We start from the raw sequence: 56,557 nt of genomic DNA on the forward strand, positions 1-56,557 counted from the left end.
GCAGACAGTACATGCGCAACATTCTCGGCACTCCGATGGGCTGTCGGCCCACACGCCCGCTCTTCGGGTACAGCGGCTCGATCACTGCCATCAGGCGAGGCCACGGCACAATGCGCTCCATCTCGCCGAGAAACTTCTCCCGTCGCGTTTGCTTCTTCTTCATCGCGTACTCGGCGCTTGCAAAGCTGCGTTGCTTCATGTCCGTACCGTTCTGTTCGCATCGCCTTCAGCATGCATGCATCGTGTAGCTGAAGTCAATTGATCAGCGAATCCTTTACTCCGTTCCATCACCTTGTAAGGCTCGGGTGCTGCCCGCCACGGCTATGACGAAATCCACTTCTGCACTAGCGCGACTACCTAGCGCGCTAGTGAACTTTGCGGTCCAATGCCCTGCGCATTGCCGCAAGGGGAACCGAACTGGCAATTCAGATCGCGAATCGGTCCTCCGGCACCTCCCATCGACCCACCATCTCCAGCGCACGCGCCAAGCCCGGCAACAACAGCGGCAACGGCAAACGCCTCGAATCCCTTTTTCACGATCGTCCTGCGGCAACGATAAGCAGTCGACATGGCGAACCTCCTAGGTCCCGTGCAGAGGCAGCATAGCGCGATGGCACATTCCGCGCTCGCCGACGTCCCTTGCGAACAGACCTACATTGATGAGGAAAGTGGCGCACCTGGATTAGCACACTTCCGTCGAAGCGCTATCGCACAATTGACGCGGCGTTTTTCTGTAACGCCATTTTGACAAAAAAGCTCGCCCATCCTCTTGCGGCCCCCCCCCAGTACCAGTCCCGGTGCCGCGGCCGCTCTGGGAAAGACGCGGTTCCTTCTCTATTGCGAAGCTGCCCGACGCCGCTATCTCTGTTGCGACACGTGGCATTCGGCAAGTTCTGAAGCGCCCTTGAAATGTGTCAGAAATAACGCCATACTTCTGACAGTCAGGAGAAATCGCCATGCAGACCCTCGCGCAACAAGTACTTGAACACGCAACCGGCCTTCCAGAAGGCACGCCTTTGGTTGCCAAAGAGTTGTTGCATTTGGGCAATCGTGCTGCGGTAGACCAGGCGCTATCCCGTCTCGCACAGCGCGGCGCACTAATCCGGGCGGACCGCGGCATCTATGTCCTGCCCGTCGCAAGTCGCTTTGGCACTCGCGCGCCGTCTGCCGCCAAAATGGTCGAAGGGCTCGCAACTCATCGTGGCGAAACGATCGTGTCGCACGGCGCCGCAGCCGCTAATGCGCTCGGTCTAACCACGCAAGTGCCCATGCGGGCGGTCTATCTCACGTCCGGCCCGAGCCGCCGCTTGAAACTGGGGGCACAATCTGTCGAATTCCGGCATGCGCCGATCTGGCAATTGATCTTTCCTCATCAGATTGCCGGCGAGGTGGTCCGAGCGTTGGCATGGCTAGGTCCCGAAAAAGCCGGTGAAGCAATCCGGAAACTGCGCGCCAAGCTATCACTCACCGAACTGAAAGAAGTCTTGGGGGCTCGCGCACGGCTGCCAACTTGGATGGCTCAGGAAATCAGCGCTTTGGTGACCCATGGTTGAGTTCTTTCAGCTTTCCGCAGAGGAGCGTTTGGATGCGCTCAATACGGCAGCCGATGCATCCGGACGGTTGCCACATCTATTGGAAAAAGACATCTGGGTGGTGTGGTCGCTTCGGCATCTCTTTGCTGGCCCCTACGCCAAGCATCTGGTATTTAAAGGCGGCACGTCCTTGTCCAAGGCCTACGGCGTCATCCGTCGCTTTTCCGAAGACGTGGACCTGACCTACGACATTCGCGCTATCGCAAGTGATCTGATAGGGGATGCAGTAGTTCCGCTACCGGCTAGCAAGAGCCAGGAAAAGAAATGGAGTAAGGAAATTCGTGCACGCCTCTGCGACTGGGTTACTACCGAGATCACGCCACGCCTGAAACTTGAGCTTGAGCAAGGCAAGCTACCGGCAAACGTGCGAGGTGAGAACGACAAGGTGTTCATTGACTACTCCCCGCCGGCAAGTGGCACTGGATACGTCTCCCCCACGGTCATGTTGGAATTTGGCGCCCGCTCGACTGGCGAGCCCTGCGACGCACGTACCATCCATTGCGATAGTGCCGCGTTCTTAAAGGGAATCGAATTTCCGACTGCGAAACCACAAGTCATGCGCGCCGAACGGACTTTCTGGGAGAAGGCCACCGCGATTCACGTCTATTGTGCCCAGGGCGAATTTCGGGGTGGTGAGCGCTTCGCGCGTCACTGGCATGACGTAACGCGTTTGGACAATGCGGGCTTCGCTGACGCAGCTATCGCGGATACGGCAATTGGCCGAGCAGTAGCCGATCACAAGAGCGTGTTTTTCAGCGAGAAAGACACCGAAGGTGAGGTCATCGACTACCACGCCGCGGTCAGCGGGGACCTTCAACTTGTCCCCGATCGCGGGGCGCTGACCAAGTTGGCAGCAGACTACCGACACATGGTCGACGACGGCCTGTTCCTCGACGACGTCGAGTCATTTGAGTCGCTACTAGAACGCTGCCGAGTGATTCAACATAAGGCCAACGCGAAACAAGTAGCGCAATAGGCATATGCAGGACCGTGTTCGATCGTGGTCGTGCTCTCCACACCCGATGGTCACTGTTTTTCGTGGACCTTTCCCGTCGGTCCACGACGCCTTCGACTGCCTGGGCGACCTGAAGGAAGGCGTATCCCGATGAATGTATTTCATCAACAATAGTCATTCAATAGCTAGATAAAGGGTAAAATTTCTAGGGTTTACCCGCGCAACAGGCATAGATTCGTTGATGAGACCAGCGGAAAACCAGGGTCATTCACGCGTCGGCCGCCCGGTGGGCCTGCCCCCCGGCCGGGCCGCTATACTTCCGCTAGCGGCCAACACACCTTACGACCGGCAAACCTAAAGGTCGAGGCGCGCCCCGGCCCTGCCTTGGAATGGTTCCCAGAGGACTTCAATATGAAGATGACATTCCGGTGGTTTGGCGACGCGGATCCCGTCACGCTCGCCAGCATCCGTCAGATCCCGGGCATGACAGGAATCGTGTCGGCGGTATACGACGTCGCGGTCGGCGAGGTCTGGCCGCTTGCGAAGATCGTCGAGCTGCGCGACAAGATTCAAGCTCACGAATTGGCATTCGAGGTCATCGAAAGCGTGCCGGTTCACGAAGACATCAAGCTTGGCAAACCAACGCGCGATGCCTTGATCGAGAACTACACGCAGACCCTGCGCAATCTCGCGGCCACCGGCCTCAAGGTGGTGTGCTACAACTTCATGCCGGTCTTCGACTGGACGCGAACCGCCTTGCGCAAAGTCCTGCCCGACGGTTCATACACGCTCGAATTCGATGTCGAGACGGTGAACCGGATCGATCCGGGCAAAGGCATCCAGTTGCCGGGTTGGGATACCAGTTATCAGCCCGAGCAACTCAAGGCGCTCCTCGAGGAATATGCTTCGCTCGATGAGGAAGGCTTATGGGCCAATCTCGAATACTTTCTGAAGAGGGTCATTCCCGTCGCTGAAGAAGTGGGAATCAAGATGGCGATTCACCCCGACGATCCGCCGCGCCCGATCTTCGGATTGCCACGTATCGTCAAGAACCGCTCCGATCTCAACCGGGTGTTGTCGATTGTGAACACACCCGCGAACGGCCTGACCTTGTGTTCCGGTTCGCTAGGTGCCGACACAGGGAACGATGTCGCGGATCTGGTGCGTGAATTTGCCACGCGAGACCGCATTTACTTCGCCCATATGCGTAACATCAAGGTGAACGAAGCCGGTGACTTCTACGAAACCGCGCATCGCTCGGCCGATGGTTCCCTCGATATGGCTGCCATCATGCAGGCCTACAGCGATGCGGGGTACACAGGCTATGTGCGCCCGGACCACGGTCGCATGATCTGGGGCGAAACAGGCAAGCCGGGCTATGGGCTCTATGACCGTGCTCTCGGTGCGGTCTATTTGAACGGCCTGTGGGAGGGCATTCAGAAGATGAAGACCCGGGTGTAAACAGCCGGTAAGCCGAGCCGGTCCCGTGTTCGACGCGGCTCCGATCGTGCTCGAGGGTTCCACGAGTTTGTGGCAATAACTATAATTTGGCTTCGAGGCTTGGACCTGCCTTTTGGTTTTATTGAATGACTGAAAATTTGACAAACAAAAAATTGCGCCGCGTGGCGGCGACGATGGCGGTGTGCGTCGCTTTCCTGCTGGTCGGTGTGAAGTGTTGGGCATGGCTTGAAACAGGCTCCATTTCCTTGCTGACCTCCGCTGCGGATGGCCTGGTCGACGTCCTCGCGTCGCTGGTCACATTCGCGGGCGTACGGTACGCGGAACGGCCTGCCGATAGCGGGCATCGCTACGGGCATGGAAAGGCCGAAGCGGTGGCCGCGCTCATCCAGGCGCTGCTGCTGGCGGGAGCGGCAGTGGCCCTCGGCGTCGAATCGATGCAGCGGCTGATCACGCCCGAACCGTTGAAAGCGCTCGGCTTTGGCATCTGGGTCATCATCGGAAGCACGGCAGCCGCGATCTCCCTGGTGTCGATGCAGACCTATGTCGTGAAGCGAACAGGGTCCACCGCGATCGCGGCCGATCGAGCGCACTACGTGACGGATGTGGCCGTCAATATCGCTGTGCTCATCGCGCTGGTGCTCGATCGCTTCTTCGGCTGGACACGCTCCGATGCGATCGGCGCCCTGGCCATCGCCTGCTACATGCTCTGGAATGCGCGGGGCATGGCGCAGCATGCACTGGTGCAATTGCTGGATCGTGAACTCGACGTTCCCGAGCGGGAAAAGATCAGGATGGCGGTGCTCGCCTGTCAAGGGGTGGCGGGCATCCACGACATTCGTACCCGGGATGGAGGCGACCGCGTGTTCGTGGAGTTTCATGTCGAGGTCGACGGCCATTTGTCGGTCGATGAAGGGCATGCTATCGGCGATTTGGCCGAATGCGCCGTCAAAGATCTGTTCCCGGCCGCGGACGTGACCGCGCACCTCGAACCCGCCGGCATCGTCGATGACCGGCTGGACGATCGCGTGGCTTCGGTCAGTCGCTGAGACCATCGTGGCGATCCGCGGAAGTGCCCCATATGGCACGTCGAGTGGATAATCTGTCAGATCACCCACCGAGGAACCCTCACATGCCCCAGCCAGCAAAACGTGCCCTCATTGTCATCGACGTCCAGAACGAGTACGTCACGGGCAATCTCCGCATCGAGTACCCCGATGTCCAGACATCGCTTGCCAATATCGGCAAAGCCATGGATGCGGCACGCGATGCCGGTATTCCGATCGTCGTCGTGCGGCATATGGCGCCCGAGACGTCGCCGGTTTTTGCGCGTGGAAGCAATGGCGCTGAATTGCACCCGCTGGTCGCCGACCGTCATTGCGATCACGAGATCGAAAAGTCGAAGGCCAGCGCATTGACTGGCACGGGCCTTGGCCAGTGGCTGCGCGATCGGGAGATCGATACGCTGTCCATCGTCGGCTACATGACCCATAACTGCGACGACTCCACGGCGCGGCAAGCATCTCACGAAGGCTGGAGCGTCGAACTCCTGCACGATGCGGCCGGCTCCCTGCCCTATTCGAATGCGCTGGGTTCAGCCACAGCCGAAGAAATTCACCGGGTGTTCACGGTTGTCATGCACACGGGCTTTGCGGCCGTCGTCAGCACGGCCGACTGGCTAGGCGCAGTCAAAAGCGGCGAACGCTTCGCGGCGGATAATGTGTATCTGTCCAATCGGCGCGCGGTCACGGTCTAGTTCCCGGGGCACGCAGCGGCCTCGCTGTCATGGCGTTCCGCCGTGGCAAGCCCTCAGCACATGCGACACATGATCGAACCGCGCCTGCCCCCGTCTCCGTCTACGCCGTCCGCTCTCTCATCGACCGAGATCGCGATCGAGTGCCAGGACGGTTATGTCGTGCACGGTCATCTCTGGACGCAGCGCGATGCGCAAGCACTCAGCACCGTCATCATCAATCCCGCGACCGGTGTGCTCGCCCGCTACTACCATCACCTCGCGCGCTTCCTCGTCGAGCACGGCTTCACGGTCATCACCTACGACTATCGCGGCATCGGCGCTTCAAGGCCAGCGCGACTAAAAGGCAGCGGCATTCGATGGCGCGACTGGGGAGAATACGATTTCGACGCCGTCATACGATGGGCGCGCAAGCGCGATGCCGCGCACCCGCTGCTCGTCATCGGCCATAGCATCGGCGGTTTCCTGCCCGGCTTCGCAGCCGCCGCGCCGGAAATCGACCGGATGCTGACGGTCGGCGCGCAATATGCGTACTACAGAGACTACGCACCGGCCAAGCGCACGCAGCTCATTCTCAAATGGCATGTCGTGATGCCCTTGCTGACCTGGGCAAGTGGCTATTTTCCGGGACGACGGCTCGGCTGGCTGGAAGACCTGCCCGCCGGCGTCGCTGCCGAATGGAGTTTCCGGAAGGCGGCAATGGAAACCCATTACCCGAGCCACGAGCGCGCCGCCTTGCTCGCACGATTCGCCGCGGTACGTGCTCCGATTCTCGCGGTCGCGACGACTGATGACGACTTTGCGACACCATCGGCACTTCGCCGGACACTTGACTACTATCGATCCTCCGAGCGATCGATCGTGGTCTTGAAGCCCGTCGATCTCGGCCACGCCTCGATCGGCCACTTCGGTCTGTTTCACGCGCGCCATCGGGACGACTTCTGGCAGGCGCTGCTCGTCTGGCTCCGGCACGGAACAAATCCCTGGCCGACGGCCGTGATTCATCGTGCGGAACCGGAAACCGGCATCCCGCTCCCGTTCGCGCATGAGCATGGGCATCAGCCGGAGCGGGGGGTGAAGTCGGAGTCGGAGCCCAAGTCGCACTAGTAGCTGCCCAAATGGGTTTGGGGGCTAGCGCATCCGTTCCGCTCGCATCGAGATTCAGGACGTGCTCACGAAACGAAGCGAATCCGATCATCAAGTTCCCAGTGCCTGCGCGCCGCGACCCTCACCTCTTGCCAACGGGTGAGCTGGCGCGCGAGCATCTGTTCAAAGCAGACTCTCGCGTTGTAGAAGTCGAGTCCGGAGCGGCTCGACCGATAGCGGCGCATCGCCTCGCCGAAGCGGTCACGCTCGGCAAGCGCCGCCGGCCGGTCGGCTTTTCGGGCGCCGAGAGCCAATTGGTCCATCATGAATTGCGCTTCCTTGCACACCGCGCTGTCGACGTCACCGAGGCGTGCGAACATTTTCTCGAAAGCCTTCCGGTGGCGCACGACAAAGTCCGACCACTCCCCCTCATCGTCGAACGGCGCCCGGATCCGCATGCGGTTGTACCGTAACATCACATAGGTCAGCGTATCCTCGCCAAGCCATTCATCGAGCAACCGGGTATGACGGACCCGGCCGCCCGCCTCGACCGAAGCGGATGCCGGGCCAATCGGCACCGTGACCTTTCCAATTGAGCATCCCCCGCCCTGCGTGCCCAGCACACGCGCAAACTGCAAACGATAGGCCGCATCGGGATCGGTGCGGAAAGCCGGCCGAAACAAACGCAGCATCAATTGAACGCCGCCCTCGACAGAGGCGGCGATCAAGGGCGTCGTCCCGGTCAGCAGGAATGCATGCTCGAGCAACTCGGGCGGCAAGGCCAGGCGGCTCGACAAACCGTTCAATGCCTGCAGCACGGCACCGTATTGAGCCGCGACGACTCCCGAGCCGCCGAAATCGAACTTGAGATCGATGTAGTCGCCTTCGCGCAAGTAGTTCGGGTGACGCACTTGCCGGAACGACGCGCTGACGGATACGTTTGCTGCCACACCGAGTCCCGTAGTGCTGCCCGCCAGGCTCCAGCTGCCGGACGCACTGAACGACAGGCCAACATGACGTTCAGTTGAACTGGGACACAGAATGTCCCTGAAAGCGATGTGCGGCAGAAGCCTGACCTGCCGGTGCGGCAGATCGGGGGTGCGCAGTTTGTTCCAGAACGCGTCGAGCCGCGTCCAGTCCGCATGCCATCGCGCGGCGGCATGGCTGTCGCCGCGTGCACGCTGCTCGACTGCAAGCTGCCTGAGCCGGAGTGCGATCGCATTGTGCGCGAGGCAGACTTTCTGGACGTAGGCCGTCTCGCGCATCCGGCCCTTGACGTTCCATATACGTTCGAAATCGCGCATCAGGGCGGCTGCCTCGCGCTTGCCGCTCGCGACCTCGCGACCGGCCAGGCAGTAAAGGTCGAACTGGTCTTCCATTCTCTGCAGAATCCGATGCAGATGGCTGCGATCGGATATGACACTGAGCGCGAAACCCTTGCGCACAAGCGCCTTCGTCGGTCCGGGCGGCAAAGCTTCGGGAAAGCCGAGCCGTGCCAACGCCGGTGCGAGCCCGAGCGCTCCTTGGAGGATCGCCTGCCGCCTCTTTTGCATGTCGAGCGAATCGGAACGCGCCGGATCATCGAGTTCGTCTGCGTCGAGAAGACGAAACGACGGGCGGTCGCCGCCGATCGCGTTCCAGAAAGGCTGCAACACATCGTGCCGGACACGGGTCGACGCAACCCCGCCCGACAGCGCGGCTTGCGCACCGAACCCGGCAGGCAAGCCGATCGAGGCCGCGGCATCGCCCTGCACGGCGATGCGCCTCGCCACGCCGACGGCCGGCGGTTTCTGCACTGGGGCACGAAGGCCCGTGTGGACACGATGGATGGCCTTCGCGTCGTCCTCTGTCGGCAGTTCGATGCCGCCGGTCGCCCTTGCAAGAGACGCTTCCTGGAAGGCGGCGTCATTCTGCCGTCTCGTGAGATCGCCCAGCGACCTGACCTTGAATGGCGCATGCCTGAACAGTTTCCCAATCTCCCTGAAGCGCGCCCGCTGAACCCGGCTGTCCGGCGACTCGACGAGATGCCGAATCCCGTCATATTCGACATAGACCGTTTTTTGCGTCAATGCCTTGGCGGAGAGGAGTGCCTTGGCCGCACCGCTTAGCGAGGTCGCGACGTGGGCAGCGACGCTGCGAGTGACCCCGCAACTTTCCTGTACGAACCCTTCATCGTCATTACCCAGCGCACGCACGCGGCTCACGCCGAACGTCGCGCCAGCCGTTGCGCCGACGGACAAGCTGTCGACGCCCGCGGCCGTGCCGGCCGCTGCGCCGACACCCGCGTCCAGCCGCCACTCCGACCGTGCACCCGGATGCCGGTAAGGCGCGTATTTCCGATAGAGCAGGTCCTCGACGGAGGTTCTGTATTGCGTCGCCACACTGCCTTCGACCTGAACCTGCAGACGCCTGAGTGCTTCCTCGATACGCGAATCCGAACGCCATACGCGACGCATGAGTGCGTCGAGCGACTTCGAGAGTTCACTGGCATCGGCAAGGCTCACTGAGACGTCTCCTGAATCGGCAAGGCATTGCGCCCAGCAGTTCAACTCCTGCGCCGCTTCGCGCACCTTCGTGCGTTCCTTGCGTAGCCGTACCTGGTCAAAGTTCGATGCCTTGCGCAGCCACCCCGGCATCGCGAACATTTGCCGCTCGCAGCGAATCGGCCCCGCTGTTCTGTCAGACAGGCGCGCCAGATCTGTGTCGCGCGCCTGCATCACCGAACTCAATTGCCGGAGCACCGCGGCCATCGGCAGCGCCCTGAGCTGTCCCTGTTCATTGCATAGCGGCAAGGCGGGCAGTTCGGCCAGACACGCCGGCAAATCAGGTGTCGAACGTGTGATCCGTTCCGGGCCCAAGGTTTCGAACGCTGCCTGGACCGCCGCTTCGGCGTCGGCCCCTTTCGCCAGTCTCGCGTCAGCGTGACAGTGCAGCACGTCCAAACCCTGGGATGCAAACGGGAAGCCGCGCATCGCGGAGTCGGACAAGGAACCGTTCGCCCAAGCCGGTCCATGCGAACCGCCCGGTCCGTGCAGGAAACACGAGTCGCTCCGGAATCGGCGAGCGGCGAGAAGCACTGGGTTGCATTTTTGCGGCGCGGGCAGCGTGCTTTTGCAGAAAGACTGCACACGTACGGCGAGGGCCGTGCCAAAGCCTCTAACGATATTCGTCATATTGGGGGGACCTGTATCGTCACGCGGCGCCGGATCTCTGCCAGGAATCAACCTATAGCAAACCGGCCGCCACATGCTGCTCTCATTTTTGATCTGTATTGGTTACCAATACACTTTGAGATTCAGCGTCCGATGAAGTCCCCTTGCTCCTGCTCAGCAGGAGTAGGAATTTTCGCGCCTCCTGTGCTCGTCTCCGACGTCATCGTTCGTGCTACCGAATCTTCCGCTCAGTATGAAGCCCGAGACGATCTCCGAAAAGCATCGCCGCGCAAGCCGATCGATTTGTGAAAGCGTCGACTGCATGCTCGCACGCGCGAAACGCGCCGCACGGCAAGGGCAAGGGGAAGCGGGCGGCAGACCGTCGTCTGCCGCCGCCCAACGCACTCTCTCAGTCGATGGCCTCGGGCAATTCCGCACCCAAGGGATCGAGCAACGCCGGAGCACCACGCGCAAGCACCGGCCCGAGCGCAACACCCGTGTGGCTTGCGGGCAGCTCGACCAGCTGCTCGGGCGTGGTCGCCGCGACGATCGAGCCCCCCCGCACGCCCCCCTCCGGCCCGAGATCGATGATCCAGTCCGCCTCGGCGATCACATCGAGATCGTGCTCGATCACAAGGACGCTATGGCCGCCATCGACGAGGCGGTGAAGCACACGGATCAGCCTGGCGACGTCGGCCATATGCAAACCGACTGTCGGCTCGTCGAGCACGTAGAAGGTATGGGGCGCCTTCTGCCCGCGACGCGCGACATCGTCGCGCACCTTGGACAACTCCGACACCAGCTTGATCCGTTGCGCTTCGCCGCCCGACAAGGTCGGTGAAGGCTGACCGAGCGTCAGATAGCCGAGCCCCACATCCTTCATCAACTGCAAGGGATGCGAGATTTGCGTGACCGCACCAAAGAACTCGACCGCTTCGTCGATTTCCATTGTCAGTACTTCGCCGATATTCTTGCCTCGCCACGTGACCGCAAGCGTCTCGGGGTTGAAACGCTGGCCGTGGCAGACATCGCAAGGCACTTTGACGTCGGGCAGGAAGCTCATGCCGATGGTGCGCACGCCCTGACCTTCGCAGACCGGACAGCGGCCCTCGCCGGTATTGAACGAAAAACGCGAGGCGGTATAGCCCCGTGCCTTTGCTTCGAGCGTCTCGGAAAACATCTTGCGAATCGTGTCCCACACGCCGATATAGGTCGCCGGGCAGGAACGCGGTGTCTTGCCGATCGGGGTCTGGTCGACCTCGAGCACACGGTCGATCGCCTCGAATCCACTGATCGATTCGCAGCCGTGCCATTGATGGCTGACTTCGAATTTCACGCGCGGTGCCGAACGCGCCAGCACACTCGACGAACGGCGCGCCGACTTCGGCTCCGCCGCCTGGGCCGCATTGCGCGCGCGCCGCGTGGCCGGCGACGACAAGACCGAACGGCCGACCGCGTCGAGCAGATTCGTCATCAGCACGTCGCGCGCGAGCGTCGACTTGCCCGAGCCGCTGACGCCGGTGATCGCCACGAGCCTCGACAAGGGGAGCTTTGCCGTGACGTTCTGCAAATTGTGCAGCGTCCCCTTGTGCACGGTCAGCCAATGTTCGGGCGTCGCGGCACCGCGCCCGGTCGCGGGCGTCACTGTGCGGCGCGGCTGGAGAGGATGCAGGACCGGCCGCGCGAGAAACTGCCCGGTCAGCGAATCGGCTTGCGCCGCGAGATCGGCGACGGTACCTTGCGCGACCAAATTGCCGCCGCGCTTGCCCGCGCCCGGGCCGATGTCGATGATGTGATCGGCGCGCCGTATCGTGTCCTCGTCGTGTTCGACGACGACCAGCGTATTGCCCTTGTCTCCGAGCTTGCGCAATGCGTTCAGGAGAATCTGGTTGTCGCGCGGATGCAGGCCAATGGTCGGCTCGTCGAGGACGTAACACACGCCCTGCAGATTGCTGCCGAGTTGCGCGGCAAGACGTATCCGCTGGGCCTCGCCGCCCGAGAGGCTCGGCGCCGCGCGGTCGAGGGTCAGGTAGCCGAGGCCGACCTCCTCGAGAAACTCGAGCCGGCCGCGAATCTCGCTGACGACGTCGCGTGCGATTTCGGCATCGCGGCCGCCGAGTTCGAGCTGTTCGATCCACAGCCGCGTGTCGCCGACGGTCCATTGCGCGACTGCGGCGATCGATTGCTCGTCGAACGTCACCGCGCGCGCAACCGGGTTGAGCCGTGTGCCTTCGCAGTCCGGGCACGGCTCGTCGCCGACACCTTCGGCCTCCTGTTCATCGGACGGAATGGTCTGCTCGCGCCCTCGCCCATCCTCCGACATGACCGTGTCGTCATAGACCTCACGTTGCTCACGCGTCAACGCGAGGCCCGTGCCGACACAACTCGTGCACCAGCCATGCTTGCTGTTGTACGAGAACATACGCGGATCGAGCTCCGGATAGCTCGTGCCGCATACCGGGCAGGCGCGCTTGGTCGAGAACACCCTGGTCTTGCCGATGCCTGCGGTCGGCTGCCCATTGCCGAACGCGGCCGGTAGCCGGTCAAGCGGGGCAAGCAGATGCATGATCCCCTTGCCGGCCTCGAGTGTCTGCGCCAGCAGCGCACGCAGTTCGCCTTCGCGATCGGCGGAGACGACCAGGTCGCCGACCGGCAACTCGATCGTATGCTCCTTGAAGCGATCGAGCTTGGGCCAGGGATCGACCGGCACGAACTCCCCATCGACGCGCAAATGGGTGTTGCCGCGCGCCTTCGCCCACTTCGCGAGATCGGTGTAGACACCCTTGCGGTTGACGACCAGCGGCGCGAGCAGGCCGACATGCTGGTCCTTGTAGTCGCGCAGCAATTGGGCGGCAATCGACTCCGGACTTTGCGAGCTCACCGGCGTGCCGTCGTGAATGCAGTGCTGGATGCCGAGCTTCACATACAAGAGGCGCAGGAAATGCCAGACCTCCGTGGTCGTCGCGACGGTACTCTTGCGGCCGCCGCGCGAGAGGCGCTGCTCGATCGCGACCGTCGGCGGAATCCCGTAGACGGCGTCGACCTCAGGGCGGCCCGCCGGCTGCACGATCGAACGCGCATAGGCGTTCAACGATTCGAGATAACGGCGCTGCCCTTCATGAAACAGGATATCGAAGGCGAGCGTCGACTTGCCCGAGCCCGACACGCCGGTGACGACATTGAACTTGCCATGCGGGATATCGACATCGAGCGCCTTCAGATTGTGCTCGCGTGCGTTGACGATGCGCACGACATCCTCGCCTTCGAGCGCGCGGCGCGCACCGGCGGCCTGCAAGGCCTTTTGCAACGGTACGCCGTCACCGACCTCGCCCGCCACTACCGCGCGGTCGTAGTCGAGCAAGGCCTGGCCCGTATGCGAGCCGGCACAGCCCTTGATGTCGTCGGTCGTGCCCGCGCACAGGATCTGGCCACCGCCCTCGCCGCCTTCCGGACCCAGGTCGATGAGCCAGTCGGCGGTACGGATCACATCGAGATTGTGCTCGATGACAATCAGCGAGTGCCCGCCATCGAGCAGCTTGCGGAACGCGCGCATGAGCTTCGCGATGTCGTCGAAATGCAGGCCGGTGGTCGGCTCGTCGAACATGAAGAGTCGCCCCGGCTTGGTCAGCCCCTTGGCCTGCCCTTTGACTAGCCCCCCCTTCTTTGCAACGGCCTTGCCGGCGCTCCTGGCGCCGCGTTCCTCCGCACGCCCCCCGACCGCTTCCGCGAGAAAGCCCGCGAGCTTGAGCCGCTGCGCCTCACCGCCCGACAAGGTCGGCACGGGCTGGCCGAGCTTCACGTATTCAAGGCCCACGTCGACGATGGGCTGCAGCACACGCAGCACCTCGGCATCGTCGGCAAACAGCGCCGTGGCCTCGCTGACCGTGAGGTCGAGCACGTCGGCCACACTCAGCTCGCGAGGCGTGCCGCCGGCCGCCATGCGCTCGATCCGGACATCGAGAATCTCCGGCCGGTAGCGGCGGCCGTCGCAATCGGGACATCGCAGGTAGACGTCGCTGAGGAACTGCATCTCTACGTGTTCGAAACCCGAGCCGCCGCATGTCGGGCAGCGGCCGTCGCCCGCATTGAAGCTGAACACGCCCGGTCCATAGCCGCGTTGCAGCGCGAGCGGAACCTTGGCGAACAGCTTGCGGATTTCGTCAAACGCGCCGACATAGCTCGCGGGATTCGAGCGTGCCGTCTTGCCGATCGGAGACTGGTCGACGAACACGACATCGCTGAGCGCGTCGGCACCGATCAAGTCGTCGAACGCACCGGGTGTATCGCTCGTCTTGCCGAAATGCCGCGCGAGCGCCGGATAGAGCACGTCCTGCAGCAAGGTCGATTTGCCCGATCCGGATACACCGGTTACGCAGACCATTCGTTGCAGCGGAATCTCGACGGTCACGTTGCGCAGATTGTGCTCGCGGGCGCCGGTCAGCGTGAGTCGCAGCGTATCGACTTCGACCGGCCTCGGCAGCCAGTTCGCCGCGTCGGCGACATGCTTGCGGCCGCCGAGATAGGCCCCCGTCAGAGTATCGGCCTGCCGGATGTCCGTGGGCGTGCCGTCGTAGACGATCGTACCACCGCGCTCGCCGGGCCCCGGCCCCATGTCGATCAGCCGGTCCGCGGCCAGCATCACGGCCGGGTCGTGTTCGACGACCACGAGCGTATTGCCCGCGTCGCGCAGTCGGTGCATCGCCTCAACGATCCGGTTCATATCGCGCGGATGCAAGCCGATGCTCGGCTCATCTAGCACGAACAGTGTTTTGACGAGCGAGGTCCCCAGTGCGGTGGTCAGGTTGATGCGCTGTACTTCTCCGCCGGACAGGGTCCGGCTCTGCCGGTCGAGGGTCAGGTAGCCGAGGCCGACATCGCACAGGTATCTGAGCCGCGTGCGGACCTCGCCGAGCAGCAGCTTCAGCGCATCGTCGAGCAAGGTGCTCGGCAGGCTCAGGCGATCGAAGAACGCACGGATCCGGTCGATCGGCATCAGCATGATGTCGTGCACCGTCATGCCCGGCAGCGCCTCGAGCTGCTCGCGGGTCCAGTCGACGCCGCAGGGCATGAAGCGGTGTTCAGGCAACAACACCGCGTTGGCATCCGACCGGGTGCCCAGACGCCACAGCATCGACTCGGTCTTGAGCCGCGCGCCGCCGCACGTGCCACAGGTCGTGTAGCTGCGGTATTTCGACAGCAGCACGCGGATATGCATCTTGTACGCCTTCGACTCCAGGTAGTCGAAGAAGCGCTTGACGCCATACCACTTGCGATTCCAGTCACCGTTCCAGTCAGGCGCGCCGTTGATCACCCAGTCACGCTGTTCCTGAGTCATCTCCATCCATCGCGTATCGCGCGGAATGCCCGCGAGCCCGGCGAACTTCATCAGGTCGTCCTGCTGCTCCTTCCAGGCCGGCGTCTGAATCGTCTTGATCGCGCCGCCACGCAAGGTCTTGCGCTCGTCGGGAATGACCAGGCCGAGATCGATACCGATCACGCGACCGAAGCCGCGGCAGGTCTCGCAGGCGCCATAGGCCGAATTGAACGAGAAGAGCGCCGGCTGCGGATCGGCATAGCGGATATCACTGTCGGGGTTGTGCAGGCCGGTCGAGAAACGCCAGATCTGCGGTTCGCCCTCGTCGGCGAGCACATACACATTCACGCGGCCCGTACCGCGCTTGAGCGACGCTTCGATCGCATCGAGCGCGCGGACCTTTTCGGTCTGCTGGATGCGGAAACGGTCCGCGACGACATCGAGCAGCTTGCGCCGCCCCCCCGCCGTGACGACCTCGCGCTGCGCCTGCACGCGCGTGTAGCCGCTCGCGGACAGCCATTGCTGAACCTCGTCATCCGTGGTGGTGTCAGGCAGTTCGACCGGAAACGTGACCACGAGCCGCGGATCGAGCTTGCGCGTGCGCGCGCACAACTCCGCATAGATCGTCTCCGGCGAATCATGGCGGACCGGCTGCGCGTTGTGGCGATCGAATAATTCCGCCGCCCGTGCGAACAGCAGCTTGAGGTGGTCGTTGAGCTCGGTCATCGTGCCGACCGTCGAGCGCGAACTCCGCACGGGATTGGTCTGGTCGATCGCGATCGCCGGGGGCACGCCGTCGACGCGATCGACCTGCGGACGGTCCATCCGGTCGAGAAACTGGCGTGCGTACGCACTGAAAGTCTCGACGTAACGCCGTTGGCCCTCGGCATACAGCGTGTCGAAAACCAGACTTGACTTGCCCGATCCCGAGGGCCCGGTCACGACCGTCAGTTGGCCCGTATGCAGGTCGACATCAAGATTCTTCAGATTGTGCTGGCGGGCTCCGCGAATGCGGATATCGGTATTCGATGGCAATTTATCCAACCGTCTCTATGAGTTAGCTGATGATCATCTGTGCTGCAGGGTGCGCACAGTGCCGCAGGGACCGTTCCCGCGCGTGCATCCCCTGGCCGGCCGCACCCGGGTGTCCCGTCGACGAGCAAGCACACTGTTTATCCATACAGTATACCGAAGTCCATTGCACGAATACGATCGCGACCGCTGGCTCCATGGTAAAGACTTCGCGTCACGCCCGCATGCGCCACGCACGCTTCCGGGGCTCCCTCATCGTCTATAATTCTCGTTTTTGTGCGACACGCACGCTCGTGTCCGTCTGCCCACGTTACGGGCATCGACCTTGTCGGCACCACGCGGAGTCTCGGCTCCAAGCGTTCTGCCGACCATTGGTGGTGCCTCTGGCCCACCTGATTTTAGTGACGCGAGACCCGGTAGGGCATTGTCGGGGATCGCCATAGGCGAGTCTCCGGCATGGCCGTTTATGCCGAAGACCGCGATGTATTTGCCTGACTACCATCAGGTACCGCCCAGTCAGCGGCTTCAACTCCGCTGACCAAGCGGATTGATGTATGCAAGTCCCGCGCGTAATGCAACGGATTCGCTAAGCGATACGAGCGAAAGCTCGGTGTGTCATGGTTCGAGCCACCTACGTTTTTGGGAGGTGGCTAGGGAACCTGCTATGCGACTAGCAGTAGCCTAGGAAGACATGCGTCACTGGTAACGGTGGGGTTTGAAGCTCTTCTGACAATGAAGCCCCCGGACGTTTCGGGCAGATGTGCGCCGTGAGGTGCCCGTTTGGAGACTCCTAGCAGCGATGGGGTCGAGGAGCTAGGCTGACTGATAAGGTTAATGTAAGTGAACTGCTGATAAACGTCGTAAGAATTGCGGTGCCAAAGCTGCTGTTAGGCATCAACCAAAAGGTATGCGGTCGGACATTTCGCTGGAAACTCGAAATGCGTCGTCATGATGGCCGCCGGCGGAAAGGCAGAACCTAAGTCAGTCGTGTGACATGCCGGGAACGTGGTAAGCCCGTATGATTGCCAGCAGGGTTTGGCTGGCAGGCGAACCGTAAGGGACGCTGTTGATTGTGCGGGTATGGGAGGACGGAAAAAGCGAACGCCGGGCTGTAATGGTTCGGATAGGGGTTGCGATATCACCCCACGCGAAAGCGGGCAGACTTCCGTCTGGTCTACCGTCGCAAGATGGCTGACTGACCCTTAGTAACTTGGTGACACGCGAGTGCATGCATTCGCGTCGTTAAGAATTGTTGGTTTCCCCCGCGGGGCGTATCGGCCCCAACGGGGAAGATGCGTCTCCGCTTGGGATTCTGTCCAAGTAGGAGAGCAGCATGAAAGTATCAAGTCGAAAGACTCGATCTGCGCTCTCCCACGCGCCGGACGACTGGTACGCCGTTGATTGGCGCCGGGTTGAACGGAACGTGAGGGGAATGCAGATTCGAATTGCGAAGGCGACGCGGGAAAGCGACTGGCGCAGGGTGAAAGCCCTACAACGGATGCTGACTCGCACGTTGTCCGCGAAGCTGTATGCGGTACGACGTGTTACGCAAAACCAGGGTGCGCGAACGGCGGGAGTCGATCGCGAGCTATGGGATTCGCCAGAGAGCCGATGGCTTGCTATCGGCCAGTTGAAGCGACGCGGGTACAAGCCTCTGCCGTTACGGAGAGTCTTTATCCCGAAGGCCAACGGGAAGGAACGCCCTCTGGGCATTCCGACCATGCGGGACCGGGCGATGCAAGCCCTGTATCTGCTGGCCCTCGAGCCTGTGGCGGAGTCAACGAGCGACCCGAACTCTTATGGGTTCAGGAGTCATCGCTCGACGGCGGACGCCATGTCTCAGATTTTCGTGACCATGTCCAAACAGGCCTCGGCCCAATGGGTGCTGGAAGCGGATATCAAAGGTTGCTTCGACTACATCAACCATGACTGGTTGGAGCGCAATGTCCCGATGGACACGGCGATTCTCCGGAAATGGTTGAAGGCTGGCCTGATTTATAAAGGTCAGTTGCTGGCGACGGAAGCCGGTACGCCACAGGGGGGCATCATTTCCCCGACGCTGGCAAACGTGACGCTGAATGGGCTGGAACGAGAACTGGCTGCGCATCTCGATGCAAAACTGGGGATCACGAAGGCCAAGAAGCTGAAGGTGCATGTGGTGCGGTACGCGGACGATTTCGTGATTACCGGGGTCTCGCAAGAGATTCTGGAGCTCGAAGTCCGGCCTTGGGTGGAAGCCTTCCTTGCTGTTCGAGGACTGCAACTCTCCGAGGAGAAAACGCGGATCACCCACATCGATCAAGGCTTCGACTTCTTGGGGTGGAATTTCCGGAAGTACCACGGAAAGCTACTCATCAAGCCGAGCAAGAAGAACGTGCAGACGTTCTATCGCAAGGTGGCGGAGGCAATCAGCGGTAACAAGACGGTAAGGCAGGAGGATCTGATCCGCTTGCTGAATCCGATGCTACGAGGCTGGGCGCAGTACCACAGCAGCGTAGTTGCCAAGCAGGCGTACAGCCGCATGGAGCATCTGGTTTTTCAGAGGCTCTGGTGGTGGTCGAAGCGCCGCCACCCAAACAAGAAGGCCGATTGGGTGCGAAGAAAGTATTTCCACTCTGTTGGCAATCGCAATTGGGTGTTTGGTGTTCCTGTAGTGTGGCCCGATGGCGGCAGCCGGTTACTTGGTCTGTACCAAATCAGCGATATGCCGATCAGGCGACACCTCAAGATCAAAGGGGATTTTCATCCCTTTGATCCGTTGTGGGAGCAGTACGGCGAGCAACTGCGGCAACAGCGCATGGAGCACTCGATGCGCTACCGCACGCAGTGGGTGACGCTGTACATGTCGCAGGGCGGGTTGTGCGCGCTCTGTGGCTGCAAGCTAACGGACGAAACGGGTTGGCACGACCACCATCTGGTGTACCGGATGCATGGTGGGTCCGACCAGTTGTCCAACCGCGTGTTGCTCCATCCACACTGCCACCAACAGGTTCACGTTGGTAAACTTGTAGTAACTAAGCCGGTTCCGCACTAGCGGAATCTTGTTTGTAGACTTGAGCTGTATGCGGGGAAACTCGCACGTACAGTTCTTAGGGGGCCCCTTTTTCCGAAAGGAAGGGGGGCTACCCTACTCCGGAACTGAAAGACATGGAAGCCGAACGTCTGAATACGCTCGAAGCGACCCTTGCCGGCCTGCGCAAGCGCGCGGCCGAGCTTCGGGGGTATCTTTGACTACGATGTCAAAGAAGCGCGCCTGAACGAAGTCAATAAAGAACTCGAAGACCCGAAGATCTGGGACGACTCCAAGCGCGCACAAACGCTCGGCAAGGAAAAGAAATTGCTCGAGGGCGTCGTGCACGCACTGAGCTCGCTCGACGGCGATCTGCGCGACGCGGGCGACCTGTTCGAACTCGCCCGCGATGAGGACGACGAAGATACGCTGCTGGCCGTCGAGGCGGACGTCGGCGGTGTCGACGCGCGCGTTGCGGACATGGAGTTCCGCCGGATGTTCAACAACCCGGCCGACCCGAACAACGCGTTCGTCGACATCCAGGCCGGCGCGGGCGGTACCGAAGCACAGGACTGGGCCGCGATGCTGCTGCGCCAGTACCTGCGCTACTGTGAACGCAAGGGTTTCAAGACGGAGATCCTCGAACAGTCGGATGGTGAAGTCGCTGGCATCAAGAGCGCGACGTTCAAGGTCGAGGGCGAGTACGCCTACGGCTTCCTGCGCAGCGAGACCGGTGTGCACCGGCTGGTACGCAAGTCGCCGTTCGATTCGTCGGGCGGCCGCCATACTTCGTTCTCGTCCGTGTTCGTTTATCCGGAGATCGACGATTCGATCGAGGTCGACATCAACCCGGCTGATCTGCGCATCGATACCTATCGTGCATCGGGCGCCGGTGGACAGCACATCAACAAAACCGATTCGGCGGTGCGTATCACTCACTTGCCGACCAATATCGTGGTCCAGTGCCAGAACGATCGCTCGCAGCACCGGAACCGGGCCGAGGCGATGGCGATGCTCAAGTCGCGGCTCTATGAAGCCGAGATTCGTAAGCGCCAGGCCGAGCAGGACCGACTCGAATCGAGCAAGACCGATGTAGGCTGGGGCCACCAGATTCGTTCATACGTGCTCGACCAGAGCCGTATCAAGGACCTGCGGACCAATGTCGAAATCAGCAACACGCGCTCGGTGCTCGATGGCGATCTCGACGATTTCATCAGTGCCAGTCTCAAACAAGGCGTCTAGCCGGTTCCGCCCACCAAACGACGGGGTCCCCGGACCCCGACTGCCCGGGTCTCCCGACCCCCGACCGCGACACCCGTCACCATGACCGATCAGAACACCCCACCCGCCGCCGAAGCCTCGCACGACGACAACCAGATCATCGCCGAGCGCCGCGAGAAACTTCAGGCGCTGCGTACGCACGGCAACGCCTATCCGAACGACTTCCGGCCGACACATCAGGCAGCCGATCTGCAAGCCACCTACGCCAACACCGACAAGGAAGCGCTTGAAGCCGCGCCGCTCGAAGTCGCGCTGGCCGGCCGGATGATGCTCAAGCGGGTGATGGGCAAGGCCAGCTTCGCGACCGTCAAGGACGGTTCGGGCCCGATCCAGTTCTTCATCACGCCGGCGGATGTCGGCGAAGCGACTTACGACGCGTTCAAGAAATGGGATCTCGGCGATATCGTCGCGGCGCGCGGCGTGCTGTTCCGGACCAATAAGGGTGAGCTCTCGGTGCGCTGCACCGAATTGCGCCTGCTCTCGAAGGCGCTGCGTCCCCTGCCCGACAAGTTTCACGGCCTGTCCGACCAGGAAACCCGCTATCGCCAGCGCTATGTGGACCTGATCGTCACGCCGGAAACGCGGGAAACCTTTATCGCCCGGACCAAGGCGGTCTCATCGATTCGCCGCTTCATGGCGGATGCCGGCTTTCTTGAAGTCGAAACGCCGATGCTGCATCCGATTCCGGGCGGTGCCGCGGCCAAGCCCTTTGTGACGCACCACAATGCGCTCGACATGGAGATGTACCTGCGCATCGCGCCGGAGCTCTATCTGAAGCGGCTCGTGGTCGGCGGCTTCGAGCGCGTTTTCGAGATCAACCGCAATTTCCGCAATGAGGGGGTCTCGCCGCGCCACAACCCCGAGTTCACGATGATGGAGTTCTACGCGGCCTACACCGACTATCGCTGGATCATGGACTTCACCGAAAGCGTGATCCGGCAGGCGGCAACGGACGCGCGCGGCAGTGCATCGATCGTGTACCAGGGCCGCGAACTCGATCTGAACAAGCCCTTCCATCGGCTCACGATCTGCCAGGCTATCCAGAAATACGCACCCGAGTACACCGACGCGCAGCTGGCGGATATCGCCTTCCTGAAGTCCGAACTCAAGAAGTTTGGCGTGAATACCGCGGATGCGGCGTTCCTGAACGCCGGCGCCGGTGCGCTGCAGCTGGCCCTGTTCGAGGAAACCGCTGAATCGCAACTGTGGGAGCCGACCTTCATCGTCGACTATCCCATTGAAGTTTCGCCACTCGCTCGTGCTTCCGACACCCAGCCGGGCATCACCGAGCGCTTCGAGCTCTTCATCACGGGCCGCGAGATCGCCAACGGATTCTCCGAACTCAACGACCCCGAAGACCAGGCTGCGCGTTTCAAGGCGCAGGTCGAGCAGAAGGATGCGGGCGACGAAGAGGCCATGTTCTATGACGCCGACTACATCCGCGCACTCGAGTACGGCATGCCCCCGGCGGGCGGCTGCGGGATCGGCATCGACCGTCTCGTGATGTTGCTGACCGACAGCGCGAGCATCCGCGATGTGATTCTTTTTCCGCATCTGCGCAAGGAAGAGTGAGTCGCGCACGACTCTTGGAAAGCCCCGCGCCGCGATCTAATCGCGGCGTTTTTCTTTATACATTCAACTCCTTAGGCCGACGTTTGAAGGGAGCACTTCATCCATGAAAAAATATTTAATGTTACAGCTTACTTTCAGGGTTTCCGCTATATGGCGCAGTGCAGTATCTCCATATAATGAGTTGCATGAAACTACACGAACAACGATTCGGGTTCCTCGTGACTGATGTTGGCCGTCTGGTCGGCAAACTCTTCGACCAGCGCGCAAAGCACGTGTTGAGCCTCACCTGCGCCCAGTGCCGCGTGCTCGCTTACCTGGCTCATAACGACGGGATCAACCAGGCGACGCTTGCCGACCTGCTCGACGTGACGCCGATCGCCATCGCGCGCCTGCTCGACCGCATGGCGGAACGCGGCTGGATCGAACGTACCGATCATCCAACCGATCGCCGTGCGCACCAGCTGCGCCTGACAGCCAAGGCATACGCAACGCTTGATGCGGCGCACCATGTCGGCGACGGTGTGCGCGACGAAGCACTGGCCGGGTTGTCGGACGATGAAGTCATCCAGTTGATGCAGCTGCTGCGCAAGGTTCGTTCGAACCTGAGCGACCGCCTCGATACCGTCACGCTCGATACCGCCACGCACGACACACCTTTGCAGGAACGGGCTGCCTGAGGCGCTTCGCGCCTCGACGAGATACCCCGGCCGATTGTCCGATCCTCCAGCAAGCTGCCTTTTCGCTTTCAGTTACCCCTTCGTTTTTCCAGACTTCTTCGCCTGCTCCCGTCCGCGTTTCAGTCGGGGCCACTCCAACTGTGTCGTCCCCGCCACGCTTGTCCAGCCGCCATCTCCTGGCGAGTCGTAGCCGCAACGAAGCTATTGCGCCTCATGCGGCACGATAGCGTCGATTGAACAAATCAAAGTCGAAGGCCATGGCACCGGAATCGGTGCTGTCGGGGGAGCCGTCGCCGGCGGTGTGGTCGGCAATCAGTTTGGAGGCGGGGGGGGCCGCACGGCGATGACGGTACTCGGCGTCGTCGGCGGCGACGGCCTCGCAGGTGACGAGGTCGAGAAGAAGGTCCGCAGCAGCACGCAATATCGCGTGTACGTGCACACCGAGGACGGCCGCACGCACTACTTCACCTATCGGAGCCGCTGCCGTTTCGTAACGGCGATCGTGTGAGGGTTCAGAACGGCATGCTGGTCGGCGGATGATCGTTCCGAAGGAGGATCGGGGTGAAGGTCGATCGCTTGCAGCGATCAGTAATCCGAATCCTCGATCCAGGCGGCCTGGATCGCCTCGAGGATCTTTTCGTTCGAGCGATCGTGCGCATCGTCAAAGCCGGGCAACTCGATCACCCAACGATGCAGGTCCGTGAAACGGACATACTGCGGATCAATATCGGGATGCGCCTCGGTCAGCGCCATTGCAATATCCTGCACATCGGTCCATTTCATCGCGTCTTCCTCAATGGTTCTCTTTGGCGTGATTGATCGTATAGCGCGGAATCTCGACGACAAACTCGCCATTGACCGGCATGCGTGCCTGGCATGAGAGCCGCGAAGTCGGCTCGAGGCCCCAGGCCTTGTCGAGCAGGTCTTCCTCGTTGTCGCTCGCGTCGGCGAGTTCATCGAAACCTTCGCGCACGATCACATGACAGGTCGTGCACGCACAAGATTTCTCGCAGGCATGCTCGATTTCGATGCCATGGTCGAGTAGCACGTCACACACGCTCTTGCCGGCTTCGGCATCGATCACCGCACCGTCCGGGCACAGCTCACCATGAGGTAACACTACGAGTTGAGGCATATTCGAGTCAATCGGTTAAGCGCATAGCGGGCCCAAGGCCTGTGTGCGGAGTTCGTTAAGGGCGCTGCGCGTACCGCAGTCCGTCCGGGGCGGGCATCTGAAGCGCTCGCATCCATTCGTGACTCAGACCGTTGCGCCGATCGGTGCGGCCGGCGGCCCGATGGTCGCCAGGCCGCACGTTACAGTTCACTGAGTTTCTTGCCAGTGAGGGCCTTGCGAATGCCCTTGTCCATCCGGCGCGCGGCGAATTCGTCGGTCGCCTGCGCGAGCGCCTCGATGCGCTGCTTGATCGTGTCCGCCTCGGCCGCCGCCGAGGCTCGCACGGTCCTCAGTCCTCCAATGATTCTATCGATGTCCGCGCGTTCGGTCTCGTCGAGCAACTCGCCGTCAACGGCCAGCGCCGCATCGGTGGCCTCGAGGATACGGTCGGCCTCGACCTGTTCCTCGCGCAGCGCACGCGCCTTCATATCGGTCGCCGCGGACGCGAAGCCCGCTTCGAGCATCTTCGCCACTTCGTCGTCGGCCAGTCCGTATGAGGGCTTCACGACAATCGAAGCCTCGACACCCGAATGCATCTCACGTGCCGACACCGAGAGCAACCCGTCCGCATCGACCTGATAGGTCACGCGAATTCGGGCGGCGCCGGCGACCATCGGCGGAATGCCGCGCAGTTCGAAGCGCGCGAGCGAACGGCAATCGCTTGCGAGTTCGCGCTCGCCCTGCAGCACATGAATCGCGATCGCCGACTGGCCGTCCTTGAACGTCGTGAACTCCTGTGCGCGCGCAACCGGGATCGTCGAATTGCGCGGAATAATCTTCTCGACCAGGCCGCCCATCGTTTCGACACCGAGCGAAAGCGGAATGACGTCGAGAAGCAGCCAGTCGTCATCGTCCTCGCCGCGACGATTGCCGGCGAGCAGATCCGCCTGGATCGCGGCACCGAGGGCGACCACCTGGTCTGGATCGATATCGAGATAAGGGGGCCGACCGAACAGAACCTCGACCTCGCGGCGGATCTGCCGCATCCGCGTCGCCCCGCCCACCAGCACGACACCCTGGACCTCGTCGGCCGCCAGCTTGGCATCGCGCAGTGCCCGGCGCGTCTGCGTCAGGGTGCGTTGCACCAGTGGCACGCTGAGCTTGGCAAAATCCGATTCGGTGACCGTCGCCTGGAGGCGTTCGCCATTCGCGAGGGTCACGTCGAGCGCGGCCTGATCGTTCGTTGAAAGACTTTCCTTGAGCACGCGCACATGATCGAGCACGAGCCGCACGTCTTCGGGCGTCAGGCCGCAGGCACCGGTCGTCGCGAGCAGATGCGTGTAGAGCGCCTGATCGAAGTCGTCGCCGCCGAGTGCCGAGTCGCCGCCGGTGGCGAGCACCTCGAAAACACCCCGCGTGAGACGCAGGATCGAGACGTCGAACGTTCCGCCACCGAGGTCATACACGACATAGACACCTTCGGCGCCGCTGTCGAGCCCGTAGGCGATCGCCGCCGCGGTCGGTTCGTTGAGCAGCCGCAGCACGTTGAGGCCGGCAAGCTTGGCCGCGTCCTTGGTCGCCTGCCGCTGCGCTTCATCGAAATACGCGGGAACCGTGATCACGGCGCCGACCAGATCGTCGCCCAGCGTGTCTTCGGCGCGCTGACGCAGCGTCGCCAGAATTTCGGCCGAGACTTCGACCGGGCTCTTGACGCCGTCGACGGTCGAGATCTGGACCATGCCCGGCGCATCGACAAAATCATAAGGCGCGTTCGCGGCGCCTTCGACCTCGGTCTTGCCGCGCCCCATGAAGCGCTTGACCGAGACAATGGTGTTCCTCGGGTCGCTCGCGGCGTCGGCCTTCGCCGTCGCGCCGATCTTGCGGCCCCCCTTGGGCAGATAACGCACGACCGACGGCAGCAATACTGCGCCATCCTCATCGGGCAAGGCCTCCGGGATGCTGTTGCGCACCGAGGCGACCAGCGAGTTCGTCGTGCCGAGATCGATCCCGACAGCAAGCCGACGCTGGTGGGGCGCCGGGGCCATCCCCGGTTCTGAAATTTGCAGTAAAGCCATAGTAATGGGGTCTAGTGATCGAGGCGCTCAATCTGCGTGTTCACGTCTTCCGACACGCGCTCGATGAACATCAATTGCCGTACCGCTTCGGCCGCACCCTGGTCGGCACGGCTGTCCAGCAAGGCAGCAAGCTTGTCGAAGCGCACTCGCGCATCGTCGCGCAACTCGCGGCCGAGCGCTTCGAGTTCGGACAGGTTGCGCGAACCGGCGGCATCCTCGATACGCTCGCGCCACTCCATCTGCTGCATGAGGAAGGCGGGCTCCATCGCCGTATTGTTTTCCGCCTGGACATCGATGCCGCGCAAATGCAGCAAGTAGATCGCGCGCTTGAGCGGCTGCTTGAGTGTCTGATAGGCGTCGTTCGCCTGGCTTGCCCATTGCATTGCCACACGCTTTTGCGCCTCGCCCGCCGCCGCGAAGCGATCGGGGTGCACCTGGGCCTGCACGGCGCGGTACGCATCGTCCAGTGCGCGCGCATCGACCGCAAAGCGCTGAGGCAGTTGAAACAGGTCGAAATGATCAGCTGGCAACATGATGGAGATTCTTCAAACAGCTAAATTCAAACGCCCAAACAAAAAGGCGGCAGCAGCCGCCTTCCCTGGCGAGCGCGTCGAAATCAGACGCGGAACGACTCGCCGCAACCGCACTCGTCCTTGACGTTCGGGTTGTTGAACTTGAAACCCTCGTTCAATCCTTCACGCGCAAAGTCGAGCTCCGTACCGTCGATATAGGCGAGGCTTTTCGGGTCGACGATGACTTTCACCCCGAAACTCTCGAACACCTCGTCGTGCGAGTCCAGCTCGTCGACATATTCGAGCTTGTACGCGAGCCCCGAGCAACCCGTCGTGCGTACGCCGAGTCGCAATCCCAAGCCCTTGCCGCGGCGGGTGAGGAATTTCTGGACGTGCTTCGCAGCCTTTTCAGTCAATGTGATCGACATAGTCAAACCCGATACCCGTATTACGCCGCGTCGGCCTTGGCCGCCACGTTGTGACGTTCCTTGTAGTCGGCCACCGCTGCCTTGATGGCGTCTTCCGCCAGGATCGAACAGTGGATCTTGACCGGCGGCAGCGCGAGCTCCTCGGCGATCTGTGTATTCCTGATCGACAGCGCTTCGTCGAGTGTCTTGCCCTTGACCCATTCCGTCACGAGCGAGCTCGAGGCAATCGCCGAGCCGCAGCCGTACGTCTTGAACTTCGCATCTTCGATCACACCGTCCGCGCCTACGCGAATCTGCAGCTTCATCACGTCGCCACACGCCGGCGCACCCACCATGCCGGTGCCGACCGCATCGTCGTCCTTCGAGAAGGAACCGACGTTGCGCGGGTTTTCGTAGTGATCAAGTACTTTGTCGCTGTATGCCATTTGAAGACTCCTGAATTCGGTTATATCAATTGGACCGGCTAGGATCGTCCGCGGCGAGTATGAACCAACAGTTCGGCGCGGGCGCTCGACAAACTCAGTGCGCAGCCCATTGGATCGAACTGATATCGACCCCATCCTTGTACATTTCCCACAGCGGCGACAGTTCGCGCAGCTTCTGGATCTTGCCCTTCATCAGCTTGATAACGTACTCCACGTCCTGTTCCGTCGTGAAGCGACCGACCGTGAACCGGATCGAGCTGTGCGCGAGCTCGTCGTTACGGCCCAACGCCCGCAGCACGTAAGACGGCTCCAGCGACGCCGACGTACAGGCCGAACCCGACGACACCGCGACATCCTTGACCGCCATGATCAGCGACTCGCCTTCGACGTAGTTAAAGCTGATGTTCAGGTTGTGCGGCACACGGTGCTCCATGTCGCCGTTCACATAGGTTTCCTCGATCTGGTCGAGGCCGGCCAGCAACCTGTCACGCAGCATCCGGATCCGCTCGTTCTCAGTCGCCATCTCTTCACGTGCGATCCGGAAGGCTTCGCCCATGCCAACGATCTGGTGCGGCGCCAGCGTGCCCGAACGCATGCCGCGCTCGTGACCGCCGCCGTGGATTTGCGCCTCGATGCGCACGCGCGGCTTGCGGCGCACGTACAGGGCGCCGATGCCCTTCGGGCCATAAGTCTTGTGTGCCGAAAACGACATCAGGTCGACCTTGAGTTTGTCAAGGTCGATCGTGACCTTGCCGGTCGCCTGCGCCGCATCGACGTGGAAAATGATGCCTTTCGCACGCGTCAACTCGCCGAGCTTCGCAATGTCCTGCACCACGCCGATCTCGTTGTTGACCATCATGACCGAAGCCAGCACGGTGTCCGGGCGCAGTGCCGCCTCGAATTTCGCGAGATCGAGCAGACCATCTTCCTGGACGTCGAGATAGGTCACTTCAAAACCTTCGCGCTCGAGTTCGCGCGTGGTGTCGAGCACCGCCTTGTGCTCGGTCTTCACCGTGACGATGTGCTTGCCCTTGCCCTTGTAGAAGTGCGCGGCACCCTTGATGGCAAGATTGTTCGATTCAGTCGCACCCGAGGTCCAGATGATCTCGCGGGGGTCGGCATTGACCAGCGCGGCGACATTTTCGCGCGCTTCTTCGACCGCGCGCTCCGCGTCCCAGCCATAGCTGTGGCTGCGCGAGGCGGGGTTGCCGAACTGCTCGCGCAAATACGGAATCATCTTGTCGACCACACGCGGATCGACCGGAGTCGTCGCGCTGTAGTCCATGTAAATGGGCAAATGGGGAAGTTCGTTGTTCATCAAAAATACTCCGAATCTACGTTCGATCTGTCGTCGAATGTGGGGGTCTATCAGTACTCAGGAGCGCGCCATGTTGAAAACCGAATTGGGCCCCAACGGCACGGCATGCGTCGTATTCACGGTCTCGGGCGCCGTGCCCGTGCGCCTGTCGCGCAATACAGTCGTGGCCTGCCCTTCACGCTGCCGCTGCTGGTCGACCAGGTCCTTGAGCGAGACCGAGTCGAGGTACTCAACCATCTTCTGGTTCAGCGTTGACCAGAGTTCATGCGTCATGCAGTGACCGTGCAGATCCTTGGTGCCGTCGCAGGTACCCTTGCCGCCGCACTGCGTCGAATCGATCGGTTCGTCGACTGCGATGATGATATCGGCTACAGTCACTTCCTCAACGCGCCGCGCGAGGTTATACCCACCGCCCGGACCACGCACGCTCTCGACAATCTCGTGCCGGCGCAGCTTTCCGAACAGCTGCTCCAGATACGAGAGAGAAATCCGCTGGCGCTGGCTGATACCCGCGAGCGTCACAGGGCCATGCTCCTGGCGCAATGCAAGATCGATCATCGCCGTGACGGCAAAACGGCCTTTCGTGGTGAGTCTCATGATGGTGGGCGACCCGTAATCTCGATTTCCCTCAAGTATAAATACCCTAGGAATTTAGTCAACCTTTTCGGTTGTAAGCTCTACCGGCCCGGTCTAATTTTCCGACGCTCGGGCGGGTGCCGACGAGGTATCCGCGGGTATTCTCCGCCCCCATGTTGCGCCTTTAACTGCCGCGCTGCAGTGTACTAAGCAAGCCGGTGCAGGCTTGCTCGCAGGCCTCGAGCACGCGCTCGAAGCCATCGAGGCCGCCGAAGTAAGGATCCGGAACCACGCGCTCGGCGGGCTGCGGCGCATATTCCATCAGTAGCTGAACCTTGCTTTGGAATTCGGGCGGGCATAGTCGACGCAGCTCACGCAGATTCGCCTCGTCCATCGCAAGAATCAGGTCGAAATCCTGGAAATCGGCGGGCTCGACCTGACGTGCGCGCAGCGGCTCGAGGTCATAGCCGTGCAGTGCGGCGCATTGCCGGGCGCGTTCGTCGGGAGCTTCGCCGATGTGCCAATCACCCGTGCCGGCGGAATCGACTTCAATGACCTCGTTCAAACCGGCTTCGGCAATCTTGTGCAACATAATTGCTTCAGCGGTCGGGGAGCGGCAGATATTGCCCAAGCATACAAAAAGCACGCGGCTTCTAGTCATTGAATTCAAGGAGTTACGGATGCTGGTTTGAACACCATCTGTCTGGACGAGGTCGGACACCCCTTGAACCGGAGCGTTGACAGCCGGGTTTTCGGCAATGAAACTTCTATTTTACGATAGGAACGGCGTTTGGCTTCTATGCGTCCTGTTTGGGCAACCTTACGAAGGCATTAGAAAACTCGCACTTTGGACTAAAGATCCGGTGTTTCGTGCCGATCTATGGGGGGGAACACGTGCCGTGGCAAACAAAACTGAGGGGCGACGGGCGCCAACAACGTTTCGGATCGGAAATCAAGTCCGCTCCGCGGAAGACATGAATTAATTGAGCGTTCGACGATGAACCGTAAGCGCGCGAATTTAAGTAATATGGCGCGTCCCAAAATAATTATAGACAGACCCACATGAACGATAAGTTGACGGGAGTGCGCGTCGCGCTCATAGCGCTGACGGCTCTGTGCGCAGCAAACGGGGTAGAAGCGCAAACGGTTGCAGCCGATGGGAACAGCAACGTCGTCGCGTCGGCCGTCCAATCCGCTTCTGCGGACGCGGCAGGCACTTCACAGGCTGTGCAGCCCGCGGATGCCCCCCTCGCAACCGTCTCATCGCAGACGTCGCTGGCCGATGCGGGGGCAGTTGCGAATGCCGATGCAGGTGCAGTTCCAGGTGCAGTTGCGAGTCCCGATGCAAGCGCAAGTGCAGCAGATCCGGATGCCGGCGGTACCGTCGCGGAGTTGCAGAAGTTGATCCAGACCAATGGAGTCGCGGAACTGCGGACGACCCACAATGGCAGCTATGGCGCAAGCCTGTTGTTCGACGGCAACGAAATGACGTACTACGTGGCCTTGTTCCAGCAAAAAAATATTTGGCGCGTAGTCAAGACGATGAACGATGCGCGTGCTGATGGCATCTATGCCAGCTTTGTCTCCCGCACCGCTCAACTCGCCGACGTTGAGATCCGACGCACCAAGCTCGAGGCGCAGAAGGCCTATACAGCCAGGCTGATTGCCCTCAGCGAGAAGCGTGCGTCTTCCCTCCAGGCCGACCTCGACAACCAGCGCACACAGCAAGCCGAAGTCGTCGCGCGTCAGCAGGATGTCACGCAACAGGCGGTGGAGCTTGACAGCCAGCGTCGTGCCGAACAGGCGAAGCTCGACAAACTGCGTCGCCAGATTGAACAGATGCGCGAGCAGACCGAAAGCGGCTTGCCGCGGCGTTTGCGCTAACACGCTGTTCGGTCGGGCCTAGGCCGGCATCTTCCAAGAGATGCCGGCCTGTCATAGTCAATACCTCAACGACTGCCATCCGGACGGGTCTGCGGACCCGCTGTCGAAAAATACCGTTACACGATTGGATGCAATGCGCATGAGCGCAGGCTGTCCAATGGGTATCTGGAACCAACGAGCACACGGTTCAATCTCGATTTCCATCGAACATCGGCCGCGCGCGTATTCGACATGAAGTCATCGATCATCGAGCGGCTCGGCCGCCGTGCCCCCCTGGGCCTGGCCTGTGCGGCAGCTATTGGGCTCAGCGGATGTGTCGCTTATCCGTATGGCGATGCCTATGTGTCCAGCGGGGCGTATGGCTACTACCCCTCAAATGTCTATTACGGCGGTGGGTACGGCTACTACGGCCCCTACTACGGCTATTACGGCCCCTACTACGGCGGTTCGCTCTACTACGGCGGCCGCTGCTGCTACGGACGTGGCTGGTATGGACATGGGGGCTGGCGCGGACATGGGGGCTGGCATGGCGGCGGCGGAAACTGGAAATCGGGCGGGGGTGGCGGCGGCGGAGGTCACGGTGGAGGCGGCGGTGGCCGCCACTAGCCCAGGGGCGGCAGGCCGAGCGCAGTGCGGCTTTGATCGATCATCGCGATCATCTGTCGGGATCTCTCGTGGCTGATCGCCGGGCTTTGCGCAGCGCCCACGCGCAGGCAGTCGCAGAAGTGCTCGGTTTCGTAGTTCAGGCCGCCCCCTACAAAGGGCTTATCGAGTTCGACGGTGCGGCCGTCGACGTAGGCGATCGTCGCGCGCTGCGGGTTCCACCACGGCGCTTCGATCGTCACGTTGCCTTGCGGCCCACAAATCAGCGCATCGCCGCGGCCATGCAGGTCGAGCCCGCAATACCATTGCGCGATACCGTGTTCATGTGCGCTGTTCACACTCGCAAACAAGTCGATGCCACCGGCGACACGCCCGAGCGTCTGCACTTCATGGGAAGCCCCCAGCCAGTCGACCGCCAGGAACGCCTCGTAGATGCCAATCCCCAGGAGTCCCCCGCCGGCACGCTGCGGATCGAAGGCCGCGTGTTGGGGAGGCGTGTTTGCGACCCCGGCTCCCGCCCGAATATAGTTCGGCTGCCCAATCGGATCTACCGCCAAGTGCTCGCGCAAGGCCCGGTAAAGCGGGTAGAACCCCGGTTTCATTGCCTCCATGAAAAGCATGCCCGTCTCGCGCGCCACGGCGAGCACGCGATCAAGTTCAGCGAGACTCACGGCGGCAGGCTTCTCACAGAGCACGGCTTTACCTTTGCGCATCGCGGCGATGCTGTAGGCCGCGTGTGAAGGATGCGCCGTGGCGATATAAACGGCGTCGAGATCGCTTTCGATCAAAGCTTCAAAACTGTCGCAAGCTATGCCGCCATGCTCGGCGGCGAATTCCGCAGTCGGTTCGGGACGCCGCGACCAGACATGCGTCAGTTGGACATCATCGACATGTTTCAGTCCTTGCGCGAATCGTCGCGAAATGTAACCGACTCCCACCACGCCCCATCGAATCACGAATTCTCTCCTCTCGTCCGTGCACATAAAAAAAGGCCCCGCGGCTGGCATTACAGCCGGTGGGCCTTTCGCTTTTGTTCGATTGCACGGGCGGCGCGGATACCAGCGAGCGGCGCTGGTTGTTCAAACCGGCTAACAGTCCGATCGCCGTCAATGGGACCATCGCCCCATCCGTCGTCAATTGGCTAATTCGGCAAGCTCAATCTGACTTTCTGACGCACTTCATAGAGTGCCGCGAGGGCCATCAAATTGGCGCGCTCTTCGTTCGCCTCGCTCTCTGAGATTCCACCGCACGCACAGCCGCCCATTACAATACCCAGACAAAATGCATAGTTGCCAGCGAAGTCCGCCGGCGTGATATCCGTACCCTGAACCTGTTCGAGCGCTTCATCGAGCACTCGTCTAACTCGCGCATCCATCCTCTTATCCTTCTTGTGCCGTGACACGTCGTCGATTGGTTCGACAACCGGTCACGACATTGCCAACACGCCCCGGCGCACATCACGGCTTGCGCGAATCGCTTCCAGGCGCTTGATGATACGCAATTATTGCGCTTTGATGATAAAACTAAAGATAAAGTGTGATCTTATTCCCGACTGAATCAAGCACACGGAGAAGCGCATAGATAGTTTGCAGGTTATTCAGTGGACTAGGCGACGGGTGCTTCCTCGATCGAGTCGACGCGATCAGGATAAAACGCGACATAGTCCTTGATGGCAGAGACAGCCGTATAAGGTGCTTCATAGGTCCACACCGCATTCACAGAGCGGCCACCGCCGAGTGGCAGACTGTAGTAGTTGCAATCGCCCTTGAATGGGCAATATGTCGTGTGATCGGTGCGTTCAAGCAAGGACATTTCTACATCCTTGCGCGGAATATATTGCACTGCAGGATAGGCTGCCTCACGCAGCGTCAGTGCCTCACGCGTATCCGCGATGACGCGGCCCGCGAGCGACACGACGACGCGTGCCGGATTGCGCTCAATAGTAATCGGATGATCGGGGCCCGGAACCTTGACGGGGCGGCTCGCTGATTTCGTTTCCATGCTGTCCATCCTTTGCAGGGGATATATAGGGATACCGCGCCAGGATTGGCGCCGCCTCATTCACTCGCGATTGGGCAGGGACACGTCACGAGCAGAATCGCCATGCAAAGGATAGTCTGTTTTCTTGATGTGCGAAGTTCGTCGATCTGGTGGAACGGATATTCGGCATCATAGGCAGCTCAAGGCAGCGCTATTGCAACTACCGCGTTCCCTGCCTGAGCCGATTGACATTCTTGGCGTTCGCGGAATTCGCCAGAGGCGCCCTACTTTCCTTGTCACGACAGGCAGCGATCCGGTCGCGACGCACTGCGCGCGGTCTGGAAACCCGGTCATATTGACAGCGTGCCAACGCAGCTAGACCGGCAACTGTTTCCGCGCCAGACACACTGGGTGCATCGGCAGGTGGTGCGCGTTCACCGCGTCGGCGCCGAAACATTCTCGTGCCGCACGTTCGTGACGTAGGAGGCTCAACTCGTCAGGCGGCACGCCTAGGTCGGCCAGCATGGTCAGTTGATGGAACGTTTATTCAGTCTTCAACAGTGGGAATGCGCAGCTCATAAGTTACCGAAGCACCTTATTTTTCAAGCTTGTATCGTAATACTCGCTTTCTCCCTGCTCCATTGCTGAGCATCCCAAGCGTTGTCGGACAAAGCCTTCCAGCGCTCGGAGTTATTCATGGCCCCAAAAAAAATAGCCAAGACTGAGCTTGGCTAATGGACAGGCTTGGTGCCCGAGACCGGAAACATGATCCTTTTTAAATCATCGGTCTTCCGGCCACTGGTACACAAACGGCGTACACATTTGGATACCGGAGAATTCCTTGACGATTCCGCTTCACACGTTCGAGCCGACCGGCGAACCCTGCATCGACAGTGATATGTACCTGCGCCTCGGAGGCGAAGCGAAGGTCGATTTCGCGCACTGGTTCGGCCTGCACCATTCCGTCCTTTCCTACACCGCCGAGCACATCGCCCGCGAGGCCGTTGTCTACGATGGCGTGGAGCGCGGTCCTTTCGAGAAGGGCGTCTACTTTCTACTGCATGGTGATCGCATCGCCTACGTGGGCCGCAGCCAATGCATCGCCAATAGGCTGCTTGTTCACTATATGAACAATAGGCCGTTCAATCGGTACTGGTGCTTCGGCGGCATTCCTCTGGACTGGCTCGGTCACGTCGAGGGCTACTACATCAAGCGATTGAAGCCGTTCCTCAATTCGAAGCTCGAAATCTACTCGCCCGTTCTGGATAAGGTCGCGAAGGAATACAAGGCTTTGTGGGATTTCGAGGCGAAGGAACTGGCAGAGCAATCCGAATAACGTATTGAACAGGCCCACCGGCCAAGGAGAGAGGGATGAGTATCGCATACCGAGCAATGGTTTTCGCCCGAGAGGTCCACAAGGATCAGAAGCGAAAATACACGAATAATCCTTACTCGGATCATCTTGCGGAGGTGGCTGGGATTGTGGCGACCCTGATGCTCCAAATGAACGTCTCTGCGCCTTCAGCGATAGCCGTGGCGTGGCTTCATGATTGCATCGAGGATCAAGGGGTGACGCCGGATTTTCTTCAGGGGGAGTTTGGCGAGACCGTAATGGATGGCGTCATGCTTCTGTCTGATCTCGAAACCGGCAACCGCGCCGAGCGCAAAGCCGCATCGCGCGCTCGCCTCGCCGCTGCCCCGGGCTGGGTCCAGACCATCAAATGCGCCGACCTGATCAGCAACACGTCGAGCATCGTCATGCATGACCCGAAGTTCGCCGTGACCTATCTCGAAGAAAAGCGGCTGCTGCTGGACGTCATGACGAGGGCCGATCCCCGGCTGATCGAGATCGCCCGCGCGCAGGCTGGAGTCGCAGCATGACCGCCCCACTCACCCCCATCGACTGGTCCCGCCCCGAACTCCAGTCCCTCATGGAAGCAAACGCTCGCCGCGAAATCGAGATCAATGTGCTCCGGTCTGCGCTGCAAGAGATCGCCGCGCAAGATCCTGTCGAGATGGCGCTTGATCCGCAGTGGGCGAAGCGGGTTGCGGGCGCGGCCCTTCCGGCTGAGCCGAGCGGTCATGTCGCGGCCGATGCGCGGCAGGCGAACAAACAATCCGCCGAACCTATCAAGGGCTGCGCGTTTTGCGGTCGCAAGGAAACAGGCTTCGTGCGCGGCGCACTTTGGCGTGTCGCTTGCTCGTACTGTGATGCGGAAGGCCCAACCGACAACACGCAAGAGCTAGCCATATATCAATGGAACCGCCGCGTCGCAGTAGAAACGCCGATCGAGCGCACGTGTATGAAGTGCGGTCGGTCCACTGACGACCCCACCCAGTTCACCGAGGTGTTTTGCCCGATCATGGCGAACATTGCGCCGACCACCACAGTGCATGCAGAGGCGATCAGCGATGAGCGGATTCTCCTGGCTGAAAACGTTGCTCGTCACGCAGAAGAATCGAGCGTGTTGGCGGGGAACGTCCTCTGCAAAGCAATCATGGATCAATGCGCTAGAACGATCCGTGAATTGATCGGCGCAATCAAAGTCGCCGCCGCAAAGCCGGTCAGCGTGGATGAGCGGGCGCGTAATGTAGCCGTGCTGGCATCCGACTGGAAGCAGCGTTTCGAAGCCTCTACAGATGAGCCGGCAAGCGCCGAGGACGGCTACTACAACGGCTACTTGGATGCTTTGAATGCGCACGCCGCTGGGCCAAAGGCATAGGTGTAAGTATGTAGCATCGAATGCTTGATATATAGCATTCGATGCTCTATAGTACATACATCGACCAGCCACCCGGAGAAACAAAATGAACAAGAACCAAATCATCAGCGCGCGCATCTTGGCAGCAGTAGCAAACGGCAAGACGATTGAGCAAGCTTACGATGCAGTGATGGGTGATGGCGCATACCTGAAGCTGGCCGGCGAGATGTACGACGAACTCCGCGCCAAATGAACGAGATGAAGTGCATGGAGTGGTGCCGGGAAGTCCGGCATCGCTTCCCGCATGACTACCGGACGGCGCAGCATTGCATTGAATGGATTGCGGCCAAGGCAAGCGAGTGGGCCGACAGCGACGACGACCATAAGGCGATACAGGAATGCCTCGACGCGGCGCATTCCTATATTGCCTCACAGGATGCAAGTCATGAGCAAGACGCAGGACGCCCTCAAGTGGCTGAGCGAGAACCCGGACCGGACGGTCTACGCGGCGGCCAAGGAATTCAAGGTCGCCTCTTCGACTTTGTATAAGGCCATCAAGCAACGGGACGTTACGCAGGACCAGCGCTGCCCTTGCTGTGGGCAACTGATCAGGGAAGGAAAACAGGATGGAAGTTAAATACGGTGAAGGCGCGACCGAGTTCGGTCCAGGCGTGAGCATCGAAATGACTGGCGATGAGGTCGCGACAGCGATTGATGCATACCTCGTGGCGCATAGTGTTCATGTCAATGGGCCGCGCACCGTGACTGTCAATGGCGCTCTCTGCCGCGCCGGACGTGTGTACGTCGATCCAATTGGCTTTGTGATTGCAGATGGAGAGCGATTCTGTGGCCGCGGTCCTGAGAGGATTGGCACGAGTATAGAGAGCGCTATTCAAAACGTTGTTGATGCCGTGCACCATAGTATTTCGAACGCATCGAACGGAGTAGCGGTTTTTGAAGCCGGAGAGTTGGAGACGGCGCTGCGAGAATTTGCGGCGGAAATACTCAGGGGTGCGGGAGTAGTTGTGAAAGACGCACCGCTAGTACGGGCTGAGTGATGCGCTGAGGCGCGAGGAGATGGGATGAGCAAAGAACGTAGCCGGTTTGACGCCTTGGGCGATCGGGTGAAAGAGTTCGAGATGATGGAAGCAGGCCGCAGGCTGATGCCGGGCTTGCCAGTGATGGTCCGACTGGATGGTCGCAGCTTTCACACATTCACGCGTGGAATGGCGCGGCCCTTCCACGAGCCGATGTCGCGCGCAATGATTGAGACCGCACGGCATCTAGTGGGAGAGACGCATGCCTGTTTCGCCTATACCCAGTCGGACGAGATTTCACTTGGTTACTGGAATGTTTCTCCTGAGAGCGAGATGATGTTCGACGGCAGAATCCAGAAGCTCTGCTCGGTGCTGGCTGGCCTCGCCACGGCGAAATTCAATCAGGAAGTCGGTCATAGGATGCCAGAGAAAGCCCACCTTCTGCCGGCCTTCGATGCCCGCGTATTCAACATGCCGAGCCTAGACGAGATGGTCAACTGCATCCTATTCCGGGCGCTGGACTGCGCCAAGAACTCGATCACAATGGCGGCGTCGGCCTACTACAGCCACAAGGATTTACACGCCAAGAACAGTTCCGACAAACACGAGATGCTGCACGTGAAGGGCGTCAACTGGGCGAACTACCCGGCCTTCTTCAAGGACGGAACGTTTCTGAGGCGCGAACTTGTGGTGAAGGAGTTATCGGCAGAAGAGTTGGCGCGAATTCCCGAAAAGCATCGCCCGGTCGGACCAGTGCAGCGCAGTCAGGTGGCGGAGGTTGATATGCCACCGTTCGCTAGGATCGCCAACCCCAAGGGAGTGCTGTTCTATGGAGAGGCGCCGGTTGCCAAGTCGGATCGGCTGACCGCTATAAGCGCAGGCTGATGGATCGTCGCCAATAGCGAGAGGAGATGAGTATGATCAAGTACTTCATCAGCTACACGAATGGGCCAAAACCGGGCGATCCGGCGGCCGTGACACACGGCGTAGGCCGATGCGACATAACAACGGATGCACCGATCACGAGTTGTGACCGCGTTTTCGACATAGAAAGAGCCATCATCGAGAGACATGGCTTTGCATGGTGCGTAGTCACAAACTGGCAACGCTTCGAAGAGTAATGCCCAAAGCACCCGGCATCCCCTTCGCCCGCCCCATTGAAGCATCGGACCTGATGATAGCCGCAGCGCACAAGACGCCCTTCTCGGACCCGGAATTCCTGTTCGAGTGGAAATACGACGGCTATCGCTGTCTCGTGCGAAAAGGCGATCGCATCGAACTGATATCGCGCAATGGCAACTCGCTCAACGCGTCGTTCCCTGACGTCGTAGATGCTGTCGCAGCCGTACCGGGCTCATTCGTATGGGATAGCGAGCTGACCGTGGACGATGCCCGGGCCGCGTCCTTTCAGCACTTGCAGACCCGCGCTAGGACGACTCGCAATGCGCGAGCAGCGGCACGCAAACACCCGGCGAGGTTCTACGTGTTCGATATGCTAGCAACCACGCGAGATATACGGGGACTTCCGCTGATCGAGCGTAAGCGGTTCCTGCGGGACTCGTTCGATGACTCGGATGCGCTGGTCTACGCGAGTGGGATTGTCGGGGCTGGCCTAGAAGTCTTCGAGCTCGTCAAGCGGCACGGCTTTGAAGGCATGGTCGCGAAGAGGTTGCAGTCGACGTATCAGAAAGGTCGGTCGCGCGACTGGCTCAAGATCAAATGGGCCGGGTACGGTCGACAGGGGTTTGGAAGGAGCCTTACGCCGCCACTGAAACAATAGGCTTGATGTCCAACGCCGCGGCAATTTTCTCACATCGAGCCTGCACCATACCCATGTCGTGATCCGAAAAGCTGCCCGCACCGGGCCACTGCTTTACTGGAATGACTTCGAAGCCAGCGCTTTGCAGCCAGACGTGATCCTGTTGCGGCCGAGCCTGCCAGCGCGGATCGATCCACGGCCACGCCGCCCATGAGTCGGCTCCGTTGAGCACGCAGACCATGCCCGCTAGTTCAGCGGCGTACGTCGCGTAGAACTGCGCATCGCAAAACTTGGGCGCTTCAAAGCTCCACAAGCCGCCGATCTGGTGAGCCGGCAGGAACAGCGGTGTCAGGTGAGTGCGGCTCGCGCCCAAACTGTGCCCGCACACGGAGAAGACCGAGCCGGCCGGCGCAACCGACAAGGCCCAATCCCACACCTCTTGCATGCCTGATATAACGCCTTCGGTGACGGTTCCGCCTTTAACCGGATGCGGATCAAGAGAGACGTCATCGAAGACATCCAGCAGCTTTAGACTGGATGCGCGCGTGCCCGAGATGCTGAGATGCGTTGTACCAGACGGGTCAACCGAGATCACCGCCTGGTTATTTGCATCGCTGAAGATGGAGCTCCACACGTCGCCCAGCGCCTCGAAAGCCGCCTTCGACTGCGCGGCATCTTCGATATAGGCGGCGTTGGCCCGCTTGGCCGCGGCGGCGGTTGCGGACCAGTCAATCATTTTGCCGCCGACGACGCAGCGACAGGCGCCGATGCAGCGGTCGCTGCGATGGCCTTGTTCACAGCGCAGAATGCGCCGTTACTCAATGCAACAACGCTGAGCGACGGATCCGCCACCGCGGCGGCAGTGACAACGGCTTGACCGACCGGACACGCTGCATTTACTGACGCGGCGGTAGTCTGGAGCGCGCCGACTGCGGCGCTATTTACGGTCGCAACATTGGTTGCTGCGGTCTGGATTTGCGCGGCCGAGCATGCGCCGAGAGCGATAGACGCGATGAGGCCTGCCGTGAGGCACAGTTTCTTGAACATGGTGATTCCTTCGAGAGGTGGAGTTACTGGTAAAAATGGATGGGGATGAAACGACAATCCCATGCGGAGACGTGCTCTACGCAGGACGTCGCGCACGCAGACAGACAGAGCACCGCGAGCGCGGCGACGAGGGCTAGGCGCTTCATGGGAGCCTCAGGGATAAAGACTGCGGGGATTTCAGAAGCGCACTGTCGCGCCGACCTTGACCGCCACACCCTCGGCGCCCTTGTTCACGGCGAGCGAGAGGCTTGTCGAGCGATTCGGCTCTACCAGCAGAACGCAGCAGCCGAGCTCGGCATCCGGGCCGAGGGTGGGCAAAACTTGGGCGTGTTCGACGACCGCGCAGCCAGACAGCAGCAGTGCCGCGAGTGCGACGCGGATCACTGCGCGGGCGTGGCGGGCTGCGTCGCTACCGGCTTCGCCGCACGCGACGCGAGCCAGTTATAGCCGGCATGAAGTCCCATCACGACTGCGCCGGCGACCAGCCCGGAGAGATTTGCCGGGGGCAAACCATGAAACCCGCTGATGGCCCAGTTGATCGTCGGGACTAGATCGGTCGCGCTAACCGTGAGACCGCCGCTGATGATTGCTTTGTTCATAGATGCTCCTATGCGGGTTGGTGAGTCGATGCTCGGACCTTCGACGCTGCCAGATGCTCGGCCAGCAGCTCGGCCTGGAAGCGCGCTACGGCATCCGGATCTGTGAAGACAGACTGGGTGTTGTTCTGCGCCTTGTAGCCAACGCCACCGGGGGCGCCCTTGACGACGAACGTGCCCTCGCCTGACGCACTCCAGTTGGTCGAGCCCTCCGCGCCGACCTTGCCATCTGCCACGAATCCCTTGGTATGGCTGATCTGGTGCGTCGAGGACTGCCCGATCACGAAGTGCGTCGAGAAGCCGATCGGGTCTTGCGCAGCATCCGAGGCGAGCAGCTTTCTTTCGTGCACGCCGCCGGCCTGCGACTTGTCGAGCGTGATGACGCAGGTAATCGACGGGTCGTGAACGATCTTCATGATCAGCTCGTTGAGCTCGTCGTCGTCATACCCGAACATGTTCAAGTAGAGCGAGACGGTCACGCGCGACAGGATGTGTTTGAGGATGTCGTGCACATCGTCGCGGCCGACGTAGTACAAGTGGAAGTCCTTCGACGCGTTGGGCGAATAGGCGCCCTCCTTCGTGTACGGAGCAAGCTCGAGAAGGTCGAAGGTCTGAAGCGTCGGAGAAAGGATTTTTGTTCTCATGGCCTTGAACGAAAAAACCCGCCCGAAGGCGGCATGTTTGAGTGATTGGAGATCAGCGCTGCTGGCAGACGATCTGCATAGAGCGCGTATCGGTGCGCCCTTGATTCGTGGTGAACTCGAAATGCACGTTGTAGGTCGCGCCGAGTGTCCCGCCCGAAAGCCAGGCGACTAGCAAGCTCGCCGGCACGCCGTTCGAATTGGCATTGATGCTGCTATTCAGCACGCTAATCCCGTCGTCTGCCGTGACGACGAGATTCGTTACTTGCTCCCCCACTGCGAGCCACGGCTTGATGAGTTGCGTCGCGGATGGGCTGAGATCGAACCCGTAATCAAGGTCGGCGCTCGGGTCTTTGGGAATGACCGGGATGTTCACTGGGTAGGCCATGAAAATTCCTATGCGGCAACTGCGATGATTCGGGTCTCGGCCGATAGCGACAAGACGCGTGTTTCGGCTGTCATGCTGAATATTCTGGTTTCCGCGCGGACCGAGACAATGACGGGCAGCACGGGCGAATAGTTTCTGTTGGTGGCAGCACCTGACGCAGACAGTGGCCCGAGCGCGCCCGACACCATGGCCTGCGTGGCCGCGATATCCACGGCCTGGACGCTTGTCGACAACGCGCCGAGAGCCGATGCGCCGGCCGCGCCGGATTGCTGCGTTGCTGCGCCTGAGCCGAGAAGCAGGAGCGAGCTTGCAGCGATAGCCGAGCGAGCCTGCGCGACGCTTCCCGCCGAGCCTAATGCCCCGAATGCGCCCGAGACCGAGCCCGTGCGCCACGCTGCAACAGATCCGCTCGACGAGAGAGCCCCGAGCACGCCTGATGCCGTAGCGGCGTCCGGTACGATAGTCGAAGCGGATGCGCTAGACGACAGAGCGCCCAACACGCTTGACGAGGTGCCCGACTGCGACCGGTTCGCGGTGGCAGACGTGGACAGCGACAGCGTGCTTGAGGCAGCCGCAGATGTCGCCTGAGTGGCGGTGGCTGAACTTGCCAGTACCCCTAGCGTCGAGGAAACAGCCGCCGATCGAGATCTGGTTGCCGTTGTCGAAGACGACAGTCCGCCGAGCGACGAGATAGCAACGGCCGCTGCGGCGACTACTGCCGTGGCTTGCGATGCCACGCCGCCGAGCGAAGCGGAGCCGGTAGCTGATCGAGTGCGCGTGGCAACAACTGACGATGACAATCCACCCAGCGTAGACGCCGCAACTGCGGTAGCGCTCGAGCTAGCTAAGACCTTCGCAGCCTGGATCGCAACGTTGGAGTTGTTATTCAGGCCCGCCGCCTGCAGCGTCAGCGCGATCGTTAGCGTCTGGCCCGACGAATTGGCCGCGTAAGTGAGCGTCGAAACCTTGTCCTGCGAGACATTGGCAGCAGGCGGAGTTGGCGTGTGAGTGATGGGCGCCGCGCTTCCATCCGACAACGTCGCAGTGAGCTGACCGCCGCCACTGTAAGTCGGCCAGTAGACGACAACCGTGCGCGGGGTTGTATCGGCCAACACAGTGAATTGCAGGCCCTGCCCCGCTGCTGCGGTCCCCGAGGAGGCGGAGGCGTAGATGCCGTCACTGGAGTTGGTGGCCGCCGCCATCGGCGTGCCGTCCGTCCACGTGATCAGCGTGGCGTCGCCGCTGTACCACTGCGCGTTGACCGCGCCGATGACAGTCGGCAGACCAAACAGCGATCCGCCACCGGCCTTGCGATTGGGCGCCGTCCAGGACTGCGGGAACTGGATCCAGTCAGTCTGAGCCGGCGACGAGAGATTGGCAGATACCGCGCCAATAACTGTTGAGCCCGTTAATGTGCCCACGTCTCAACCCTCAAAGGTCAGTGCTTGTTCGAATCAAACAGCCGGCATTTTCATCGTCTGCGTAAGCGAGACAGGCACGCCAAGCTGGATGATCGGATTCGAGATGAGAGCGTCGAATAGCTGGCCGGCGCCCTGGTATGTCCAGACTGCCGTACCATCGGTAAAGGTCGTCGTGCCGCTCGGCGTCGTGCCGCTCGATGTGCCCGCGGTCGTGCATTTGTAGGTGTTGCCGCCTGACAGGCAATACTGGCCCAGTACCACCGCTTGCGACGCGATCCACGCAGACCCGACCGTGAAATCACCCTCGACCGAGGTGCCGTCCGATTTGTAGCCGCGCGCGAACGTGCATGAGCCGCCAGCAACGGGGTTATACGAGCCAGCAGTAAAGCTTGCGGTCGTGACCATGTTCGGGGCGCTGAAAGCTGGCGCACCGTAGGCGGTTGCCGAGTAGACGCCCGTGCACAACGTCGTGTTGCCGCTCAATGCGGTTTCGGGTGTGACGGGCATCGCGCCACTCAGCAAAACAAGCGAGCCGCTGTTGTACAACGCGCAATAGGCTGAAAGTGCGACGCCTACGCCAGCTTGAGACGGGTTCATATTTGCTCCAGAAAGCAAAAAACCGCCTCAAGGGCGGCTCAGTGGTGAGGGATTACGGGGAATTAACGAGCAACTATCGTTTCGCCTAGGTAATTCGATTCGGCGCGACGGGTATTCTCTGCGTGCGCACATTGCCCCGTGCGCAAGCCTTGGACGCGCCCCACACTTTTTCCGAGGTTGGGGCGTCTTTTTATGTGGCGCACTGTCGAGCACGAGGCGCGAAAGCATCAACAACCAAGCACCTTCTTTGCCGCCGCATACAGCGCTTGCCTCGTCTCAAGCCCATTGGTGCCGCCGTTGATCCGCTTCGAGATCGTCACGAACTGCTGTTGATCGGCCAGCGCATTCAGTCCGCGATTGCTCCACCACCAGGCGGCCGAGCGCGCGGCGTTCACGGGCGTCTCAAGCAACTCTGGATGGTTCGATAGGTCGAGTTCGAGCCCCAGCGACGCGAGCAGGTAATTGCGCCGGCCCGTGATTTGAATCAAGCCTCTGCCGCGAAAGAGAAGGCCATCGCCAGGAAACGTATTGCCGAGGTCCGCCCTGCCTTCGTATCCAAGCTGTGCGGGCGTCGGTCCCCAGATTTCAGCGACGTACTCGAGGTGCTCGGACTCGCACCCGACTTGCGCGAGGAATGCGGAGAGGCGCAGCGGCGTGTTGATCTCGTAGCGATCGCAGGCGGTTTGTAGCGGGGCGACCCACTGCGCCGCGCGCAGCACCGTCGAACCGCAGGACGCAGCGATGATCGGCGCGGTGAGGTTCATTTGAAAAACACCTCGATCACCCTCATCGCCCCATCCCGCCCAACGATGGCGATCAGCGCCAGGAAATAGAGGACGTACTCGACGCGCTGCATGCGCTTATCGCCGCGCTTGAACCTGTCGAGGATGCCTTGGTAACGCTCCGCGCAAACCGCCTCGTGGACTTCGATGCGCTTCTCGTTATCGGCGATGGCGGCTTGCGTGTCGTCGTGGTTCGTCATTGGTCGATGGCCCGTGCAAATGAAAAAGCCGCCCTGGTAGGCGGCTGGTGGTCGAAATCGTGGTGCTTGATACCCGGGTCGCGAAACCATGGCGATCCAGTGCAAAGGCTTGTGCAGCTTGGGGCCACCCCAGTCGGCGGCGCGGAAATAAAAAAGGCCCTCGGGGTTACCCGAGAGCCTTCGATCTACCTATTCCGTGCCCTCCAACTGGGCCGGAATATGGCTTGCCACACCCCGTTAAAGAGAGTCGTGTTAGGGCGTAAATTACCAGATTTCCGGGTATTTGAATAAGTGGTTTTGGGGCACTAATTGCGGATGTCAGCCGGTGGGAGGCTTGCGGCGGGACTTCTGAAGCGAAAACCGCGAGTTCTTTGACGGCGGGAAGGTGCCTTCAGTGGATGCGGGGCCGACGTCTTGGGCGGGCGCGGGCTTGGCGCGAAACTTCGGCTTCAAATGCTCGTGCTCCGGCTTGACTTGACCCGTGTCGTCGAGGATGCCGGTTTGCTTGCCTATCTGGACCATCTCCACGATGGGCTCCATCGCCTCTGCCAAGTTTCCTTGCGCGATAGCCTGCCCGAATCTTCGGGTGATATCGCGGAATTGTTGCGTCACCTTGTTTGAGGAGCTTGGGTCCAGGTCGAGTGACAGCACCATCATATTTGCCACGCGCTCAAGTAAGCGCCTCTGAACGTCGATTATTTGCTTCTGAGCCTCTGAGGCTGCCACGAATGTCTTGAGGGCAGCCTCCGTCTGCTTGTGAGCAGAGGACTCGGAGAACGAGTCCTCCAGCCTCCGAACGATTTCAAGGTTAAGCGAGCGTCGCGCGCCCTCTGAGGCTGCATCTAGCCGGCCCTTCAACTCCTGCGGCATGCGAATGTTGACCTGGGGATCGCTTCTAGCCATTTCAGTTTGCCGTAAAAAAGTTCTTGCTCAAGTGCTACTACAGTAGTAGTCTCGGTCCTGTGCTAGCTAAATAGTAGCACGCAAGAACAGATAACCCGGAGAAACCGATGGATTCCGAACCCACCATGACGACAACGCTTCGAATGCCGGTTTCGATGAACCAGGCAATCAAGCACGAAGCGATCGACAACCGCCGCTCCCTCAACAGCGAATTGCTGCATCGCCTGCAACGCACGCTGGATGAAGACAAGCAGCCGGATGACGAAAAAGCGGACTGAAAAAGAAAAGCCCCGAACGACTTCTTGGCGGTCGACGTTCAGGGCCTTGGCGCAGCAACCCATAGAGGGCCACAACATGTCAAATACTAGCACAGCAGAATCTATCCGCAAGTCGGATGTCAACGCCAAACTCCTCGCCCTCTTCCGCGCGGAATCGAAGTACACCGCGGAACTCTGGACGATCCTTCAGGAACTGCGCCTCTGGGCCGCCGTCGAGGGTATCGCCCTACCCGACTTTGCGAAGCCGAACCGCACGCTCTACATCGACCGCTTCGACGAGGTCAATGATCGGCACACTGCGGCCGAGAACTTCCTGTCGGGCCGGAACACTGATGTTCGTTCGCTTGAGTTGCACTGATGGCTACGAAACACGAAATCGTTACCCTTCGCGCTCTTTTCGCGCTGCCGCCCATCAAAGAGTCGGTCAGCACTGCGCTCGCCGTTCCCGATATGCCGCAGCAGACAGTGACGACCGGCGACCGCGAGGTAGACGCGGTTCTTTGGTTGCAACGCGTCGTGAGTACGGGTCACCCGACTCTCATCGCCAAGGCGCTGGAAGCTGTCAAGCTCATCGAAACCCCAATGACGAGTTTGGCAGACCGCTACGCGGACTACTTGCGTCGGTCAGGGGCTCATCCCCTGCAAGTCGCCTTCGGCACGGTCGGCTTCGGCGATCTCGACAAGCAGGCGGACCGTGCGATCGACAAGGCGCGCAATCAGCATGAAGCGCTCGCAAGATTCGGTAGCGTCGAATCTTTGTTCGCTGATACGCCGGCAGAAAAGGCCTGCAAAAAGGCGCTGCGCGGACTGAATGCCAGCGCACATGGATTCTATGACGACGACGCCATTGCCGATCGTTTCGGCCGGTTCCCTGGCTTGGTGCCTCATACCATCGATGATTGCCTGTATGTCAGAGCCTACTGGCGGGATATGTACCGCCTCCGCCTCGCGATGGGCGACTCCGGCGACGGAACATCGCATGGATGGGCTCACGAATGCTATTGCCTCGCCATGCTGGCACGCATCAAACCGCGCGATGGCGCTGAAGCCATAGCCGCTTTCGACCACCTTTACGAAAGCGACTCGGACGATTCAAAGGAAGCGCCGGCAATTCTGCGCAATCTCGTAGTGAGTGGCTGGAACTCCAGCTATCAACCAGTTCAGCAAGAGGAGCAATAGGCATGAGCAATATCATTCCGTTCCTATTCAAGGACCACGGCAGGATCCACGAAATCCGCGCCGTCATCATTGACGACGAGGACCACTTCGTCGGCAAAGATGTATGTTCAGCGCTCGCATACGCGGACTCGACGACGGCAATGCGGTCTCACTGCCGAGGGGTGCAAAAGCTGCACCCCATCCCTGACGCTAAAGGGCGTCTGCAAGATACCCGGGTTCTTACCGAGGCGGATGTGCTGCGCCTGATTGTGAGCAGCACCCTCCCCGCCGCAGAGCACTTTGAGCGCTGGGTGTTCGAGGAAGTGCTGCCCGCGATCCGAAAGACCGGAAGCTACCAAGCCCCTGGTACGCCGCAGCGCTCAGCAAAAATGGAAGCGGAGATAGCAGGCGCCGAGCTGTACGCGCGCTTGCTCAGACCCGCTCCATCAAGTCAAGTCGCCATGATCGCGAAGATCGTGGAGAACAATGGCGGCGATCCGAAATTCCTTCCGGCCTATGCCGTGGATGCCGCTCCCGATCAACTGAGCGGCAGTTCAATGCCGACCAAGCCGCTGAGCGCGCTTCTTTCCGATCACGGAATCCGCATGAGCGCCCAGGCATTCAACAAGTTGCTGGCTGAGGCGGGTTATATCGAAGAGCGTACGCGACCGAGTTCATCGGGCAAGGATGGAGTCAAGCGATTCTGGGCCATCACAGACTTGGGGCTGCGGTACGGAAAGAATTTGACGCCTCCAAACAATCCGCGCGAGACGCAACCGCACTGGTACGTCGAGCGCTTTGCTGAACTCCATGAACTCGTTGTGACTATCGCGGCATAGAAAGATGCGCCCCGGCTGGCTGTAACCAGTCGAGGCGCGATTGATCCGAAACCCACCTCTCCACGGGAGAGCCCGAATCATGGAACATCCTAGCACGCAGCACACAAACCCCGACAGCGGGCCAGAGCCGAGTGTTCGATCTTTCCACAGCATGCTGTCGGGCGACCCCCTTTGAATTTCAGCGAGCTACAATGCCGCCTCTACCAATAAAAAGTTACGACATGGAACAACGACGCTTAGATTTCATTCAGGCGCTTCGCGGAATAGCTGCACTCGGGGTAGTAATTTGCCACGCTCGCTGGTTCCTTCACGACACTCCGAATTGGGATTCCGCAAATCGCTATCTCATTTGGGGTGCTGGCGGGGTCGACTTGTTCTTCATCATCAGTGGCTTCATTATGGTTTATGCGACTCGCAACTTCGACGGCTCGCCTTCGTATGTCCGCAATTTTGGTATAAAGCGCTTTGCAAAGATTTGGCCGCCATACGCTGTGGCTACGATCATCTGGCTTTTAGTTGGTCGGGGCAGTGGATACCTGTCCGAATATCACACTAACTTAATAAAAAGCCTGCTCTTTATTCCTTTCGATTCGTCCCGCCCCCTGTACCTTGGCAGCGAGCAAACAACCCTATCGGTCGGCTGGACTCTGAACTATGAAGCATACTTCTATGTCGCGTTCGGCTTGTCGATGCTGTTTAAAAAGCTGCGCTGGGTTGTCTTCTCCGGCTGGATGCTGTTCTTCCTGATCGCCCTTCCGTCTATTTATGATGTGGGGACTTTGGATCCGCTCGCGCAGATGGGATTTCGATCATCCTATCTGTCCATGATGACAAACCCGATAATTTGGAATTTCCTGATAGGAGTCATCCTCGGGCACTTCTACTTGACGGAAAAACTTCCACTGCCACGACCCCTTGCATGGTCCATCGCCCTACTGGCCCTAACGATCTGTCTTTGGGGGTACGTCGGTAACTTCTGGGCAGTCGACGGCATAAAAGGATGGGGCGGATATTCTGCTGCACTTGTCCTGGGTCTTGCTGTTCTCGCCAAGACGGAAAACCTCCGTGTTCCTAGGGTGCTCGTGACACTGGGAAACATGTCTTTTACGCTTTACCTGACGCACGAAATCGCCTTCAATCTCGTGCTTCGAGCGTATAGCGCAGTCGGCCAAAGAGAACAAGTTCATACGTGGGCGGCTTCCGTTTTGGCGGTTGGAGTTTCCCTTTCCTTAGCTATTGCAGTTTCTGGCTTGCTCGAAAATAGGCTGCATGACCTGGCCTTGAGGGTGCTTTCCCGGCGAAATCGAATGCCCAATGTCTTAACTCACCAGAGTTGAGATCATCGGATGAGCTTAGCGCGGCGGGGGGGTACCGCGGCGTCTAAGCGACAGATTTGATCGAGATTCAGGCGGACCCCGTTTGAGCGGTGCCGGCTCTGACTCTACCCGCTAGGTTTGGTACACTCGCCGGCATTCATCGGAGCAAAGCATGCACTTCAGCGGCAACCGTCTCACTGCGCTCTACCTTGCAACCGGTCAGCGTGTCCTGATCGCCGCAGCCGTATGCACAGTTTTGGAAGTGGCGCTTCCCGCCGCGAAACGAGATTCGTGGGGATCGAGGCTGCGCGGCCTTCTGAACTGGGCGACCTACCTCGCCGTCGCAACTCTAACGTGGGGGGCTGCCACATTAGGTTTCGAGTGGATCGGTCTGAAGCCAATCTTGCACATCGACTTGGGTTCGTTGCTTCACGCCAAAAATCCTATCGCGCATGGCGCATGGGTTATTTCTGCCGCCGTGATAGTCGCGATGATCGGGGATTTCTTCTACTACTGGTTCCACCGGATGCAGCACAGCATCGGCTTCTTCTGGCGCTTTCATGCGGTTCACCACTCGATCCAGGAGATGAATGCGTTCAACTGCAATCACCACATCACGGAAGACTTGATGCGGCTCCCTTTCGTCGCTCTTCCGTTGACGCTCATGCAGTTCGACTCGGGCGCTGTGCCTGCGATCGCCATCTTCCTAATCGGTCTTCAACCGGTCTTTGAGCACTCATCTACTCGGCTGCACCTAGGGCCGTTCCGCTATCTCATCGGTGACCCGCGCTTTCATCGCATTCATCACTCAATCGAGCGGCGGCACTGGAACTGCAACTTCGGATCGTTCACGACGGTGTGGGACTCGCTTTTTCGCACCGCCGTTTTCCCTGAGCGCGGCCAGTGGCCGGAGGTTGGTCTCGAAGATCAGTCGGAGCCGAGAACGCTTCGGGACTATATACTCCGCCCCTTTTTGAGCGACAAGGCCAAACCGTCCGGCACGGCTGAGCTTAACGCTGCCGGATGATCCGCTGCGCGCCCAATCTGATCAGATTCAGGTGGGCGCCAACAAATACTGCTGAACAGTGACCGATTGAGCGTTGTAGTACGTTTCCCACAGCGCATCGCTCGTATCAACTAGGCCTAGATTTGCCCACACCTTAGGGTCTTGCGGAGAGGCGAAAACACTCTGGATCGTCTGGTCCGTTGAGTCTTCAAACTGAACGTTTATTTGCATGAAAGCACCCTAGAAGATTCGATAGCTCGTAATGGCTGCTGTCACTACCCACGTGCCGCCAGCCGATGCTGTTGTCGTAAGAAATACAGTTTGCGCGGTCTGCAGCATCAAATCTCGGAACGAGGAAGTATTCGAAGATCCACCGGTTGTGTTCGAGATCGTGTTACCTACCGCGCCAATCGGAATCGCTGCCGATGCAAGGGTAATACCGGCCGTCCCGATCGCTGTGATAGTCGAAGATAGCAGCCCAGAGATGTACTTTGCATTGGGCGGCACGACCGTCGCGATACTCGTCGACTGATTGGTGACGACCGAACTGGCAGTCACCGCAGTCGAGCCCACAATGCTGAGTGCGCCATCTTGTTGAAACCCCGCCACGAACTGCGTGCTTCCATTGAGCGGCCATACCGAGATCAACCCCGTGCAGATCCACCCGCTCGGCGGCGCTGCGCCCACATTCGGCAGCGGCGAGTTCGCGTTGGCGATGTAGGCGCCCTGCGCGCCTGTCGTCGGGTTGAATGCGGCATAGATGCCAGCGAACCCGTTTGCCGCCAATGCCGTTCCGACAACCCCGCCAATCCCCGTCGCCACGGTCGAGACCGTCTGATTGAAGTTCGCGAGCAGGAACGATTGGCCGCCCAGAGCGGACTTCACCGCCACCTCATCGGCCGTGATCGTTAGGCTCGTACCTGCCGCCGCAAGATAGGCTCGCAGATTTCGAGCATTCCCGACAAGACCGGTGACTTGCTGAAGCTGCACCGCCTGCCCTGGTGCTACTGCGGGGGCTGTTTGGAGGGCGCCGCCTGTGCATTCGATCAGCACCCACGAGGTGATGTCCTGACGCCAGATGAGGTTTGCTCGACCATTCGCGACGAGTTCACCGCCCTGCAATGCAGCGTGAGCAGCGCCGACCACGGGAGCCGCAGCGATAACGCCGGGGTTCGGGGTGAAGGTCGTAGCGCCCGTATTGGCCGCGGCGATCTTGACCCAGACATCCATTCCATCGACGGGTGTCGCAACGGGGATCGGGAACTTGGCCTGAATCGTGTTGGCCGAGCCGCCGTCGATGCCGTACGTCAGATTGCTCGTGAGAATCGATTGCAGCAGACCGCTCGGCAGGACCGGTGCGCCCGTGTACTGCGCGATGTTCGAGCTCGTGAGCGTGGTCGCCCCGAATGGCACTGTGACGACCCAAAGGCCGATCCAGCCAGTGTCAGGAGATGGCGTGACTTGGGAGCCGGTCGTCGCTGCGGTGCCGGCCTTGATCTGGTAGGCGACGATGCCGTCGCGCCAGTTGTTGCTAGTCGCGCCGCTGTCGTTGGGACCGGACCACGGGGTCGCAGGAGTGGCTGCATTATAAAATTGTAAAACGACAGGGGAAAGCAAACTGGTGGGGTCGAGACTGAGATCCAGATCTTGATATTGAGCCTCGATCAAATAGTTGATCGATTGGCCGGATGTTCCCGGGGCCGCGAATGTTGCGGTGGTATTTGTGCCGAGTTGGATCCCTTGTTTAAGTATCGAGTGCGCGGTATCTGCGGGCAGCGTGCCGCAGTTGGTTGCCTCAAGCGGTGCCGTTTGATAAATCTCCCCGGGACCAATTTGCAGGGCCATAGTTGCGGGGCTGGTCGGCGTGCATGCAAGTCCGCTGACTAGACCGTTGCTGCCGAACAATGCAGAGCAGACTTTGGCGATGCCCGTCATTGTGTACTGGGCTTGAGCACTGAACAAATATTCGTAAACTTGCTGCCCGATGTATGTCTCGACGCGTCGCATGGCGCACCCATAAAAAAAGCCCGCGCTTGGCGGCCTTAGAAGAGAGAAGCCGCACTAGGCGGCTGTGTGGTTTTTGGTGGTGGGCTAGTTACCGGCGCATTTGGCCTATTTAGACGCCCAACAGTTGTACGCGTAATTGTGGTACAGCGTGGCGCTTCCCCATGCTGGGATAGTGAGGGTCGAGCACATGCGCTGGGCTTCCCCGCCGCCGCTCGCATTTAGCGTGAGCGCAGTGCTGCTACCGTTTCCTGGCACGAAGATCCGCAGTTCTCGACCAGCCCAGTTGCCGAGGATATCGTTCACCGTAAAGGCAGAGGTGGTGACCGTCACATTCAAGCAATCAGACGATGCCGGAGCCGTGATGCTCGCCGCGGCAGCCACGGTTGCGCATGTCTGGTTGACGCCCAAATTGTCTTTAACGATGACAACATCATCGCCATTAACTCCGCCGCTTGCATACGGCGTATAGCTAATGGGGGTGTACCCGCCCGATTGCACGTCGCTGAAGTCGTTGCCGATAATGGAGATTTGGCCATTCCCAGTGGGGTGGGCAATCGACAGCGCTAAGCCTACTTGAGTCGGGGTACTTCCTCCTGGGCCGCAGTTCGATCCGATCCGGTTGTTGTTCACCAGCACATGCGCCGCGTAGGCGAGACTGAGATTCAACGCTACCTCGCCCGTGCCAGCCGCGCCCGTCGAACACAGGGTGGAGTTGACGATAGAGAAATCGTTCGGCCCGCCCTGGCCTTGCTGTACGTTCATGATCGGCACAGTTTGGCCAGAGCCGCCATGCGCGATGATGTTGTTGAATGTGATGTGGTTGCAAGAAGTGTTAGCGGGGCAGCTCGCGTAAATTGCGGTCTGATTGCTGGTGCTTGCGGCCCATGCCGCATCGAATGAGACGAACTGCACCGCACCACCAACGCTCGCCCCGCTCGGCACGTAAGGCGCGATTTCCAGCCCATACAATCCGCTTTGATCTCCCAGAACTCCGTGTGCGCGAAGGCCCACATTTTGGTTCTGTCCGCTGATCGAACCGGGAATGAGCGCCATCCCGATATGACACCCTAATGGACCGTTGTCCGTGCCTTCGTAATTGACCGCGCCGTCCGCCAGGAGGAATCCGATGCCATTTGCCTGGCTGGTCGAATTGATGCATAGGATGGCATTGTCATAGTAGTTATTGCCGGTCGTGTTTGCATAAACCGTATTGCGCCCATTCGCGATCCCGGCATCCGCTGGGTTCACGATGGTGTTGTTCGCGATCAGGTTGCCGTCAGCCGCCGTGCCGGCGCCGCAGCAATTTGAGCTTGCGCCTGTACCATCGATAGCAATGCCGTCATACGGGTGCAGGATCGTGTTGAATGCGATCGTCCACCCGCTGATGTAGTGCGACGCGTCCACCGGCGCGAGCTTGACCGCCGCTCCAGCGGTAGCCGAGGTAGCCGCATTGGCCGCCGTCGTGGCCGTGGCCGTGCCCGGCTGAATGCAAACGCCGGTCAATGTCCCGGTCTGAGCGTTAAGCACGAGTACATCGGTATTGCCGGTCGCCAGGATGCCCCACGCGCAGTAGCTCTGCGTGTTAGTCGAAGCCGTCTGCCACACGCCATAGCGGTACGGCCCCACGATCTTGAGCGGGGTCGACACCGTAAGCGGCGCAGTCGTTTTGTAGAGATGCTGCGCGTCGAACAACAGCGGGATTTTGGCGGCCGCGGTCGCATTGATCGTGCTCTGGAGCGCCGTCGTGTCGGTAGCCGTTCCATTCCCAGCCGCACCAAATACCATCGCCGTCACGCCTGACGCTGGCGGGCTCCAATTCCAGCAACCGCCCCCAGACGCGGGAACTTGGCTACCATTATCCCCAGCGCCCGAATTGAGCGAACAGGCGGACGAAGACCAGACGTAGTCCATCTGCCCGCCGTCGCCGGCTGCCGTGTAGCCGTCACGGTGAATCGCCGTGAAAGCCCCAAGAACCGTCGTCGTGATGCTTTGTAGCGCCGCCTGATTCGATACGTGCGTCAGGCGGTTTAGTAGACCGCTCGAGACGAACTGGGTCGTCGCGGCATTCGAGCTGCTGTCGCCGGCAGGTTGAGTGGGAGCAGTTAGCGCAGACAGGCCGGTGATCGTGCCGCCTGTGATGGCGACGCTGGGAAGTGTTGCTGCGCCTATGAGCGAAAGACTTTGCGCAGTCAGCGGGCCTGTGAGCGTGCCGCCGGTCAAAGACAGTTTTGCGGCCAGAGCGCTGTTAAGCTGCGCCGCAGTGAGGATCTGGCCGGGCGTGAATTGAGCGTGGGCGGCAGCGCTCACGAGCAACAGCAGTACTGCAAGGAATCGTTTCATCATCATGAAATCGTCGCGGCGTCGAGAATGAATGTTTGATCGAGTGTAAAGGGCGGAATGCCGTAATTCGTGATGCACACACCGATGTTCGTTGCGATCGGCCGGCAAGCATTGATCGCGGCATAAATGTCCGCATCCGAAGCCGCCGTGACCTCCGCCGCGAGCGAGCCGGTGTACCCATGAGATAGCGGTGTCGCGAGCGCCGACCATGCCGCTGCATTCGAATATGCTGCACCAAGCGAGCCACCGGCGACCTGCGGCCGATACGCCGTAATCAGCGCACTGAAGGGGCAAGCGATCGATCCCATACGAGCGACACCGCAGAAGCTCGCAACACCCGTGTTCGCGCCGAGGCAACCTGTGTCCAGAGGTCTAGCAGGCTCGAAGATGATCGGGGCATTCCCGGTCAACTGGGTGAGCATGCTTTCCATCGCGGGTCGCGTGACGCGCTTCTGGAAGATCGCAAGCTGGATCCTGGCGATATAACTCGCGCCCGACTCACCCTGCTTGCGCGGCAGGCTCGTTCCGAGGAAATCAGATGCCCAGATATCGATCCATCCGCCCGACGATGTCTGTAGGCGCGTTTGCGCCCAGAAGAACATGATCAGGGTGTACATGATCGACAGCGCCGAAGCGATGCCGTTGAGGACGCCATTCAGGATCTCTGCGAGCGCGAGATCCCCGAACCATCCCCGTGGCAGATAGGACTGAAGCCTCGAAACGATGTCCTGCTGGTCGCCCTTCGCCATTACGACACCGTGATTGCGCCAGCACGAAATGACTGCTGGAAGGTGATGGAAAGGTCTGCCGTGCCGCCATTGACGAGCACGCCGGTGACGTTCGTTACGCCGGCTACCCCGTAAGCCTGAGTGGCAATGTTCGAATATGGCAACGTGGCGCCGTCCGATGTGGTCGCAATGCTGTTGACGTATGCGCTGATTGCCGCCTGAACGAGTGCCGCAACAGTCGAATGCACGAAGCCTGAGGCGGTCGTGATCGTCAGCGAAATCGTGACGTTAAGTTGATTCGGCGCATGCACCCCGTAGGTCGAACACAGCGGGCGCACGGCTTCAATGGCTTTGGATGCGTTCGCGATCTCCGTCGACGTGGCCGTGCCGTTGCCATCGTTGATGATGGCCGTGAAGTAGCCGTTCTGAGATTGACCGTTGTACTGCCGGTTCTCCGCGATGATCCCGGTCATGCCGATTTGCACGCTAGCGATTGCGTTGTAGACCGCTTGGAGCGTGCCAGCATCAAGGCTTGCGATGAAGAGCACGAAGCGCGCGCGGGCGGCAGCGTCGGACTCGGCGGCAGCGCCATTCGTTACCGCTGCGGCATTCGATACATAGTCGACACCGGAAATCGCGGTGCCGAGCGTATTCAGCGCGCCGAGCGAGACATTCCCTGCAGTCCCGGGCGTCGAGCACTGGACCGTGACATTGACGCTCGCTTGACCAGCGGGCAGCACATAGCCGTTCTGCGCTGCGCTATAGGCAGCATTCGTCGTGTCGGCAATGGCCGTGAACTGAACCGTTCCATCCGCCGTCTGCGCGATCGCGCCAACAGAGATCAGCGCCTGATTCGTCGGCGTGAACCGTCCGAAGGACTCTTGCGTGGTCGCCGCTATAGCAGGCAGACGAGCAAAGCCAAACTGCGCGAACCAGCTATCGAGGTCCGGCCCGTTCGAGGTCGCTGCGCGCGTCAAAGCCGCGACCTGAAGAATCAGGCCCTGAAGCCAGAGCG

The 56,557-nt window shown here is 60.4% G+C and carries 57 protein-coding genes and 1 pseudogene (1 of these 58 cut by a window edge); 28 read left to right on the top strand and 30 right to left on the bottom strand.

All coding sequences use genetic code 11. From position 1 onward, the window contains the following. A partial coding sequence (locus tag HV670_RS08505; protein WP_484555930.1) for a transposase occupies positions 1–199 on the bottom strand: 199 nt, incomplete at its 3' end. Between the two features lie 757 nt (positions 200–956). Here HV670_RS08505 and HV670_RS08510 point away from each other — a divergent pair. From HV670_RS08510 to HV670_RS08535, 6 genes are all read left to right on the top strand, one after another. Further along, positions 957–1,553, top strand: coding sequence for a DUF6088 family protein (locus tag HV670_RS08510; protein WP_175104334.1), 597 nt, complete (start codon positions 957–959; stop codon positions 1,551–1,553). After that, the gene (locus HV670_RS08515) at positions 1,546–2,568 is read left to right on the top strand and encodes a nucleotidyl transferase AbiEii/AbiGii toxin family protein (RefSeq protein ID WP_175104335.1); all 1,023 of its coding nucleotides are present in this window, start codon (positions 1,546–1,548) and stop codon (positions 2,566–2,568) included. Before HV670_RS08510 ends, HV670_RS08515 begins: the two co-directional genes overlap by 8 nt. 390 nt (positions 2,569–2,958) lie before the next feature. Beyond that, positions 2,959–4,008 carry a mannonate dehydratase gene (gene uxuA, locus HV670_RS08520; RefSeq protein WP_175104336.1) on the top strand — a complete coding sequence of 350 codons (1,050 nt, stop codon included), beginning with the start codon at positions 2,959–2,961 and terminating at the stop codon, positions 4,006–4,008. 137 nt (positions 4,009–4,145) lie between these two features. Next, on the top strand, positions 4,146–5,054 hold the full coding sequence (locus HV670_RS08525; RefSeq protein ID WP_246257169.1) for a cation diffusion facilitator family transporter: 909 nt from the start codon (positions 4,146–4,148) through the stop codon (positions 5,052–5,054). Positions 5,055–5,137: 83 nt separating this feature from the next. Beyond that, positions 5,138–5,761: a cysteine hydrolase family protein gene (locus HV670_RS08530; protein WP_175104338.1), complete on the top strand. Its 624-nt coding sequence runs from the start codon at positions 5,138–5,140 to the stop codon at positions 5,759–5,761. Positions 5,762–5,830: 69 nt separating this feature from the next. After that, positions 5,831–6,865, top strand: coding sequence for an alpha/beta hydrolase family protein (locus HV670_RS08535; RefSeq protein ID WP_175104339.1), 1,035 nt, complete (start codon positions 5,831–5,833; stop codon positions 6,863–6,865). Between the two features lie 65 nt (positions 6,866–6,930). On the opposite strand, the gene HV670_RS08540 is transcribed toward HV670_RS08535, so the two are convergent. Both HV670_RS08540 and uvrA read right to left on the bottom strand, forming a co-directional pair. Beyond that, positions 6,931–9,831 (bottom strand): hypothetical protein, encoded by a 2,901-nt coding sequence (locus tag HV670_RS08540; protein ID WP_175104340.1) that lies wholly within the window; start codon positions 9,829–9,831, stop codon positions 6,931–6,933. 574 nt (positions 9,832–10,405) lie between these two features. Continuing rightward, positions 10,406–16,345, bottom strand: a complete 5,940-nt coding sequence (uvrA, locus tag HV670_RS08545) for an excinuclease ABC subunit UvrA (protein ID WP_175104341.1) — start codon at positions 16,343–16,345, stop codon at positions 10,406–10,408. 1,330 nt (positions 16,346–17,675) lie between these two features. On the opposite strand from uvrA, the gene ltrA reads away from it, so the two are divergent. The 5 genes and pseudogenes from ltrA to HV670_RS30935 form a co-directional block, all read left to right on the top strand. Next, positions 17,676–19,376 (top strand): group II intron reverse transcriptase/maturase, encoded by a 1,701-nt coding sequence (gene ltrA / locus HV670_RS08550; protein ID WP_175104342.1) that lies wholly within the window; start codon positions 17,676–17,678, stop codon positions 19,374–19,376. A 113-nt stretch (positions 19,377–19,489) separates the two neighbouring features. Then, a protein-coding gene (prfB, locus tag HV670_RS08555; protein WP_175104343.1) for a peptide chain release factor 2 occupies positions 19,490–20,594 on the top strand; the annotation gives its coding sequence in 2 pieces (ribosomal slippage) (positions 19,490–19,570 and positions 19,572–20,594; 1,104 coding nt in all). Between the two features lie 81 nt (positions 20,595–20,675). Further along, entirely contained in the window at positions 20,676–22,205 is a 1,530-nt protein-coding gene (gene lysS / locus HV670_RS08560) for a lysine--tRNA ligase (RefSeq protein ID WP_175104344.1), read from the top strand. Between the two features lie 185 nt (positions 22,206–22,390). After that, positions 22,391–22,882, top strand: coding sequence for a MarR family winged helix-turn-helix transcriptional regulator (locus tag HV670_RS08565; protein ID WP_175104345.1), 492 nt, complete (start codon positions 22,391–22,393; stop codon positions 22,880–22,882). Positions 22,883–23,075: 193 nt separating this feature from the next. Further along, a pseudogene (locus HV670_RS30935) lies at positions 23,076–23,422 on the top strand (glycine zipper 2TM domain-containing protein); the annotation flags it as partial. Positions 23,423–23,467: 45 nt separating this feature from the next. Here HV670_RS30935 and iscX read toward each other — a convergent pair. From iscX to HV670_RS08615, 9 genes are all read right to left on the bottom strand, one after another. Beyond that, positions 23,468–23,665 (bottom strand): Fe-S cluster assembly protein IscX, encoded by a 198-nt coding sequence (gene iscX / locus HV670_RS08575; RefSeq protein ID WP_175104347.1) that lies wholly within the window; start codon positions 23,663–23,665, stop codon positions 23,468–23,470. Positions 23,666–23,675: 10 nt separating this feature from the next. Then, entirely contained in the window at positions 23,676–24,017 is a 342-nt protein-coding gene (fdx, locus tag HV670_RS08580; RefSeq protein ID WP_175104348.1) for an ISC system 2Fe-2S type ferredoxin, read from the bottom strand. Between the two features lie 179 nt (positions 24,018–24,196). Beyond that, complete coding sequence (hscA, locus tag HV670_RS08585) at positions 24,197–26,071, bottom strand: Fe-S protein assembly chaperone HscA (RefSeq protein ID WP_175104349.1); 1,875 nt, start codon at positions 26,069–26,071, stop codon at positions 24,197–24,199. 11 nt (positions 26,072–26,082) lie between these two features. Further along, on the bottom strand, positions 26,083–26,604 hold the full coding sequence (hscB, locus tag HV670_RS08590) for a Fe-S protein assembly co-chaperone HscB (RefSeq protein ID WP_175104350.1): 522 nt from the start codon (positions 26,602–26,604) through the stop codon (positions 26,083–26,085). A gap of 83 nt (positions 26,605–26,687) precedes the next feature. Further along, positions 26,688–27,011 carry an iron-sulfur cluster assembly protein IscA gene (gene iscA, locus HV670_RS08595; RefSeq protein ID WP_175104351.1) on the bottom strand — a complete coding sequence of 108 codons (324 nt, stop codon included), beginning with the start codon at positions 27,009–27,011 and terminating at the stop codon, positions 26,688–26,690. A gap of 20 nt (positions 27,012–27,031) precedes the next feature. After that, complete coding sequence (gene iscU, locus HV670_RS08600; protein WP_175104352.1) at positions 27,032–27,436, bottom strand: Fe-S cluster assembly scaffold IscU; 405 nt, start codon at positions 27,434–27,436, stop codon at positions 27,032–27,034. A gap of 94 nt (positions 27,437–27,530) precedes the next feature. Next, positions 27,531–28,754, bottom strand: a complete 1,224-nt coding sequence (locus HV670_RS08605) for an IscS subfamily cysteine desulfurase (RefSeq protein ID WP_175104353.1) — start codon at positions 28,752–28,754, stop codon at positions 27,531–27,533. A 57-nt stretch (positions 28,755–28,811) separates the two neighbouring features. Further along, positions 28,812–29,351, bottom strand: a complete 540-nt coding sequence (gene iscR / locus HV670_RS08610) for a Fe-S cluster assembly transcriptional regulator IscR (RefSeq protein WP_175104354.1) — start codon at positions 29,349–29,351, stop codon at positions 28,812–28,814. Between the two features lie 163 nt (positions 29,352–29,514). Next, positions 29,515–29,991 (bottom strand): low molecular weight protein-tyrosine-phosphatase, encoded by a 477-nt coding sequence (locus HV670_RS08615; protein ID WP_175104579.1) that lies wholly within the window; start codon positions 29,989–29,991, stop codon positions 29,515–29,517. Positions 29,992–30,392: 401 nt separating this feature from the next. Between HV670_RS08615 and HV670_RS08620 the strand changes: the two genes are divergently transcribed. After that, the gene (locus HV670_RS08620; protein ID WP_175104355.1) at positions 30,393–31,214 is read left to right on the top strand and encodes a DUF2968 domain-containing protein; all 822 of its coding nucleotides are present in this window, start codon (positions 30,393–30,395) and stop codon (positions 31,212–31,214) included. 231 nt (positions 31,215–31,445) lie between these two features. Continuing rightward, on the top strand, positions 31,446–31,820 hold the full coding sequence (locus HV670_RS08625; protein WP_175104356.1) for a hypothetical protein: 375 nt from the start codon (positions 31,446–31,448) through the stop codon (positions 31,818–31,820). On the opposite strand, the gene HV670_RS08630 is transcribed toward HV670_RS08625, so the two are convergent. From HV670_RS08630 to HV670_RS08640, 3 genes are all read right to left on the bottom strand, one after another. Further along, positions 31,817–32,773 (bottom strand): Gfo/Idh/MocA family protein, encoded by a 957-nt coding sequence (locus HV670_RS08630; RefSeq protein ID WP_425511402.1) that lies wholly within the window; start codon positions 32,771–32,773, stop codon positions 31,817–31,819. The two genes, HV670_RS08625 and HV670_RS08630, sit on opposite strands and share 4 nt — an antisense overlap. 185 nt (positions 32,774–32,958) lie before the next feature. Then, positions 32,959–33,192 carry a hypothetical protein gene (locus HV670_RS08635; RefSeq protein WP_175104358.1) on the bottom strand — a complete coding sequence of 78 codons (234 nt, stop codon included), beginning with the start codon at positions 33,190–33,192 and terminating at the stop codon, positions 32,959–32,961. 230 nt (positions 33,193–33,422) lie between these two features. Next, positions 33,423–33,818: a DUF427 domain-containing protein gene (locus HV670_RS08640; RefSeq protein ID WP_175104359.1), complete on the bottom strand. Its 396-nt coding sequence runs from the start codon at positions 33,816–33,818 to the stop codon at positions 33,423–33,425. A gap of 820 nt (positions 33,819–34,638) precedes the next feature. On the opposite strand from HV670_RS08640, the gene HV670_RS08645 reads away from it, so the two are divergent. The 9 genes from HV670_RS08645 to HV670_RS08685 all read left to right on the top strand — a co-directional run bounded on the left by HV670_RS08645 (position 34,639) and on the right by HV670_RS08685 (position 39,316). Beyond that, a complete protein-coding gene (locus tag HV670_RS08645) occupies positions 34,639–35,133 on the top strand; it encodes a hypothetical protein (RefSeq protein ID WP_175104360.1) in 495 nt (164 codons plus the stop codon). Positions 35,134–35,168: 35 nt separating this feature from the next. After that, positions 35,169–35,678: an HD domain-containing protein gene (locus HV670_RS08650; RefSeq protein WP_175104361.1), complete on the top strand. Its 510-nt coding sequence runs from the start codon at positions 35,169–35,171 to the stop codon at positions 35,676–35,678. Continuing rightward, positions 35,675–36,520, top strand: coding sequence for a hypothetical protein (locus tag HV670_RS08655; RefSeq protein ID WP_175104362.1), 846 nt, complete (start codon positions 35,675–35,677; stop codon positions 36,518–36,520). Before HV670_RS08650 ends, HV670_RS08655 begins: the two co-directional genes overlap by 4 nt. Before the next feature lie 85 nt (positions 36,521–36,605). Then, positions 36,606–36,752 (top strand): hypothetical protein, encoded by a 147-nt coding sequence (locus tag HV670_RS08660; protein ID WP_175104363.1) that lies wholly within the window; start codon positions 36,606–36,608, stop codon positions 36,750–36,752. A gap of 192 nt (positions 36,753–36,944) precedes the next feature. Then, positions 36,945–37,136, top strand: coding sequence for a hypothetical protein (locus tag HV670_RS08665; protein ID WP_175104364.1), 192 nt, complete (start codon positions 36,945–36,947; stop codon positions 37,134–37,136). After that, positions 37,126–37,557, top strand: a complete 432-nt coding sequence (locus tag HV670_RS08670; RefSeq protein ID WP_175104365.1) for a hypothetical protein — start codon at positions 37,126–37,128, stop codon at positions 37,555–37,557. Before HV670_RS08665 ends, HV670_RS08670 begins: the two co-directional genes overlap by 11 nt. A 24-nt stretch (positions 37,558–37,581) precedes the next feature. Further along, positions 37,582–38,421: a tRNA(His) guanylyltransferase Thg1 family protein gene (locus tag HV670_RS08675; RefSeq protein ID WP_175104366.1), complete on the top strand. Its 840-nt coding sequence runs from the start codon at positions 37,582–37,584 to the stop codon at positions 38,419–38,421. 32 nt (positions 38,422–38,453) lie between these two features. Further along, complete coding sequence (locus HV670_RS08680; protein ID WP_175104367.1) at positions 38,454–38,657, top strand: hypothetical protein; 204 nt, start codon at positions 38,454–38,456, stop codon at positions 38,655–38,657. Continuing rightward, on the top strand, positions 38,657–39,316 hold the full coding sequence (locus tag HV670_RS08685; RefSeq protein WP_246257170.1) for an ATP-dependent DNA ligase: 660 nt from the start codon (positions 38,657–38,659) through the stop codon (positions 39,314–39,316). The genes HV670_RS08680 and HV670_RS08685 overlap by 1 nt, the downstream gene beginning before the upstream one ends. On the opposite strand, the gene HV670_RS08690 is transcribed toward HV670_RS08685, so the two are convergent. The 11 genes from HV670_RS08690 to HV670_RS08740 all read right to left on the bottom strand — a co-directional run bounded on the left by HV670_RS08690 (position 39,294) and on the right by HV670_RS08740 (position 45,870). Beyond that, on the bottom strand, positions 39,294–40,031 hold the full coding sequence (locus HV670_RS08690) for a hypothetical protein (RefSeq protein WP_175104368.1): 738 nt from the start codon (positions 40,029–40,031) through the stop codon (positions 39,294–39,296). The genes HV670_RS08685 and HV670_RS08690 overlap by 23 nt on opposite strands. Continuing rightward, entirely contained in the window at positions 40,028–40,342 is a 315-nt protein-coding gene (locus tag HV670_RS08695) for a hypothetical protein (RefSeq protein WP_175104369.1), read from the bottom strand. The genes HV670_RS08690 and HV670_RS08695 overlap by 4 nt, the downstream gene beginning before the upstream one ends. A gap of 177 nt (positions 40,343–40,519) precedes the next feature. Further along, entirely contained in the window at positions 40,520–40,726 is a 207-nt protein-coding gene (locus tag HV670_RS08700; RefSeq protein WP_175104370.1) for a hypothetical protein, read from the bottom strand. Next, a complete protein-coding gene (locus HV670_RS08705) occupies positions 40,723–40,941 on the bottom strand; it encodes a hypothetical protein (protein ID WP_175104371.1) in 219 nt (72 codons plus the stop codon). The genes HV670_RS08700 and HV670_RS08705 overlap by 4 nt, the downstream gene beginning before the upstream one ends. A gap of 8 nt (positions 40,942–40,949) precedes the next feature. Further along, positions 40,950–41,582 (bottom strand): phospholipase D-like domain-containing protein, encoded by a 633-nt coding sequence (locus tag HV670_RS08710; protein ID WP_175104372.1) that lies wholly within the window; start codon positions 41,580–41,582, stop codon positions 40,950–40,952. A 52-nt stretch (positions 41,583–41,634) separates the two neighbouring features. Continuing rightward, positions 41,635–41,967, bottom strand: a complete 333-nt coding sequence (locus HV670_RS08715) for a phage fiber-tail adaptor protein (protein ID WP_175104373.1) — start codon at positions 41,965–41,967, stop codon at positions 41,635–41,637. Positions 41,968–41,975: 8 nt separating this feature from the next. After that, positions 41,976–43,388, bottom strand: a complete 1,413-nt coding sequence (locus HV670_RS08720; protein ID WP_175104374.1) for a hypothetical protein — start codon at positions 43,386–43,388, stop codon at positions 41,976–41,978. A 33-nt stretch (positions 43,389–43,421) separates the two neighbouring features. Continuing rightward, positions 43,422–43,985, bottom strand: a complete 564-nt coding sequence (locus HV670_RS08725; RefSeq protein WP_175104375.1) for a hypothetical protein — start codon at positions 43,983–43,985, stop codon at positions 43,422–43,424. Between the two features lie 227 nt (positions 43,986–44,212). Then, positions 44,213–44,749: a glycoside hydrolase family 19 protein gene (locus HV670_RS08730; RefSeq protein WP_175104376.1), complete on the bottom strand. Its 537-nt coding sequence runs from the start codon at positions 44,747–44,749 to the stop codon at positions 44,213–44,215. After that, the gene (locus tag HV670_RS08735) at positions 44,746–44,967 is read right to left on the bottom strand and encodes a hypothetical protein (RefSeq protein WP_175104377.1); all 222 of its coding nucleotides are present in this window, start codon (positions 44,965–44,967) and stop codon (positions 44,746–44,748) included. Before HV670_RS08735 ends, HV670_RS08730 begins: the two co-directional genes overlap by 4 nt. A 318-nt stretch (positions 44,968–45,285) precedes the next feature. After that, positions 45,286–45,870: an Arc family DNA-binding protein gene (locus HV670_RS08740; RefSeq protein WP_175104378.1), complete on the bottom strand. Its 585-nt coding sequence runs from the start codon at positions 45,868–45,870 to the stop codon at positions 45,286–45,288. Positions 45,871–46,013: 143 nt separating this feature from the next. Between HV670_RS08740 and HV670_RS08745 the strand changes: the two genes are divergently transcribed. The 6 genes from HV670_RS08745 to HV670_RS08770 all read left to right on the top strand — a co-directional run bounded on the left by HV670_RS08745 (position 46,014) and on the right by HV670_RS08770 (position 50,488). After that, the gene (locus HV670_RS08745) at positions 46,014–46,148 is read left to right on the top strand and encodes an Arc family DNA-binding protein (protein ID WP_281362383.1); all 135 of its coding nucleotides are present in this window, start codon (positions 46,014–46,016) and stop codon (positions 46,146–46,148) included. Positions 46,149–46,224: 76 nt separating this feature from the next. Further along, on the top strand, positions 46,225–46,506 hold the full coding sequence (locus tag HV670_RS08750) for a hypothetical protein (RefSeq protein WP_175104380.1): 282 nt from the start codon (positions 46,225–46,227) through the stop codon (positions 46,504–46,506). Beyond that, a complete protein-coding gene (locus HV670_RS08755; protein WP_175104381.1) occupies positions 46,506–47,327 on the top strand; it encodes a hypothetical protein in 822 nt (273 codons plus the stop codon). Before HV670_RS08750 ends, HV670_RS08755 begins: the two co-directional genes overlap by 1 nt. Positions 47,328–47,329: 2 nt before the next feature. After that, positions 47,330–48,145 (top strand): BRO-N domain-containing protein, encoded by an 816-nt coding sequence (locus tag HV670_RS08760; protein WP_175104382.1) that lies wholly within the window; start codon positions 47,330–47,332, stop codon positions 48,143–48,145. 221 nt (positions 48,146–48,366) lie between these two features. Then, positions 48,367–49,482: an acyltransferase family protein gene (locus HV670_RS08765; RefSeq protein ID WP_175104383.1), complete on the top strand. Its 1,116-nt coding sequence runs from the start codon at positions 48,367–48,369 to the stop codon at positions 49,480–49,482. 151 nt (positions 49,483–49,633) lie between these two features. Next, a complete protein-coding gene (locus tag HV670_RS08770) occupies positions 49,634–50,488 on the top strand; it encodes a sterol desaturase family protein (RefSeq protein ID WP_175104384.1) in 855 nt (284 codons plus the stop codon). Between the two features lie 219 nt (positions 50,489–50,707). Here HV670_RS08770 and HV670_RS08775 read toward each other — a convergent pair whose 3' ends face one another. From HV670_RS08775 to HV670_RS08790, 4 genes are all read right to left on the bottom strand, one after another. Further along, a complete protein-coding gene (locus HV670_RS08775; RefSeq protein WP_175104385.1) occupies positions 50,708–52,474 on the bottom strand; it encodes a hypothetical protein in 1,767 nt (588 codons plus the stop codon). 105 nt (positions 52,475–52,579) lie between these two features. Next, complete coding sequence (locus HV670_RS08780) at positions 52,580–54,820, bottom strand: hypothetical protein (protein WP_175104386.1); 2,241 nt, start codon at positions 54,818–54,820, stop codon at positions 52,580–52,582. Continuing rightward, on the bottom strand, positions 54,817–55,563 hold the full coding sequence (locus HV670_RS08785; RefSeq protein ID WP_175104387.1) for a hypothetical protein: 747 nt from the start codon (positions 55,561–55,563) through the stop codon (positions 54,817–54,819). Before HV670_RS08785 ends, HV670_RS08780 begins: the two co-directional genes overlap by 4 nt. Further along, on the bottom strand, positions 55,563–56,557 hold the 3' portion of the coding sequence (locus HV670_RS08790; protein WP_175104388.1) for a baseplate J/gp47 family protein. The gene runs 139 nt beyond the window's last position; 995 of the gene's 1,134 nt are visible here — the last part of the coding sequence; its start codon lies off the right edge, out of view — the gene reads right to left on this strand; it ends in the stop codon at positions 55,563–55,565. Before HV670_RS08790 ends, HV670_RS08785 begins: the two co-directional genes overlap by 1 nt.

This window comes from Pararobbsia alpina, assembly GCF_902859895.1.
Classification (GTDB): Bacteria; Pseudomonadota; Gammaproteobacteria; order Burkholderiales; family Burkholderiaceae; genus Pararobbsia; species Pararobbsia alpina.

What these genes read in the sequence shown, in the direction of transcription:
- HV670_RS08740 (WP_175104378.1), bottom strand. Translation starts at nt 45,870, where the DNA reads ATGGCTAGAAGCGATCCCCAGGTCAACATTCGCATGCCGCAGGAGTTG.
- HV670_RS08770 (WP_175104384.1), top strand. Translation starts at nt 49,634, where the DNA reads ATGCACTTCAGCGGCAACCGTCTCACTGCGCTCTACCTTGCAACCGGT.
- HV670_RS08650 (WP_175104361.1), top strand. Translation starts at nt 35,169, where the DNA reads ATGAGTATCGCATACCGAGCAATGGTTTTCGCCCGAGAGGTCCACAAG.
- HV670_RS08515 (WP_175104335.1), top strand. Translation starts at nt 1,546, where the DNA reads ATGGTTGAGTTCTTTCAGCTTTCCGCAGAGGAGCGTTTGGATGCGCTC.
- HV670_RS08670 (WP_175104365.1), top strand. Translation starts at nt 37,126, where the DNA reads ATGGAAGTTAAATACGGTGAAGGCGCGACCGAGTTCGGTCCAGGCGTG.
- HV670_RS08785 (WP_175104387.1), bottom strand. Translation starts at nt 55,563, where the DNA reads ATGGCGAAGGGCGACCAGCAGGACATCGTTTCGAGGCTTCAGTCCTAT.
- HV670_RS08755 (WP_175104381.1), top strand. Translation starts at nt 46,506, where the DNA reads ATGGCTACGAAACACGAAATCGTTACCCTTCGCGCTCTTTTCGCGCTG.
- iscX (WP_175104347.1), bottom strand. Translation starts at nt 23,665, where the DNA reads ATGAAATGGACCGATGTGCAGGATATTGCAATGGCGCTGACCGAGGCG.
- HV670_RS08715 (WP_175104373.1), bottom strand. Translation starts at nt 41,967, where the DNA reads ATGGCCTACCCAGTGAACATCCCGGTCATTCCCAAAGACCCGAGCGCC.
- iscU (WP_175104352.1), bottom strand. Translation starts at nt 27,436, where the DNA reads ATGGCATACAGCGACAAAGTACTTGATCACTACGAAAACCCGCGCAAC.
- HV670_RS08680 (WP_175104367.1), top strand. Translation starts at nt 38,454, where the DNA reads ATGATCAAGTACTTCATCAGCTACACGAATGGGCCAAAACCGGGCGAT.
- HV670_RS08620 (WP_175104355.1), top strand. Translation starts at nt 30,393, where the DNA reads ATGAACGATAAGTTGACGGGAGTGCGCGTCGCGCTCATAGCGCTGACG.
- HV670_RS08695 (WP_175104369.1), bottom strand. Translation starts at nt 40,342, where the DNA reads ATGTTCAAGAAACTGTGCCTCACGGCAGGCCTCATCGCGTCTATCGCT.
- fdx (WP_175104348.1), bottom strand. Translation starts at nt 24,017, where the DNA reads ATGCCTCAACTCGTAGTGTTACCTCATGGTGAGCTGTGCCCGGACGGT.
- HV670_RS08725 (WP_175104375.1), bottom strand. Translation starts at nt 43,985, where the DNA reads ATGAACCCGTCTCAAGCTGGCGTAGGCGTCGCACTTTCAGCCTATTGC.
- HV670_RS08655 (WP_175104362.1), top strand. Translation starts at nt 35,675, where the DNA reads ATGACCGCCCCACTCACCCCCATCGACTGGTCCCGCCCCGAACTCCAG.
- HV670_RS08775 (WP_175104385.1), bottom strand. Translation starts at nt 52,474, where the DNA reads ATGCGACGCGTCGAGACATACATCGGGCAGCAAGTTTACGAATATTTG.
- lysS (WP_175104344.1), top strand. Translation starts at nt 20,676, where the DNA reads ATGACCGATCAGAACACCCCACCCGCCGCCGAAGCCTCGCACGACGAC.
- HV670_RS08625 (WP_175104356.1), top strand. Translation starts at nt 31,446, where the DNA reads ATGAAGTCATCGATCATCGAGCGGCTCGGCCGCCGTGCCCCCCTGGGC.
- HV670_RS08565 (WP_175104345.1), top strand. Translation starts at nt 22,391, where the DNA reads ATGAAACTACACGAACAACGATTCGGGTTCCTCGTGACTGATGTTGGC.
- HV670_RS08640 (WP_175104359.1), bottom strand. Translation starts at nt 33,818, where the DNA reads ATGGAAACGAAATCAGCGAGCCGCCCCGTCAAGGTTCCGGGCCCCGAT.
- iscR (WP_175104354.1), bottom strand. Translation starts at nt 29,351, where the DNA reads ATGAGACTCACCACGAAAGGCCGTTTTGCCGTCACGGCGATGATCGAT.
- HV670_RS08635 (WP_175104358.1), bottom strand. Translation starts at nt 33,192, where the DNA reads ATGGATGCGCGAGTTAGACGAGTGCTCGATGAAGCGCTCGAACAGGTT.
- HV670_RS08510 (WP_175104334.1), top strand. Translation starts at nt 957, where the DNA reads ATGCAGACCCTCGCGCAACAAGTACTTGAACACGCAACCGGCCTTCCA.
- hscB (WP_175104350.1), bottom strand. Translation starts at nt 26,604, where the DNA reads ATGTTGCCAGCTGATCATTTCGACCTGTTTCAACTGCCTCAGCGCTTT.
- ltrA (WP_175104342.1), top strand. Translation starts at nt 17,676, where the DNA reads ATGAAAGTATCAAGTCGAAAGACTCGATCTGCGCTCTCCCACGCGCCG.
- HV670_RS08745 (WP_281362383.1), top strand. Translation starts at nt 46,014, where the DNA reads ATGCCGGTTTCGATGAACCAGGCAATCAAGCACGAAGCGATCGACAAC.
- HV670_RS08710 (WP_175104372.1), bottom strand. Translation starts at nt 41,582, where the DNA reads ATGAGAACAAAAATCCTTTCTCCGACGCTTCAGACCTTCGACCTTCTC.
- iscA (WP_175104351.1), bottom strand. Translation starts at nt 27,011, where the DNA reads ATGTCGATCACATTGACTGAAAAGGCTGCGAAGCACGTCCAGAAATTC.
- HV670_RS08530 (WP_175104338.1), top strand. Translation starts at nt 5,138, where the DNA reads ATGCCCCAGCCAGCAAAACGTGCCCTCATTGTCATCGACGTCCAGAAC.
- uxuA (WP_175104336.1), top strand. Translation starts at nt 2,959, where the DNA reads ATGAAGATGACATTCCGGTGGTTTGGCGACGCGGATCCCGTCACGCTC.
- HV670_RS08665 (WP_175104364.1), top strand. Translation starts at nt 36,945, where the DNA reads ATGAGCAAGACGCAGGACGCCCTCAAGTGGCTGAGCGAGAACCCGGAC.
- HV670_RS08685 (WP_246257170.1), top strand. Translation starts at nt 38,657, where the DNA reads ATGCCCAAAGCACCCGGCATCCCCTTCGCCCGCCCCATTGAAGCATCG.
- HV670_RS08760 (WP_175104382.1), top strand. Translation starts at nt 47,330, where the DNA reads ATGAGCAATATCATTCCGTTCCTATTCAAGGACCACGGCAGGATCCAC.
- HV670_RS08705 (WP_175104371.1), bottom strand. Translation starts at nt 40,941, where the DNA reads ATGAACAAAGCAATCATCAGCGGCGGTCTCACGGTTAGCGCGACCGAT.
- HV670_RS08730 (WP_175104376.1), bottom strand. Translation starts at nt 44,749, where the DNA reads ATGAACCTCACCGCGCCGATCATCGCTGCGTCCTGCGGTTCGACGGTG.
- HV670_RS08690 (WP_175104368.1), bottom strand. Translation starts at nt 40,031, where the DNA reads ATGATTGACTGGTCCGCAACCGCCGCCGCGGCCAAGCGGGCCAACGCC.
- HV670_RS08660 (WP_175104363.1), top strand. Translation starts at nt 36,606, where the DNA reads ATGAACAAGAACCAAATCATCAGCGCGCGCATCTTGGCAGCAGTAGCA.
- HV670_RS08735 (WP_175104377.1), bottom strand. Translation starts at nt 44,967, where the DNA reads ATGACGAACCACGACGACACGCAAGCCGCCATCGCCGATAACGAGAAG.
- HV670_RS08765 (WP_175104383.1), top strand. Translation starts at nt 48,367, where the DNA reads ATGGAACAACGACGCTTAGATTTCATTCAGGCGCTTCGCGGAATAGCT.
- HV670_RS08615 (WP_175104579.1), bottom strand. Translation starts at nt 29,991, where the DNA reads ATGACTAGAAGCCGCGTGCTTTTTGTATGCTTGGGCAATATCTGCCGC.
- HV670_RS08605 (WP_175104353.1), bottom strand. Translation starts at nt 28,754, where the DNA reads ATGAACAACGAACTTCCCCATTTGCCCATTTACATGGACTACAGCGCG.
- HV670_RS08675 (WP_175104366.1), top strand. Translation starts at nt 37,582, where the DNA reads ATGAGCAAAGAACGTAGCCGGTTTGACGCCTTGGGCGATCGGGTGAAA.
- HV670_RS08535 (WP_175104339.1), top strand. Translation starts at nt 5,831, where the DNA reads ATGATCGAACCGCGCCTGCCCCCGTCTCCGTCTACGCCGTCCGCTCTC.
- hscA (WP_175104349.1), bottom strand. Translation starts at nt 26,071, where the DNA reads ATGGCTTTACTGCAAATTTCAGAACCGGGGATGGCCCCGGCGCCCCAC.
- HV670_RS08750 (WP_175104380.1), top strand. Translation starts at nt 46,225, where the DNA reads ATGTCAAATACTAGCACAGCAGAATCTATCCGCAAGTCGGATGTCAAC.
- HV670_RS08780 (WP_175104386.1), bottom strand. Translation starts at nt 54,820, where the DNA reads ATGATGATGAAACGATTCCTTGCAGTACTGCTGTTGCTCGTGAGCGCT.